The sequence below is a fragment of the Streptomyces sp. NPDC002055 genome, from assembly GCF_040296705.1.
Taxonomy (GTDB): Bacteria; Actinomycetota; Actinomycetes; order Streptomycetales; family Streptomycetaceae; genus Streptomyces.
In genome coordinates, this window is the sequence record NZ_JBEOXS010000020.1 from 56,807 (window position 1) to 113,834 (window position 57,028).

At 73.7% G+C, this 57,028-nt stretch carries 49 protein-coding genes and 1 riboswitch (2 of these 50 cut by a window edge); of the genes, 28 read left to right on the forward strand and 21 right to left on the reverse strand.

From position 1 onward, the window contains the following. Window positions 1-849, reverse strand: the 5' portion of a protein-coding gene (locus ABT112_RS15020; RefSeq protein WP_351509486.1) for a glycosyltransferase 87 family protein. It extends 774 nt beyond the left edge of the window; only the first 849 of its 1,623 coding nucleotides appear in the window; the start codon lies at window positions 847-849; its stop codon lies beyond the left edge, outside the window. Window positions 850-1,073: 224 nt separating this feature from the next. Here ABT112_RS15020 and ABT112_RS15025 point away from each other — a divergent pair, with 224 nt between their 5' ends. Together ABT112_RS15025 and ABT112_RS15030 are read left to right on the forward strand one after the other, a co-directional pair. Then, on the forward strand, window positions 1,074-2,216 hold the full coding sequence (locus ABT112_RS15025) for a glycosyltransferase family 4 protein (protein ID WP_351509488.1): 1,143 nt from the start codon (window positions 1,074-1,076) through the stop codon (window positions 2,214-2,216). Window positions 2,217-2,716: 500 nt separating this feature from the next. Beyond that, the gene (locus ABT112_RS15030) at window positions 2,717-4,333 is read left to right on the forward strand and encodes a GMC oxidoreductase (protein WP_351509490.1); all 1,617 of its coding nucleotides are present in this window, start codon (window positions 2,717-2,719) and stop codon (window positions 4,331-4,333) included. Window positions 4,334-4,459: 126 nt separating this feature from the next. Here the strand turns inward: ABT112_RS15030 and ABT112_RS15035 are convergent, their stop codons facing one another. Continuing rightward, window positions 4,460-6,256 (reverse strand): AMP-dependent synthetase/ligase, encoded by a 1,797-nt coding sequence (locus ABT112_RS15035; protein ID WP_351509492.1) that lies wholly within the window; start codon window positions 6,254-6,256, stop codon window positions 4,460-4,462. 274 nt (window positions 6,257-6,530) lie between these two features. Between ABT112_RS15035 and ABT112_RS15040 the strand changes: the two genes are divergently transcribed. From ABT112_RS15040 to ABT112_RS15065, 6 genes are all read left to right on the forward strand, one after another. Further along, the gene (locus ABT112_RS15040; RefSeq protein WP_351509495.1) at window positions 6,531-7,292 is read left to right on the forward strand and encodes a metallophosphoesterase family protein; all 762 of its coding nucleotides are present in this window, start codon (window positions 6,531-6,533) and stop codon (window positions 7,290-7,292) included. Window positions 7,293-7,524: 232 nt separating this feature from the next. Further along, window positions 7,525-7,974 (forward strand): SRPBCC family protein, encoded by a 450-nt coding sequence (locus ABT112_RS15045; protein WP_351509496.1) that lies wholly within the window; start codon window positions 7,525-7,527, stop codon window positions 7,972-7,974. 14 nt (window positions 7,975-7,988) lie between these two features. Further along, on the forward strand, window positions 7,989-9,560 hold the full coding sequence (locus ABT112_RS15050; RefSeq protein WP_502975348.1) for an ArsA-related P-loop ATPase: 1,572 nt from the start codon (window positions 7,989-7,991) through the stop codon (window positions 9,558-9,560). 258 nt (window positions 9,561-9,818) lie between these two features. After that, entirely contained in the window at window positions 9,819-10,286 is a 468-nt protein-coding gene (locus ABT112_RS15055; RefSeq protein WP_351509498.1) for a DUF5304 domain-containing protein, read from the forward strand. A 127-nt stretch (window positions 10,287-10,413) separates the two neighbouring features. Further along, window positions 10,414-11,355: an ROK family glucokinase gene (locus ABT112_RS15060; RefSeq protein WP_351509500.1), complete on the forward strand. Its 942-nt coding sequence runs from the start codon at window positions 10,414-10,416 to the stop codon at window positions 11,353-11,355. Between the two features lie 65 nt (window positions 11,356-11,420). Beyond that, window positions 11,421-12,182: an endonuclease/exonuclease/phosphatase family protein gene (locus ABT112_RS15065; RefSeq protein ID WP_351509502.1), complete on the forward strand. Its 762-nt coding sequence runs from the start codon at window positions 11,421-11,423 to the stop codon at window positions 12,180-12,182. Window positions 12,183-12,399: 217 nt separating this feature from the next. Here ABT112_RS15065 and ABT112_RS15070 read toward each other — a convergent pair whose 3' ends face one another. Together ABT112_RS15070 and ABT112_RS15075 are read right to left on the reverse strand one after the other, a co-directional pair. Next, the gene (locus tag ABT112_RS15070; protein ID WP_351509505.1) at window positions 12,400-13,089 is read right to left on the reverse strand and encodes a hypothetical protein; all 690 of its coding nucleotides are present in this window, start codon (window positions 13,087-13,089) and stop codon (window positions 12,400-12,402) included. After that, complete coding sequence (locus ABT112_RS15075) at window positions 13,082-13,900, reverse strand: alpha/beta hydrolase (RefSeq protein WP_351509507.1); 819 nt, start codon at window positions 13,898-13,900, stop codon at window positions 13,082-13,084. The genes ABT112_RS15070 and ABT112_RS15075 overlap by 8 nt, the downstream gene beginning before the upstream one ends. A 234-nt stretch (window positions 13,901-14,134) precedes the next feature. Between ABT112_RS15075 and ABT112_RS15080 the strand changes: the two genes are divergently transcribed. The 4 genes from ABT112_RS15080 to ABT112_RS15095 all read left to right on the forward strand — a co-directional run bounded on the left by ABT112_RS15080 (window position 14,135) and on the right by ABT112_RS15095 (window position 18,153). Next, a complete protein-coding gene (locus ABT112_RS15080; RefSeq protein ID WP_351509509.1) occupies window positions 14,135-14,917 on the forward strand; it encodes a 1-acyl-sn-glycerol-3-phosphate acyltransferase in 783 nt (260 codons plus the stop codon). Window positions 14,918-14,942: 25 nt separating this feature from the next. Further along, window positions 14,943-16,235: a MacS family sensor histidine kinase gene (gene macS / locus ABT112_RS15085; RefSeq protein ID WP_351509511.1), complete on the forward strand. Its 1,293-nt coding sequence runs from the start codon at window positions 14,943-14,945 to the stop codon at window positions 16,233-16,235. Then, on the forward strand, window positions 16,232-16,909 hold the full coding sequence (locus ABT112_RS15090) for a response regulator (RefSeq protein ID WP_351509512.1): 678 nt from the start codon (window positions 16,232-16,234) through the stop codon (window positions 16,907-16,909). Before macS ends, ABT112_RS15090 begins: the two co-directional genes overlap by 4 nt. A gap of 215 nt (window positions 16,910-17,124) precedes the next feature. After that, window positions 17,125-18,153: a 6-phosphofructokinase gene (locus ABT112_RS15095; RefSeq protein WP_351509514.1), complete on the forward strand. Its 1,029-nt coding sequence runs from the start codon at window positions 17,125-17,127 to the stop codon at window positions 18,151-18,153. A gap of 143 nt (window positions 18,154-18,296) precedes the next feature. On the opposite strand, the gene ABT112_RS15100 is transcribed toward ABT112_RS15095, so the two are convergent. After that, window positions 18,297-20,231, reverse strand: coding sequence for an anthranilate synthase family protein (locus ABT112_RS15100; RefSeq protein ID WP_351509516.1), 1,935 nt, complete (start codon window positions 20,229-20,231; stop codon window positions 18,297-18,299). Between the two features lie 127 nt (window positions 20,232-20,358). Then, entirely contained in the window at window positions 20,359-20,481 is a 123-nt protein-coding gene (locus ABT112_RS35360) for a trp operon leader peptide (protein ID WP_502975341.1), read from the reverse strand. A gap of 50 nt (window positions 20,482-20,531) precedes the next feature. On the opposite strand from ABT112_RS35360, the gene ABT112_RS15105 reads away from it, so the two are divergent. Next, window positions 20,532-21,881 (forward strand): class II 3-deoxy-7-phosphoheptulonate synthase, encoded by a 1,350-nt coding sequence (locus ABT112_RS15105; protein ID WP_351509518.1) that lies wholly within the window; start codon window positions 20,532-20,534, stop codon window positions 21,879-21,881. 178 nt (window positions 21,882-22,059) lie between these two features. Beyond that, window positions 22,060-22,356 (forward strand): (2Fe-2S)-binding protein, encoded by a 297-nt coding sequence (locus ABT112_RS15110; RefSeq protein WP_502975342.1) that lies wholly within the window; start codon window positions 22,060-22,062, stop codon window positions 22,354-22,356. Window positions 22,357-22,451: 95 nt separating this feature from the next. On the opposite strand, the gene bfr is transcribed toward ABT112_RS15110, so the two are convergent. Continuing rightward, on the reverse strand, window positions 22,452-22,931 hold the full coding sequence (gene bfr, locus ABT112_RS15115) for a bacterioferritin (protein WP_351509522.1): 480 nt from the start codon (window positions 22,929-22,931) through the stop codon (window positions 22,452-22,454). A gap of 158 nt (window positions 22,932-23,089) precedes the next feature. Here bfr and ABT112_RS15120 point away from each other — a divergent pair, with 158 nt between their 5' ends. Next, complete coding sequence (locus ABT112_RS15120) at window positions 23,090-23,713, forward strand: sulfite oxidase-like oxidoreductase (RefSeq protein ID WP_351509524.1); 624 nt, start codon at window positions 23,090-23,092, stop codon at window positions 23,711-23,713. Between the two features lie 64 nt (window positions 23,714-23,777). Here ABT112_RS15120 and ABT112_RS15125 read toward each other — a convergent pair whose 3' ends face one another. From ABT112_RS15125 to thiO, 6 genes are all read right to left on the reverse strand, one after another. Then, window positions 23,778-24,692, reverse strand: a complete 915-nt coding sequence (locus ABT112_RS15125) for a deoxyribonuclease IV (RefSeq protein WP_351509527.1) — start codon at window positions 24,690-24,692, stop codon at window positions 23,778-23,780. A gap of 104 nt (window positions 24,693-24,796) precedes the next feature. Further along, window positions 24,797-26,734, reverse strand: coding sequence for a Stk1 family PASTA domain-containing Ser/Thr kinase (gene pknB, locus ABT112_RS15130; protein WP_351509529.1), 1,938 nt, complete (start codon window positions 26,732-26,734; stop codon window positions 24,797-24,799). A 117-nt stretch (window positions 26,735-26,851) separates the two neighbouring features. Beyond that, window positions 26,852-27,307, reverse strand: a complete 456-nt coding sequence (locus tag ABT112_RS15135; RefSeq protein ID WP_351509532.1) for an SRPBCC domain-containing protein — start codon at window positions 27,305-27,307, stop codon at window positions 26,852-26,854. A 136-nt stretch (window positions 27,308-27,443) separates the two neighbouring features. After that, a complete protein-coding gene (locus tag ABT112_RS15140) occupies window positions 27,444-28,289 on the reverse strand; it encodes a thiazole synthase (RefSeq protein WP_351509534.1) in 846 nt (281 codons plus the stop codon). Between the two features lie 2 nt (window positions 28,290-28,291). Next, window positions 28,292-28,492, reverse strand: a complete 201-nt coding sequence (gene thiS / locus ABT112_RS15145; protein ID WP_351509536.1) for a sulfur carrier protein ThiS — start codon at window positions 28,490-28,492, stop codon at window positions 28,292-28,294. Next, complete coding sequence (thiO, locus tag ABT112_RS15150; RefSeq protein WP_351509539.1) at window positions 28,489-29,805, reverse strand: glycine oxidase ThiO; 1,317 nt, start codon at window positions 29,803-29,805, stop codon at window positions 28,489-28,491. The genes thiS and thiO overlap by 4 nt, the downstream gene beginning before the upstream one ends. Then, a riboswitch (TPP riboswitch) is annotated at window positions 29,803-29,915 on the reverse strand. It overlaps the preceding gene by 3 nt. 278 nt (window positions 29,916-30,193) lie before the next feature. On the opposite strand from thiO, the gene ABT112_RS15155 reads away from it, so the two are divergent. The 5 genes from ABT112_RS15155 (at window position 30,194) to ABT112_RS15175 (ending at window position 34,902) form a co-directional block, all read left to right on the forward strand. Beyond that, the gene (locus ABT112_RS15155; protein WP_351509606.1) at window positions 30,194-31,360 is read left to right on the forward strand and encodes an NAD(P)/FAD-dependent oxidoreductase; all 1,167 of its coding nucleotides are present in this window, start codon (window positions 30,194-30,196) and stop codon (window positions 31,358-31,360) included. 308 nt (window positions 31,361-31,668) lie between these two features. After that, window positions 31,669-32,034, forward strand: coding sequence for an Rv2175c family DNA-binding protein (locus ABT112_RS15160; protein ID WP_351509541.1), 366 nt, complete (start codon window positions 31,669-31,671; stop codon window positions 32,032-32,034). A 72-nt stretch (window positions 32,035-32,106) separates the two neighbouring features. Next, complete coding sequence (thiE, locus tag ABT112_RS15165) at window positions 32,107-32,763, forward strand: thiamine phosphate synthase (protein ID WP_351509544.1); 657 nt, start codon at window positions 32,107-32,109, stop codon at window positions 32,761-32,763. 264 nt (window positions 32,764-33,027) lie between these two features. Beyond that, window positions 33,028-33,945 carry a methylenetetrahydrofolate reductase [NAD(P)H] gene (metF, locus tag ABT112_RS15170; protein WP_351509546.1) on the forward strand — a complete coding sequence of 306 codons (918 nt, stop codon included), beginning with the start codon at window positions 33,028-33,030 and terminating at the stop codon, window positions 33,943-33,945. A gap of 30 nt (window positions 33,946-33,975) precedes the next feature. Continuing rightward, a complete protein-coding gene (locus tag ABT112_RS15175; protein WP_351509548.1) occupies window positions 33,976-34,902 on the forward strand; it encodes a hypothetical protein in 927 nt (308 codons plus the stop codon). 162 nt (window positions 34,903-35,064) lie between these two features. Here the strand turns inward: ABT112_RS15175 and ABT112_RS15180 are convergent, their stop codons facing one another. The 4 genes from ABT112_RS15180 to ABT112_RS15195 form a co-directional block, all read right to left on the reverse strand. Then, window positions 35,065-36,627 carry a phytoene desaturase family protein gene (locus tag ABT112_RS15180; RefSeq protein WP_351509550.1) on the reverse strand — a complete coding sequence of 521 codons (1,563 nt, stop codon included), beginning with the start codon at window positions 36,625-36,627 and terminating at the stop codon, window positions 35,065-35,067. 459 nt (window positions 36,628-37,086) lie between these two features. Beyond that, window positions 37,087-37,692, reverse strand: a complete 606-nt coding sequence (locus tag ABT112_RS15185) for a TetR/AcrR family transcriptional regulator (RefSeq protein WP_351509552.1) — start codon at window positions 37,690-37,692, stop codon at window positions 37,087-37,089. 47 nt (window positions 37,693-37,739) lie between these two features. Further along, window positions 37,740-39,827, reverse strand: coding sequence for a YhgE/Pip family protein (locus ABT112_RS15190; protein WP_351509554.1), 2,088 nt, complete (start codon window positions 39,825-39,827; stop codon window positions 37,740-37,742). Further along, window positions 39,799-40,899 (reverse strand): ATP-binding cassette domain-containing protein, encoded by a 1,101-nt coding sequence (locus tag ABT112_RS15195; RefSeq protein WP_502975343.1) that lies wholly within the window; start codon window positions 40,897-40,899, stop codon window positions 39,799-39,801. The genes ABT112_RS15190 and ABT112_RS15195 overlap by 29 nt, the downstream gene beginning before the upstream one ends. A gap of 174 nt (window positions 40,900-41,073) precedes the next feature. Here ABT112_RS15195 and ABT112_RS15200 point away from each other — a divergent pair, with 174 nt between their 5' ends. From ABT112_RS15200 to ABT112_RS15210, 3 genes are all read left to right on the forward strand, one after another. After that, the gene (locus ABT112_RS15200; protein WP_351509557.1) at window positions 41,074-41,721 is read left to right on the forward strand and encodes an SAV_6107 family HEPN domain-containing protein; all 648 of its coding nucleotides are present in this window, start codon (window positions 41,074-41,076) and stop codon (window positions 41,719-41,721) included. An 86-nt stretch (window positions 41,722-41,807) separates the two neighbouring features. Further along, the gene (locus tag ABT112_RS15205) at window positions 41,808-42,569 is read left to right on the forward strand and encodes a methyltransferase (RefSeq protein ID WP_351509559.1); all 762 of its coding nucleotides are present in this window, start codon (window positions 41,808-41,810) and stop codon (window positions 42,567-42,569) included. Window positions 42,570-43,321: 752 nt separating this feature from the next. Then, a complete protein-coding gene (locus tag ABT112_RS15210; RefSeq protein WP_351509561.1) occupies window positions 43,322-43,729 on the forward strand; it encodes an SCO2097 family morphological protein in 408 nt (135 codons plus the stop codon). 613 nt (window positions 43,730-44,342) lie between these two features. Here ABT112_RS15210 and ABT112_RS15215 read toward each other — a convergent pair. From ABT112_RS15215 to ABT112_RS15230, 4 genes are all read right to left on the reverse strand, one after another. Next, a complete protein-coding gene (locus tag ABT112_RS15215) occupies window positions 44,343-46,820 on the reverse strand; it encodes a transglutaminase TgpA family protein (protein ID WP_351509563.1) in 2,478 nt (825 codons plus the stop codon). Then, window positions 46,817-48,169 carry a DUF58 domain-containing protein gene (locus ABT112_RS15220; RefSeq protein WP_351509565.1) on the reverse strand — a complete coding sequence of 451 codons (1,353 nt, stop codon included), beginning with the start codon at window positions 48,167-48,169 and terminating at the stop codon, window positions 46,817-46,819. Before ABT112_RS15220 ends, ABT112_RS15215 begins: the two co-directional genes overlap by 4 nt. After that, window positions 48,169-49,167: an AAA family ATPase gene (locus ABT112_RS15225; protein WP_351509567.1), complete on the reverse strand. Its 999-nt coding sequence runs from the start codon at window positions 49,165-49,167 to the stop codon at window positions 48,169-48,171. The genes ABT112_RS15220 and ABT112_RS15225 overlap by 1 nt, the downstream gene beginning before the upstream one ends. Window positions 49,168-49,441: 274 nt before the next feature. Further along, window positions 49,442-49,999, reverse strand: coding sequence for a beta-class carbonic anhydrase (locus tag ABT112_RS15230; protein ID WP_351509569.1), 558 nt, complete (start codon window positions 49,997-49,999; stop codon window positions 49,442-49,444). Window positions 50,000-50,375: 376 nt separating this feature from the next. On the opposite strand from ABT112_RS15230, the gene rsmH reads away from it, so the two are divergent. The 5 genes from rsmH to ABT112_RS15255 form a co-directional block, all read left to right on the forward strand. Continuing rightward, complete coding sequence (gene rsmH / locus ABT112_RS15235) at window positions 50,376-51,332, forward strand: 16S rRNA (cytosine(1402)-N(4))-methyltransferase RsmH (protein WP_351509571.1); 957 nt, start codon at window positions 50,376-50,378, stop codon at window positions 51,330-51,332. After that, complete coding sequence (gene ftsL / locus ABT112_RS15240; protein WP_502975344.1) at window positions 51,329-51,721, forward strand: cell division protein FtsL; 393 nt, start codon at window positions 51,329-51,331, stop codon at window positions 51,719-51,721. Before rsmH ends, ftsL begins: the two co-directional genes overlap by 4 nt. Window positions 51,722-51,785: 64 nt before the next feature. Beyond that, window positions 51,786-53,699 (forward strand): peptidoglycan D,D-transpeptidase FtsI family protein, encoded by a 1,914-nt coding sequence (locus ABT112_RS15245; RefSeq protein WP_351509573.1) that lies wholly within the window; start codon window positions 51,786-51,788, stop codon window positions 53,697-53,699. 106 nt (window positions 53,700-53,805) lie between these two features. Then, window positions 53,806-55,545 carry a UDP-N-acetylmuramoyl-L-alanyl-D-glutamate--2,6-diaminopimelate ligase gene (locus ABT112_RS15250; RefSeq protein WP_502975345.1) on the forward strand — a complete coding sequence of 580 codons (1,740 nt, stop codon included), beginning with the start codon at window positions 53,806-53,808 and terminating at the stop codon, window positions 55,543-55,545. A 68-nt stretch (window positions 55,546-55,613) separates the two neighbouring features. Next, window positions 55,614-57,028, forward strand: the 5' portion of a protein-coding gene (locus ABT112_RS15255; protein WP_351509577.1) for a UDP-N-acetylmuramoyl-tripeptide--D-alanyl-D-alanine ligase. 16 nt of this gene lie beyond the right edge of the window; only the first 1,415 of its 1,431 coding nucleotides appear in the window; it begins with the start codon at window positions 55,614-55,616; its stop codon lies off the right edge, out of view.

Below are 57,028 nucleotides of genomic sequence, written 5' to 3' on the forward strand. Positions count from 1 at the left end.
GGCCGCCGTCCACGCCGCCCGGGTGCTCCGGCCGCGCGCGGTGCCGGCCAGGAGCAGCACCGGCCACACCTTCAGCAGCGCACCGAAGGCCGCGAGCGCACCGGCCGTCCGGGGGTGGCGTGGCAAGGCGAGCAGGGCGGCGACGGCCACCCCGGTGACCATCACGTCGTAGCGGGCGTACGCGGTGTGGCCCAGCAGGGGCACCCCGGCCAGCCAGACCCAGGCACCGGTGAGCCGTCGCGCGGCCTGCCCGCCGGCCCGGAGCAGCAGGGCGAGCACCACCGCGTCCGCCGCGCAGGCCAGCAGGAAGAAGGCGGAGGGGTAGTCCAGGAAGGGCAGCAGACCGGGGGAGAGGACGGGCAGCGCGGCGGCGGGCGGGTACTGCCAGGTCACGTCGTCCAGCGGGAAGGTGCCGGTGCGCAGGATCCGGAACCAGCTCTGGTAGATCACCGCCACGTCGCTGGTGACGTCCGGTCCCGGGACGACCAGGACCTTGAAGACACAGAGCAGCAGGACCGCCCGGGTCACGGCCCAGAGCGACCAGAGGGCGGCCACCGGGCGGAGGGCGCGGAACGGGCGCTTCACGGGAGCCTCGGCCCGGGGCGCGGGAGGCGGGGTGGCTCCCGCTCCGGACTCCGGGAGTGCCCCGGACCGTCCGTCGGGGAGGACGCCCGCGGACCGTGGCCCGATGCCGCCGTCCGGCCCGCGCGCCGGGCCGATCCGGGCCTCCGGCGCGGGGGCCTCGTCCGTCGTCCCGCGCGGCAGGCGGTCCGTACCCTTCCGGCTGCTGCCGTCCGCCATGGTGGCCTCGTCCCGTTCTGTGGTGATCCGCGGTGCTCGGTGCATCATGCCGGGCACGGCGGTACGCGGCCACGAGGCGCGGGCTGGCGTGGCGGGGCGGGGTGGCGCGATGAGCAACCGGCTCGCCCGGCGGCGCGGGCGCGAGCTGGGGCGCCCCGGGCCTGTCCGGACCCTGGTGGCGCACGCCCCGGGTCCCCGGCGGGGCCCGCGCGACGCACTCTCCGACAGCCCGCGCGTCACGCTCCCGGGGGACCCGATACTGTCGGCAGGCGATGGACAAGACCCTGATCGTGACCAATGACTTCCCGCCCCGGCCCGGCGGCATCCAGGCGTTCCTGCACAGCATGGCGCTGCGTCTGGACCCGGCCGAGGTCGTGGTCTACGCCTCGACCTGGAAGCGCACCCGGGAAGGCATCGAGGCCACCGCCCGCTTCGACGCGGAGCAGCCGTACACCGTCGTCCGTGACCGGACGACCATGCTGCTCCCGACCCCGCGGGTGACCCGGCGCGCCGTCGGGCTGTTGCGCGAACACGGCTGCACCTCGGTGTGGTTCGGCGCGGCGGCCCCGCTGGGGCTCATGGCGCCCGCGCTGCGCCGGGCGGGCGCGCGCCGGCTGGTCGCGACGACGCACGGGCACGAGGCCGGCTGGGCCCAGCTGCCCGCCGCACGGCAACTGCTGCGGCGGATCGGCGAGGGCACCGACACCCTCACCTACCTCGGCGAGTACACCCGGTCCCGGATCGCCTCCGCCCTGACACCGCAGGCCGCGGACCGGATGGTGCAACTCCCCCCGGGCGTCGACGAGAAGACGTTCCACCCGGGGTCCGGCGGAGACGAGATCCGGGCCCGCCTCGGGCTCTCGGACCGCCCGGTCGTGGTCTGTGTCTCCCGGCTCGTGCCGCGCAAGGGACAGGACACCCTGATCCGGGCGATGCCCCGGATCCTGGCCGCTGTCCCGGACGCCGTGCTGCTGATCGTCGGCGGCGGACCGTACCGGAGCGACCTGGAGAAGCTCGCCGCCGAGACCGGGGTGGCCGGCTCGGTCCGCTTCACCGGGGCGGTGCCCTGGGAGGAACTGCCCGCGCACTACGGGGCCGGCGACGTCTTCGCGATGCCCTGCCGCACCCGTCGCGGCGGTCTGGACGTCGAAGGGCTCGGCATCGTCTACCTGGAGGCCTCCGCCACCGGGCTGCCGGTGGTGGCCGGCGACTCCGGCGGCGCCCCGGACGCGGTGCTCGACGGCGAGACGGGCTGGGTGGTCCCCGGCGGCTCGGCCCCGGACGCGGCCGAGCGCATCATCACCCTGCTGCAGGACCCGGACCTGCGCCGCCGCATGGGAGACCGGGGCCGTGCCTGGGTCGAGGAGCGCTGGCGCTGGGACCTCCTCGCGGACCGCCTCACCGCACTGCTCTGAACCCACCCGGCCCCCGGCCGCCCACCCCGACAGAGCCCCGGGCACCAGGGGATGGCCCCACGAACAGCCGGACAGAGACGCCCCCGAACCACGGACCTGGGTCCGGACGTCAGGGGGGCGCAAGCCAGGGTGAACGCAATGGCGCACGGCGGCAGGGCGAGGCGAACGCGGCGGCCCGCCACGACGGACCGGTGGTCTGAACGCAAGGGGGTGGGGGCGCAGGGGTGGGGGTTCCGGAAACTTCCGTGTATTTGTGGGCCCCCAGGGCCCGTAAATATACGTTCCGGAACCCCCACCCCGGAGCCCCCACCCCCGAAACCGAAAACCACCCGCACCCGCACCCGCACACCCGCACCCGCACACCCGCACCCGCACCCGCACCCGCACAACCACCCCACCCGGCCGCCCCCAAGGCGCACCCCCACCACCCCCCGAACACCGCCCAAAAGCTCATGCGCACGTCTATGGGCAATCCACGATGTTCCGCTCATGATGCGCGCATGAGCCTATATCTGACGCGCCGTCACTTCCTCGGTCTCGCCGCCCTGCAGACGGCCGCCGCACTCGGCGCCACCCGGATCGCCACCCCCGCCGCCGCTGCCTCGGCCCCCCGGGACTACGCCCCCGCCGTCGTCGTCGGATCCGGCTACGGCGCCGCCGTGGCAGCGCTCCGCCTCGGCGAGGCGGGCGTGCGCACCCTGGTCCTCGAAATGGGCCGGCTGTGGCACGAACCCGCCGACGACGGCCGGATCTTCTGTCCCACCACGGCCCCCGACCGCCGGTCCATGTGGTTCCGGACGCGGACCGAGGCCCCCGTGGCCACCTTCCTCTGGCTCGATGTCGTCAATCGGGACATCAGCCCCTACCCCGGGGTGCTCGACCGGGTCCACTACGACCAGATGTCGGTCTACGTCGGCCGTGGCGTCGGCGGCGGCTCCCTGGTCAACGGCGGCATGGCCGTCACCCCGCCCCGAAGCTACTTCTCGGAGGTCCTGCCAAGGGTGGACGCCGACGAGATGTACGGCCGCTACTTCCCGCGCGCGGTCCAGGCCCTCGGCGTCAACACCGTCTCCCCCGACTGGTTCGAGCGGACGGCCTGGTACCGCTTCGCCCGGGTCTCCCGCGCCCACGCCCACCGGGCCGGGCTGCGCACCACCTTCGTGCCCAACGTCTACGACTTCGGCCACATGGAGCGCGAGGACGCCGGGCAGGCCCCCGCCTCGGCGCTCGCCGCCGAAGTGATCTACGGCAACAACCACGGCAAGCGGACCCTCGACCGGACCTATCTCGCCGCGGCCCTCGGCACCGGGAAGGTCACCATCGAGACCCTCCACCAGGTCCGGGCGGTCCGCCGGGAGGCGGACGGCACGTACGTCCTGAGCGTCGACCGGATCGACGAGCGCGGCTCCGTCGTCGCCACCCGGGAGATCGGCTGCCGCCATCTCTTCCTGGGCGCGGGCAGCCTCGGCACCACCGAACTCCTGCTGCGCGCCCGGGAGACCGGCGCCCTGCCCGCGCTCAGCCCGCGGATCGGCACCGGCTGGGGCACCAACGGCAACATCATGACGGCCCGTGCCAACCACATCTGGGACACCACCGGGGCGAAGCAGTCGACGATCCCGGTCCTGGCCATCGACGACTGGGCCAACCCGGACCGGCCGGTCTTCGCCGAGATCGCCCCGCTGCCCATGGGGCTGGAGCACTGGATCAGCCTGTATCTGGCGATCACCAAGAGCCCCGAGCGCGGCACCTTCCGCTACGACCGGGCCACCGACGCCGTACGGCTGGACTGGACGCGGGACCAGAACCAGCCCTCACTCGCCGCCGCGAAGTCCCTGTTCGACCGGGTCAACCGGGCGAACAGCACCATCTACCGCTACGACCTGTTCGGCGGCAACCGGCCCTTCGCCGACGACTTCTGCTACCACCCGCTGGGCGGCTGCGTCCTGGGCGAGGCGACCGACGACTACGGCCGGGCCCGCGGGCACCCGGGGATCTACGTCACGGACGGCTCGCTGATCCCCGGCTCCATCGGCGTCAACCCGTTCGTGACGATCACCGCCCTCGCCGAGCGCACCATGGCGCGCGTGCTCGCCGAGGACGGGATCCGCGGCTGACCGGCCGGACCCCGGCCGGCCCGACCCCGCCCGACGGGGAGGTCAGGCCCGGAACCTCGAGCCCGGAGGATCAGGCCCGGAGGATCAGGCCCGGAGCCTCAAGCCCGGAGCCTCAAGCCTGAAGGATCAGGCCTGGTAGATGGCCTCGATCTCGTCCGCGAAGTCCTTCACGACCACATTGCGCTTGAGCTTCAGCGACGGCGTGACGTGCCCGGACTCCTCCGTGAACTGCGCCGGGAGGATGCGGAACTTGCGGACGGACTCGGCCTTGGAGACCGCGGCGTTGCCGTCCTCGACCGCCTGCTGGACCGCGGCCAGCAGCTCGGGGTCGTCGCGCAGCTCCGCGGCCGTGGCACCGGCCGGCTTGCCGTGGTCCTCGGCCCAGCGCGGCAGGAACTCCTCGTCCAGGGTGATCAGCGCGCCCACGAACGGGCGGCCGTCACCGACCACCATGCACTCGGCGACCAGCGCGTGCGCCCGGATCCGGTCCTCGATCACCGCCGGGGCGACGTTCTTGCCGCCCGCGGTGACGATGATCTCCTTCTTCCGGCCGGTAATCGCGAGGTAGCCGTCGGTGTCGAGAGTGCCGATGTCACCGGTGTGGAACCAGCCGTCCGACAGCGCCTCGGCCGTCGCGGTCTCGTTGTTCCAGTAGTTGCTGAACAGGTGCTCGCCGTGCAGCAGCACCTCGCCGTCGTCGGCGATGCGCACGACCGAGCCGGGCAGCGGCTGGCCGACGGTGCCGATCTTCTGCCGGTCCCACGGGTTGAACGCGGTCGCCGCACTGGTCTCGGTGAGGCCGTAGCCCTCCAGGACCGTGAAGCCGATGCCGCGGAAGAAGTGGCCGAGCCGCTCGCCCAGCGGGGCGCCGCCGGAGATCGCGGCCTCGCCGCGGCCGCCGAGCACGGTCCGCAGCTTGCTGAAGACCAGCTTGTCGAAGAGCTTGTGCTTGAGCTTCAGGCCCAGCGAGGGGCCGGAGGGGGCGTCCAGCGCGCGGCTGTACGCGATCGCCGTGTCGGCGGCCTTGTCGAAGATCTTGCCCTTGCCGTCCGCCTGCGCCTTGGCCCGCGCCGAGTTGTAGACCTTCTCGAAGACCCGCGGCACCCCGAGCACCAGCGTCGGCCGGAAGGAGGCGAGCTCCTCGGTGAGGTTCTTGATGTCCGGTACGAGCCCGAGCTTGATCGGCGCCAGCACGGAGGCGATCTCCACCAGCCGGCCGAAGACGTGGGCCACCGGGAGGAAGAGGAGGACGGAGGAGTCACCAGTGCGGAAGAGCGGACGCAGCCGCTCGACCACGTTGCCGCACTCGGCGAAGAAGTTGCGGTGGGTGAGCACACAGCCCTTGGGGCGGCCGGTGGTGCCCGAGGTGTAGACGATCGTCGCGGGGGAGTCGGCGGTCGCCAGCGAGCTGCGCTCGTCGACCTCGGCGTCCGATACCTCCGCGCCCTTGCTGCGCAGCAGCTCGACGGCGTCCCGGTCGATCTGCCAGACGTGCTCCAGCTCCGGCAGCCGGTCCCGTACGGACTCGATCGCGGCCTCGTGGACCTCGGTCTCGACCAGGCAGCCCACGGCGCCGGAGTCCCCCAGGATCCAGGCGATCTGCTCCGGCGAGCTCGTCTCGTACACCGGCACGGTGGTCCCGCCGGCGGTCCACACGGCGAAGTCCAGCAGCGTCCACTCGTAGCGGGTCCGGGACATCAGCCCGACCCGGTCCCCCGGCTGCACGCCGGCGGCGATCAGCCCTTTGGCCGCCGCCCGGACCTCGGCGAGGAACTCGGTGGCGGTCACGTCCTGCCAGCGGCCGTCCCGCTTGCGTGCGATGACGGCGACGTCGGGATGCTGCGCGGCATTGCGGCGGATCAGATCCGTCAGATTGCCGTCCGCGGGGACCTCGTACAGGGCCGGAAGGCTGAACTCGCGCAAGACTGCTGCTCCTCGTCGGACGCTGGCGCCGACACGTCGTGTCCCGCGTGCTGCGTCGGCTTGCGGCCCATGATCGTGCAATGGGGGTTGGACTGCCCGGACGTTACCCATCGGTATGCGTCACCGATAGGGGGTTCCGGCCAGATGTTTCATGCGTCACATACCGCGGGGGGACCAATGCGCGCAGATTAGTCGAGCAGCCCGGTGACGCCAAAGTAACCGCAGGTCGGGCGCCTCTCCCGGGTGCCCGGTTCGCGGCGTAGGGTCCTCAGATATGCGAGTTCATGTGGTGAGTGACGTTCATGGCAACAGCCGGGACCTCGCCCGGGCCGGGGAAGGTGCCGATGCCCTTCTCTGCCTCGGTGACCTGGTGCTCTTTCTCGACTACGCCGATCATTCCCGCGGCATCTTCCCCGAGCTCTTCGGCGAGGAGAATGCCGACCGCATCGTCGGACTCCGCACCGCCTGCCGGTTCGAGGAGGCCCGCGCGTTCGGCGCCCGGCTGTGGGCCGGGGTCGACCGCCGCAGCGCCATCGAAGGGGCCGTTCGCAAGCAGTACGCCGAACTCTTCGCCGCATTCCCCCAGCCGACGTACGCCACCTACGGCAATGTCGACATCCCGCATCTGTGGCCCGAGTACGTCCGGCCCGGCATCACCGTTCTCGACGGTGAACGAGTGGAGCTCGACGGCCGGGTGTTCGGCTTCGTCGGCGGCGGGCTGCCCAGCCCCATGCGCACCCCCTACGAGATCGACGAGGAGACCTACGCGGCGAAGGTCGCCGCGCTCGGGGAGGTCGACGTGCTCTGCTCGCACATCCCGCCCGACGTGCCCGAGCTCTGCTACGACACCGTGGCCCGCCGCTTCGAGCGCGGCAGTTCGGCGCTGCTGGAGGCGATACGCGAGATCCGGCCGCGGTACGCGCTCTTCGGCCACGTCCACCAGCCGCTGGCCCGCCGGATGCGGATCGGGCGCACCGAGTGCGTGAACGTCGGCCACTTCGCGTCCTCCGGGCGGCCCTGGGCGCTGGAGTGGTGAGCCCCGCGTGAGCCCCGGGGCAGCGGAAACGTTCCCTTCCGGGGGCGGGGGACGGGCCCCGCGGGGGCCCGGGGGAGCAGCCCCTGCCGGGCGTCCGAGGGCCGGGCCGGAGGTGACGCACGGCGTGGGCAGCGGGCCGGGCATCGGCCCGTCCGGTCGCGCGCGGTAGCCTTCACCAGCAGGCATGCACGCCGCGGGCGGACCGTAGTGGAGTAGTGGAGGAGCCACGGAGATGGCGGAACACACCAGCTCGAGCATCACGATCGAGGCGGCACCGTCCGAGGTCATGTCGGTGATTTCCGACTTCGACCGCTATCCGGAGTGGACCGGAGAGGTCAAGCAGGCCGAGGTCCTGGCCAAGGACGAGCAGGGCCGCGCCGAGCAGGTGCGGCTGGTGCTCGACGCCGGCGCGATCAAGGACGACCACACCCTGGCCTACACCTGGACCGGCGACAACGTCGTGAGCTGGTCGCTGGTCAAGTCCCAGATGCTGCGCGCCCTCGACGGCTCGTACAGCCTCGCCCCGGTGGAGGGCGGCAAGCGGACCGAGGTCACCTACCAGCTGACCGTGGACGTCAAGATCCCGATGCTGGGCATGATCAAGCGCAAGGCCGAGAAGGTCATCATCGACCGCGCGCTGGACGGCCTCAAGAAGCGGGTCGAGAGCGGGGCTCAGGCCTGAACGCCCGGACGATCCTGGTCACGGGGGCGGGCGGTGCCGGGCGCACCACCGTCGCCGCCGCCCAGGCCCTCGCCGCGGCGCGCCGCGGACTGCGCACCCTGGTGCTGACCACCGACCGCTTCGCCACCCTGGAAGCGGCCCTCGGGCTGCCCGCCGCGGGGGCGGACGCCGGCCGCGGAGCGCAGCCGCCGTCCGGCCCGGACGGCACCGGTGCGCCCGCCGGCCCCCCGGTCCCCTGGAACCCGCCGGTCCGGGCCGCGCCGAACCTGTGGGCCGCGCGCCTGGACCCCGGTGAGCACTTCCGTACCGAACTCCTGGACCTCCAGGAGCGGTGCTCCGCCGCGCTCGGACTGCTCGGCGCGGCCCCCCTCGACCGCGAGGAGGTGACGGAGGTCCCCGGCGCACCGCAGCTGGCCCTGCTCCGCGCCCTGAGGGCCCTGCACCCCGACGGCACCCAGTGGGCCGGGGAGCAGCGGGAGGACGCGGCCGGACCGTCGCACGGCGTCCCGGCGCCCGGGACACCCGGAGCCGCGGGCCGGGAACCCTCCGCGGCACCCGCCGGCCCGCCCGCCGGCTGGGATGTGGCCGTGTTCGACCTGCCGCCCGTTCCCGAGACGCCGGCCGTGCTCGCGCTGCCCGAACAGCTGCGGCGCTACCTCCGCCGCCTGCTCCCCTCCGAGCGCCAGGCCGCCCGCGCGCTGCGGCCGCTCCTCGCGCAGCTCGCCGGAGTCCCCATGCCGGCGCAGTGGCTCTACGAGACGGCGGACCGCTGCGCCGCCGAACTCGCCGCCGCACAGGCCGTGATCGAGGCGGACAGCACCGTCGTACGGCTCGTCGTCGAGCCCGGACCGGCCGCCGTCGAGACGCTCCGCCGGGCCCACGCCGGGCTCGCACTGCACGGGCTGCGCACCGACGCGGTCATCGCCAACCGGCTGCTCCCCACCGGCTCCGCCGACCCCTGGCTCGCCGCAGCGTCCGGGCAGCAGCAGACCGCCCTGAAGACGCTCGCGGACGACCTCCCGGCCGGCGCGGCGCTGTGGGAGCTGCCGCACCTCGGCCACGACCCCCGCGGCCCCGAGGACCTCGCCGAGCTGCTCGGCCGCGGCAACGCGTCCGCCACCCCGCGCGCCGGGGGACCGGGCACCGGCGACGGCAGCGGTGCGGCGGCAGGCGGGGGCGGTACCGCGTCCGGCCCGGCCGGGGACACCGCGCCGGGCACGCGGGCTTCGGCGGACGGCCCCGCGAACGGTGCTCCCGATGGTGCCGAGGGCGCGGGGACGGACGTTCCCGGCGGCCCCGGGCGCACCTCCCGGGTGCCCGGAACCGTCGAGGACCGGCTCGCCGCCGAGGGCGTGCTCCTCTGGCGGCTGCCGCTGCCCGGCGCCGAACGCGGGGACCTCGACCTCAGCCGCCGGGGCGACGAACTCGTCGTCACCGTCGGCCCGTTCCGCCGGATCCTGCCGCTGCCGTCCGCGCTCCGGCGGTGCACCGTCACCGGCGCGGGCCTCGCGGACGGCGAACTCGGCATCCGCTTCACCCCCGACCCGGGCCTCTGGCCGCGAGCCGGAGGCGGGGCGGCCCGCTGAACGGGGGTGCGGCCGGAACCCGAGTTCGGTGGCCCGTGCGCCGGGGATGCGCGGGCCTGTGCATGCCTGTGCGTCGAGGGATTCGGAGAGCCGGGCGGGCCCCTTCGCGAGCGGGCGGAACGCGCGTGCCGCAGCGGCCGGAACGCGTGCGCCGCGTGCGGCGGCGGCCCGTGCACGGCGGCCGCCCGGTGAACGCCGGACTCCCCGTCGGGTAACGTCGAGAAATACCGTCGAAGTCCTCCCTCGCAGGAGCCCGCCATGAGCGAAGCCACCGAGCGCCCCGCAGCCGGTCCCGCCGACGCCCCCGACGCCGACGCCTGGGCCAAGGCCTGCGCCGAGGATCTCGCGGCGGAGAAGGCGCGCCGCCGCGCACAGCAGGGGCCCCAGCCCGGCAGCGCCGCCGAGGAACTGCGCAAGCTGGCCGACGCCGTGGCCGAGCGGATCTCCGCCTTCCAGGGTCCGCTCGGGGGCGGCGCGGCCGCCGGCGCCGTACAGCAGCTGATCTCCCAGGCCAAGGCCGCCGTCGAACCGGTCGTCGAGCGCAACCCGGAGGTCTTCGACCACCTCGCCGCCGCCGGCTCCGAGCTGCTCGCCGCCTACCGGGCCGCGGTCGAGGGCCAGGAGCGCCGCTGGACCCGCGGTGACGGGCCCCGCGGTGACGACTGGACCCGCGGTGACGACGGCGGGGACGGCCCGTCCGGCACCGAGCGCATCGACCTCGACTGACGCCGGGCGGGCACCCTCCGCGCCCGGCGGAAGCCGCCCTCCCGGGCCGTTCCCTGCTGCCGGTGCGCCCAGGCCCCCTCCGGTACGGTTGGGCGCAGCGGGGATCGACCGAATAACTGAGGGACACATGGGACTCACCATCGGCGTCGACATCGGCGGCACGAAGATCGCAGCTGGCGTGGTCGACGAAGAGGGCTCGATTCTCGAGACGTGCAAGGTACCCACTCCGCCCACGCCCGAGGGTGTCGTCGACGCGATCGCGGACGCGGTGCGGACGGTCAGCACCGACCATCAGGTCGAGGCGGTCGGCATCGGTGCCGCCGGCTACGTCGACGACAAGCGGGCGACCGTACTCTTCGCCCCCAACATCAACTGGCGGCACGAGGCGCTCAAGGACAAGGTCGAGCAGCGCGTCGGGCTGCCCGTCGTCGTGGAGAACGACGCCAACGCCGCCGCCTGGGGCGAGTACCGCTTCGGCGCCGGCCAGGGCCACGAGGACGTCATCTGCATCACCCTCGGCACCGGGCTGGGCGGCGGCATCATCATCGGCAACAAGCTGCGCCGCGGCCGCTTCGGCGTGGCCGGCGAGTTCGGCCACATCCGGGTCGTCCCCGACGGCCTGCTGTGCGGCTGCGGCAGCCAGGGCTGCTGGGAGCAGTACGCCTCCGGCCGCGCCCTCGTCCGCTATGCCCGGCAGCGCGCGGTCGCGGCCCCGGACAACGCCGCCGTTCTGCTGGGCCTCGGCGACGGCAGCCCGGACGCGATCGAGGGGCGGCATGTGAGCGAGGCGGCCCGGCAGGGCTGCCCGGTCGCCATCGACTCCTTCCGTGAACTGGCCCGCTGGGCCGGTGCCGGCCTGGCCGATCTGGCGTCCCTGTTCGACCCGTCGGCGTTCATCGTCGGCGGCGGGGTCTCCGACGAGGGCGACCTCGTCCTGGACCCGATCCGCAAGTCCTTCCGCCGCTGGCTGGTGGGCGGACAGTACCGGCCGCACGCCCAGGTGCTCGCCGCCCAGCTCGGCGGCAAGGCCGGACTGGTGGGCGCCGCCGACCTGGCCCGGCAGGGCTGACCGGCCGCCCACGACAGGACGCGGCGGGGGCCCGCCGTGACGCTCCGATGTGAGGGGATGGCGCCATGCTCGCGGACCTGCCCGAGTCCCGTACCGAACCGGACGGTTCGGCCGTGGTCCGCGTGCTCGGCTACAACATCCGCTCGATGCGCGACGATCGGGTGGCGCTGGCCCGGGTGATCCGGGCCTGCGCCCCCGATCTCGTGTGCGTTCAGGAGGCGCCGCGGTTCTTCCGCTGGCGCAAGGCGGCGGCGTGGCTGGCCCGCGCCACGGGCCTGGTGTACGTCACGGGCGGGGCGACCGCCTCCGGCCCGTTGATCCTCTCCTCGCTGCGCGCCCACGTGGAACGCACCGAGGACATGCTGCTGCCGCGCACCCCCGGCCTGCACCAGCGGGGCTTCGCCACCGCGGTGGTGCGCATCGGCGGTGTCCGGCTCGGCGTGCTCAGCTGCCATCTGAGCATGAGCGCCGACGAGCGCTACGAACAGGGCGGGCTGCTGCTCGACCGGATGCACCGCTTCGCCGCCGAGGGCGTCCCGCACGCGGTGGCCGCGGGGGACCTCAACGACCGGCCCGAGGGGCGGACGTTCCGCCGGCTCGCCGCCGAACTGCAGGACGGCTGGGCCACGGCCCCCTGGGGCGTCGAGCACACCACCCGGCCCGGTGACCCGTTGCAGCGCATCGACGCCGTCCTGCCCACGCGGGGCGTCGAGGTGCTCGGCTGCGGGGTGCCCCGCGGGCTGCGGGGCGTCACGGAGGCGGACCTGCGGGCGGCCACCGACCACCTGCCGGTGCTGGCGGCGCTCCGCGTGCCCGCTCTGTCCTGACGGGGCCGGTCCGTCCTGACGGGGCCGGACCGGTGCGGCGCCGACGGGTGCCGGCCCCGGCACCCTGCGGCGGAACGGGCCTCCCCACCCGTCCGCGCCCGACGACCTGGACCGGACGGCCCGCATCAGCGGCCGGCCGGCGGACCCCGGACCGGCGGACCCCGGACCGGCGGACCCCGGACCGGCGGACCCCGGACCGGCGGACCCCGGACCGGGGTCAGACCACGGCGCCGCGCCCCGGGTCGTCGTCCTCGTCTTCGTCGTCGTTCCGCATCCGGGCGACGAGCGTGCCGAAGCCGCCCAGGAAGCCACCGATGCCGAGCGTGGCGATCAGCGGGGTCATCTCCCACTGCAACAGCACGGTGAGGAGCAGGAGCAGCGGCCCGCCGAGGACCGCGAGCCAGGCGAACTTGGCCGTGGTGTCGGCCGAGGGGAGCGGCGGCGGCTCCGGGGGCACGAAGTGGCCCTCCTCGGAGTCTCCCTCCGCGGGCTCGGGAGTCGCCCAGTCCCGGGGGCCGACTCCGGCCATGTACCCGGTCACGCTCGAACCGAGCGGCCGCGACGGCACTCCCGAACGGCCCGGGGCCCCCGGCCCGGAGGGACCGTCGGCCTCGTCCCGGTCGCTCCGGTCGTTCCGGTCGTTCCGGTCGCTCCGGTCGCTCCGGTCGTTCCGGTCGCTCCGGTCGCTCCGGTCGTTCCGGTCGTCCCCGTCGTTCCGGTCGTCCCCGTCGGTTCGATCGTCGCGGCCGGCCGCGGTGCGCTGCGGCTTCCGCTCCTCGTCGTCCAGCGACAGGTCGGGGTCCGCCGGCTCCTCGCCGTACCCCGCCACGATCGCCGCCCAGGCGGCGTCCTCGTCGACCGGCTCCCGGCCGTCCTCGCGGCCCGCCCCCGTGTTGCGCTCAGCCACCGCTCGCCGTCTCCTTCTCCTTGCCGCTGCCGGGCTCCTCGCCCGCGCCCGGCCCACCGCCCGTAACGGGAGCCAGCCGCTCGACGAAGGCGAGGGACTCCTCGAAGATCCGCTCGGCGTCGTGGTCGAGCGTGGCCACGTGATAGCTGCGCTCCAGCAGGATCTCGGTGACGTCCGTGGAGGAGACCCGGCTCAGGATCCGCGCCGAGTCGGCGGGCGGCACCACGTGGTCCTGCGGGCTGTGCAGCAGCACCATCGGCTGCGTGACCTGCGGAAGCTCCGCGTCCACCACCCGGAAGAACTGCCGGAGCGAGTGCGCGGCGTGCAGCGGGACGCGGTCGTAGCCGACCTCCGCGACCCCTTCCTTCGCGATGTCGCTCGCCACTCCCTTCGTGGTCCGCACCAGGTGCCGGGCCACCGGGAGGGTGTACGCGGACAGCCCGTGCACCTTGTTCGCCGGGTTGACCACGACGATGCCGCTGATCGCGTCACCGTGCTTCGCCGCCAGCCGCAGCGTCAGGGCGCCGCCCATGGAGAGCCCGAAGACGAAGACCCGGCGGCACCGCGTCAGGAGGATCCGCAGCTCCCGGTCCACCTCCGCGTACCAGTCCTGCCAGCCGGTGAGCTGCATGTCCTCCCAGCGGGTGCCGTGGCCGGGCAGCAGCGGCAGGGAGACGGTGAGGCCGCGCGCGGCCAGCCGCTCCGCCCAGGGGCGCAGCGACTGGGGGCAGCCGGTGAAACCGTGGCAGAGGAGTACGCCGATGTCCCCGCCCTCGTGGCGGAACGGCTCGGCTCCGGGGAGGACCGGCACCAGAGGTCTCCTGTTCGTCGTGGGTCCGTGGGTTCCGGGGAGAGAGACGTCTCTCGGCGGGTGAGGTTCCCCGGGAGCTCCGGGGACCTGCGCGGGACACGGTGAGGACTTCACCGTACGCGACGGGACCGACACCGGGTAGGTCCGACGGCAGGCTGGGGGACCGGGGGCGTGCCGCAGCAGGTTAAGGTCTCTTCGTCGGACACAGGAGGTCCTCGGTTGCTTTACGGCGCAATGAAACTGTCCATCGGAGGGACACTGAAGCTTGCCTTCCGCCCCTGGGTGGAAGGGCTCGAGAACGTCCCCGACGAGGGCCCCGCGATCCTGGCCAGCAACCATCTGTCCTTCTCGGACTCCTTCTTCCTGCCGGCCGTGCTGGACCGCAAGGTCACCTTCATCGCGAAGTCCGAGTACTTCACCTCGCCCGGCGTGAAGGGCAAGCTCACCGCGGCCTTCTTCAAGGGCGTCGGCCAGCTCCCGGTCGACCGCTCCGGTGGCCGTGGGGCCGGCGAGGCGGCGATCAGGAGCGGCATCGGCGTGCTGGAGCGCGGTGAGCTGTTCGGCATCTACCCGGAGGGCACCCGCTCGCCGGACGGGCGGCTGTACCGGGGCAAGCCCGGCGGGCTCGCGCGGGTGGCCCTCGCCACCGGCGCCCCGGTGATCCCGGTCGCGATGATCGACACGGAGAAGGTCCAGCCGCCCGGCAAGGTCGTGCCGAAGATGATCCGGCCCGGCATCCGCATCGGCAAGCCCCTGGACTTCAGCCGGTACCACGGCATGGACGGCGACCGCTTCATCCTGCGGTCGGTGACCGACGAGGTCATGTACGAGATCATGAAGCTCTCGGGGCAGGAATACGTCGACATCTACGCGACGGCCGCCAAGCGGCAGATCGCGGACGCCGCCAAGCGGCAGGCCGAGCAGGAGAAGGCCGAGAAGGCGGAGCACGCCGAGGCGAGGAAGGCCGAGGCGAAGAAGGCCGGCGAGGCCGACCGGCAGGAGAAGGCCGGGGCGTAACCGCGCCCGGCAGGGGGGTGGGGAGATGGCACTGCGCACCCAGGTGCGTGAGCTGCCCGGAGCCCGGACGCCGGGCCGGCGCGAGAAGGTCGTCCGGATGTCCGTGGAGCAGCCGCTGTGGCAGGCGCTCACCGCCTTCCGGCTGCTGACCATGGCCTACGCCGTGGCCCGCTACATCTGGGCCCACGAGGAGTACGCCCACCCCCTCGGGGGCTGGATCTACCTCGCGGTGCTCACCGTCTGGACCCTCGGCACCTCGCACCTGGTGAGCTCCGCGGCCCGCTGCAGCTACCGCTTCCTCGCCGCCGACATGACCGTCGCCCTCACCGGCATCCTGCTCACCCCGGTGCTCGACGACCCCGCCCGGGTCGCCGCCGGGGAGGCCACCCTGCCCTCCATCTGGACCGCGGGCGCGGTGCTCGGTTACGCGATCAAGGGCGGCTGGCGCTGGGCGGCGGCGGCCTCCTGCGTCGTGGGCATCTCCAACATCATCGAGCGCGGCGAGCTGTCCAAGGGCAATGTGCACAGCATCGTCCTGCTCTCCGTGGCCTGCACCGCGGTCGGTTACGTCGTCGAGGTGGCCCGCGCGAGTGAGCGCACCCTGGCCCGGGCCCTCCAGATCGAGGCGGCCACCCGCGAGCGGGAGCGGCTCGCCCGGGACATCCACGACAGCGTCCTCCAGGTCCTCGCGATGGTGCAGCGGCGCGGCACCGAGATCGGCGGGGAGGCGGCCCGGCTCGGGCGGATGGCGGGGGAGCAGGAGATCGCCCTGCGCACGCTGATCTCCAACGGGCTGGTCCCCGGGGCCCGTACGGCGCCCGTCCTGCCGGAGACCACCGACGACGGGCCCGGCACCGCCGCGGAGGCGGAGCACACCCGGGCAGCCGACGCGGGCACCACCGGCGGCTCGTGCGATCTGCGGGCGCTGCTCGCGCCGTACGCGGGCGCCCGGGTGTCGTTCGCGGAGCCCGGCACGCCCGTGCTCCTGGAGGCTGGAGCCGCAGCGGAGCTCGCGGCCGCCGCCGGCGCCGCCCTCGACAACGTCCGCAAGCACGCCGGCGAGGACGCGCAGGCGTGGATCCTGCTGGAGGACGAGCCGGACGCGGTGATCGTGACCGTACGGGACGACGGCCCCGGCATCCCGGAGGGGAGACTGGCCGACGCCGAGCGGGAGGGCCGGCTCGGGGTCGCCCTGTCGATCCGCGGCCGGCTGCGGGACCTGGGCGGCAGCGCCGAACTGCTGTCGGTCCCCGGACAGGGCACCGAGGTCGAGTTGAGAGTTCCGAAGGGGAACCGCGGGAGCGAGGCGAAGCGATGACGGAGCAGCAGCCGACGGTCAGTGTCATGGTCGTCGACGACCACCCCATGTGGCGCGACGCCGTCGCCCGTGACCTGGCCGCCGCCGGCTTCGACGTGGTGGCCACCGCCGGGGACGGCCCGCAGGCGGTGCGCCGGGCCCGCGCGGCCGGCCCCGACGTGCTGGTCCTGGACCTCAACCTGCCCGGTATGCCGGGAGTTCAGGTCTGCAAGGAGCTCGTCGGGTCGGACCCGACGCTGCGGGTCCTGGTGCTCTCCGCGAGCGGTGAGCACGCGGACGTCCTGGAGGCCGTCAAGTCCGGTGCCACCGGCTATCTGCTGAAGTCGGCGAGCGGCGAGGAGCTGATCGACGCGGTCCGGCGCACCGCCGTCGGCGACCCCGTCTTCACCCCGGGGCTGGCGGGGCTGGTCCTGGGCGAGTACCGCAGGCTGGCCGCCGATCCGCCCCCCGCGGCCGCCGACGAGCCGGGCGCGCCCCGGCTCACCGACCGGGAGACCGAGGTGCTGCGCCTCGTCGCGAAGGGCCTCTCGTACAAGCAGATCGCGGAACGCCTGGTCATCTCGCACCGCACCGTGCAGAACCACGTCCAGAACACCCTGGGCAAGCTCCAGCTCCACAACCGCGTCGAACTGGTGCGATACGCGATCGAGCGCGGGCTGGACGACGACGCGTAGGCGGTGGCCTTGCTCGGCCGGTGACGTCGGGCTGCCCGCCGGGGGAACCCGGCGCCGCGGGCCGCCTCCCACCGCCCCGCGTCCGCTCGTACGGGTGAACGCTCGGCCCTCAACCGCCTTTCTCCGCATGGGAGTCACCCGCCGCCCCCATTCTCGGTGCCGGGGTCACCAACAGCGTGGCCGCACGGCGGCCGACGCGGGAGAAGGGAAGAACCATGCGGGTCGGAGTACTGACCGGTGGCGGCGACTGCCCCGGGCTCAACGCGGTCATCCGGGGCATCGTCCGCAAGGGCGTCCAGGAGTACGGCTACGACTTCGTCGGCTTCCGGGACGGCTGGCGCGGGCCGCTCGAAGGGGACACGGTCCCGCTCGACATCCCCGCGGTCCGCGGCATCCTGCCGCGCGGCGGCACGATCCTCGGATCGTCCCGGACCAACCCGCTGGGCGCGGAGGACGGGATCCGCCGGATCAAGGACAACCTCGCCAAGCAGGAGGTCGGCGCGCTGATCGCGATCGGCGGCGAGGACACCCTCGGGGTGGCCGCGCGCCTTTCCGGCGAGTACGGCATCCCCTGCGTCGGTGTCCCGAAGACCATCGACAACGACCTGTCGGCCACCGACTACACCTTCGGGTTCGACACCGCGGTCAACATCGCGACCGAGGCCATCGACCGGCTGCACACCACCGCCGAGTCGCACATGCGGGTGCTCGTCGTCGAGGTGATGGGCCGTCACGCGGGCTGGATCGCCCTGCACTCGGGGCTGGCGGGCGGCGCCAACGCCATCCTCATCCCCGAGCAGCGCTTCGATCTCGGCCAGGTCTGCGCCTGGGTGGAGTCCCGGTTCAAGATCCGCTATGCGCCGATCGTGGTCGTCGCCGAGGGCGCCATGCCCCGGGACGGCGACCTCGTCCTCAAGGACGGCTCGCAGGACTCGTTCGGGCACGTCCGGCTCTCCGGCATCGGCGAGTGGCTGGCCAAGGAGATCGAGAGCCGGACCGGCAAGGAGGCCCGTACGACGGTGCTCGGCCACGTCCAGCGCGGCGGCACCCCGAGCGCCTTCGACCGCTGGCTCGCCACCCGCTTCGGCCTGCACGCCATCGAGGCGGTCCGGGACGGGGACTTCGGGACGATGGTCGCGCTGCGCGGCACCGACATCGTGCGGGTCCCGATCGCGGACGCCACCACGAAGCTGAAGACGGTCGACCCGGCGCTCTACGCCGAGGCGGGCGTCTTCTTCGGCTGACCCGACGGCGGGCCGGGCCTGCCCGGCCGGAAGCCCCCCGGTCCGCCGTCGGCCCCGCCGCCGCGCTTCACGCACAGTGGGGCCGGCGGCGGAACACCGGGACCCCGCCGGCCGATGCGGTCACACCAGGCCCCCGACGAGCCTCACACCAGCACCGCGGACAGCAGCCCCGCCGTGATCCCCGCCCCGTCCAGCGTCAGCACCGACTCCGGGTGGAACTGCACCCCGGCGAACCCCGGCCCCCGCAGCGCGTGCACGTCCCCGCCGGCCGGGTCCCGGCTCAGCTCCACCCGGTGCATCGCCAGCTCCTCCTGGGTGGCGGCGTCGCAGCGTGCGGTGAAGGTGTTGTAGAAGCCCACCGTCTCCGGGCGCCCGAAGAAGTCGATCCGCTCCTGCGCCCCCTGGCAGGGCACGTCCTTGCGGACGATGTCCAGGCCCAGCTCCGCCGCGATCAGCTCGTGTCCCAGGCACACCCCCAGCAGCCCGTGCCGGTGCCCGCTCAGCAGCGCGGCGGCGAGCTCCCGCAGCCGGCGCATCTTCGGGTCCGTGAGCCGGCCCGGATCGCCCGGCCCCGGCCCCAGCACCACCGGCCCCCGGTGCGCCAGCGCCGCCTCCCGCAGCCCCGGCTCGTCGTGCCGCCGCACGGTCACCTCCAGACCGGCGGACCGGAGCAGATGGGCCAGCATCGCGGTGAACGTGTCCTCGCCGTCGACCACCAGCGCGTGCCCGGCCGGCCCGCCCGCCGGGGGAGCCGCCCCCTCGTCGGCCCGCATCCGCAGCCAGAACGGCGCCAGATCCGCCCGCCGGGCGTCCAGCGCCCTGCGCACCCGCACGTCGTCCGCCAGCCGCGGCCGTGTCCCGGCCGGCTCCCCGCCGGGCCCCGGGCGCACCCCGAGAGCGGCGAGCACTCCGGCCGCCTTGGCGTGCGTCTCGGCCACCTCGCCGCGCGGATCCGAGTGGCGGACCAGCGTGGCCCCGACCGGGACCCGCAGCCCGCCCGCCGCGTCGATGTCCGCGGTCCGGATGAGGATGGGGGAGTCCACGGTCTGCGCGCCCCCGGCGTCCCGCCCGATCAGGGCGAGCGCCCCCGCGTAGTAGCCCCGCCCGGGGCCGGCCTCGTGCCGTTCGATGACCCGGCAGGCGTTCTCCACCGGTGAGCCGGTGACGGTCGCCGCGAACATCGTCTCCCGCAGCACCTCCCGCACATCCAGCGAGCTGCGGCCGCGCAGTTCGTACTCGGTGTGGGCGAGGTGCGCCATCTCCTTCAGCCGCGGGCCCACCACGACCCCGCCCCGGGGCGCGACGGTGCACATCATCTTCAGCTCCTCGTCCACCACCATCGACAGCTCCTCCACCTCCTTGCGGTCCCGGAGGAACGCCAGCAGGCCCTCGGGGGAGGGGCCCTGGGACGGGTAGCGGTAGGTCCCGCTGATCGGGTTCATCACGACGGTGCCGCCGGACATCCGGACGTGCACCTCCGGGCTGGCCCCGATCAGCGTGCGCTCCCCGGTGTGCACCACGTACGTCCAGTACGCGCCGCGCTCGCCGGTCAGCAGCCGCCGGAACAGGGCGAGCGCGTCGGCCCGCGAGAAGCCGGGGATGCTGCCGCGGAACGTCCGGCGGATCACGAAGTTCGCGCCCTCGCCCCGCCCGATCTCGTCCGCCACCACCCGGCCGACGATCTCCGCGTACTCCTCGTCGGAGACGTCGAACGCGCCGTCCTCGACCCGGACCGCGTGCCGGGGCAGCGCGTCGCACACCGCGTCGAGCGGCAGCTCGTACGTCTCGTCCGGGCGCAGCACGGTCAGCGGGGTGCCGTCGTCCCGGACCTCGAAGCCGCGCTCCCGGATCTGCCGGAACGGCACCAGGGCGAGCGCGTCCGTCACGGCCTGCCCGGTCGCTCCCTCGCCCAGCGGGATGTCCGCCAGCCGCTCCACGTCCGTGACCGGGCCGAGAAGCACCTCGACGGTCGCCGCGGCTCCCTCCGGACGGCCGGGGGTGCGGCGGTGGATCAGCGCGAAGGGCGGGGAGCCGTCGGTGGCCAGCCGGTGCAGGAGCGCGGTCGCGTCGCGGTGCATGAAGGGTTCCTTCCGGAATCGGATCGGCGATCGGATGCGGAGGAACGGCCGCGAGCCGCGCGTCCCGGCGGACGCGACGAAGGCCGCCCCTCGGGCGGCCTTCGCGTGGTCTCGTGGATACGCGCAGTCAGTGGGCCGCCGGGGAAGCGGGCCACCACCAGTCCTGGATCGGCTGCGCGAACATGCCCTGCACTGTATCCGAGCCCTGTGCGGCGCGCGCCACCCGTCCACGGTGCGGACTGTGTCTCATTTTGTGGGCGGTGGATGGGACGAACGGAAAGACCCCGTACTGTTGACAGGGTGACCGTGAACGCTGATTCCCACGCCCAGGGCAACACCTGGCGACACCTTCCCGCGGCGCAGCAGCCCGAGTGGCCGGACCCCGAGGCTCTGCGCGATGTGATCGCGGAGCTCGAGTCGTATCCGCCGCTCGTCTTCGCGGGCGAGTGCGATCAGCTGCGCGCCAGCCTGGGTGCCGTCGCCAGGGGCGAGGCGTTCCTGCTGCAGGGCGGCGACTGCGCCGAGGCGTTCGACGCCGTGGGCGCCGACCAGATCCGCAACAAGCTCAAGACGCTGCTCCAGATGGGCGCCGTCCTCACCTACGCCGGCTCGGTGCCGGTCGTGAAGGTCGGCCGGATCGCCGGGCAGTACAGCAAGCCGCGCTCCAAGTCGACCGAGACCCGCGACGGGGTGACCCTGCCGACCTACCGCGGCGACTCCGTCAACGGCTTCGAGTTCACCGAGGCGGCCCGGATCCCGGACCCGGAGCGGCTCAAGCGGATGTACCACGCGTCCGCCGCGACGCTGAACCTCGTCCGGGCCTTCACCACCGGCGGCTACGCCGACCTGCGCCAGGTGCACGCCTGGAACCAGGACTTCGTGAAGTCCTCCCCGTCCGGGCAGCGCTACGAGGCGCTGGCCCGCGAGATCGACCGGGCGATGAACTTCATGCACGCCTGCGGGGTGGACCCGGAGGAGTTCAAGACCGTCGAGTTCTACGCCTCCCACGAGGCGCTGGTCCTGGACTACGAGTCGGCCCTCACCCGGACCGACTCGCGCACCGGGCAGCTCTACGACGTCTCCGGGCACATGCTCTGGATCGGCGAGCGCACCCGGCAGCTGGACGGCGCGCACATCGAGTTCGCCTCCCGGGTCCGCAACCCGATCGGTGTGAAGCTCGGCCCCACCACCACCCCGGAGGAGGCGCTCACCCTCATCGAGCGGCTCGACCCGGACCGTGAGCCGGGCCGGCTGACCTTCATCACGCGGATGGGCGCGGACAAGATCCGCGAGAAGCTCCCCACCCTGGTGGAGAAGGTCACGGCCTCCGGCGCCCAGGTGGCCTGGGTCTGCGACCCGATGCACGGCAACACCTTCGAGGCGGCCTCCGGTCACAAGACCCGCCGCTTCGACGACGTGCTCGACGAGGTCAAGGGCTTCTTCGAGGTCCACAAGGGCCTGGGCACCCACCCGGGCGGCATCCACGTGGAGCTGACCGGCGACGACGTCACCGAGTGCGTGGGCGGCGGCGACGAGATCTTCGTCGACGACCTGCACCAGCGCTACGAGACGGCCTGCGACCCGCGGCTCAACCGCAGCCAGTCCCTGGACCTGGCGTTCCTCGTCGCGGAGATGTACCGGGGCCAGTAGCCCGGGCCCCACGCGGGGCGGCACCGAACACGAGTGGGGCACGGATCACAGGATCCGTGCCCCACTGCCGTTGTAAGGATCAAGCCAGGGCGGGTAAGGTAAGGGTAACCTCACTGATCAATGGAAGTGGGGTTGCCTATCAATCCGACCGGCCTGTCCGCCCGCGGGGGTGAATCGCGTGTACGTCTGCTCATGCTTCGGCATCACCGAGAAGCAGGTGCGTGAGCACGCGGACTCCGGCGCCTGCACGCCCCGGCAGATCGCCTCGGCCTGCAAGGCGGGCACGGACTGCGGCAACTGCGTACGCCGTATCCAGGCGCTGCTCGGCCGCGGTGCCTGCCCCCGGCGTGAGCTGGTGGAGCAGGGTGAGCCGGCCGCCCTCACCGCGGACACCGCCTTTGCCGCGGACACCGCACACGTCGCCGGGGCCGTCCCGGACGAGCGGCACTACCCGGCCGCCGCCGAAGCCGCCTGAGCCTCGACGCCGCCTGAGCTCCGAAGCCGCCTGAGCCCCGACGCCACCCGGGCCCCGAGGCCGCCTGAGCGCCCCGTCGAGCGGTCGCGCCGCCGTCAGCCCTCGGGCTGCTCGACCAGCTGGGCGATGTACAGCGGCTCCCCGAGCTTCTCGATGAGCTCCAGCTGGGTGTCGAGATAGTCGATGTGGTGCTCCTCGTCGGCGAGGATGCTCTCGAAGATGTTGGCCGAGGTGATGTCCCCCTTGGCCCGCATCACCTCCACACCGCGCCGCAGCCGGTCGATGGCCTCGACCTCGATCTGCCGGTCGGCCTGGAACATCTCCGTGACCGTCTGGCCCACCCGGACGTGGAACAGCCGCTGATAGTTGGGCAGGCCCTCCAGGAAGAGGATGCGGTCGGTGAGCACCTCGGCGTGCTTCATCTCGTCGAACGACTCGGCCCGGGTGTATTTCGCGAGCTTCGGCCAGCCGAAGTTGTCCTGCATCTTGGCGTGCAGAAAGTACTGGTTGATCGCGGTGAGCTCAGCGGTCAGCTGCTCGTTGAGGAATTCGATGACCTCGGGGTCGCCCTGCATCGCAGCGGCTCCTTCCACTTCCACACAAGAACGGCAGGTTGCGCGCATCCTCGCACCGCCCGCAGGGACGATCCAGTAAGTGCACGCTTAGTACGCGTTGTTCCTGCCCCGCTCTGCGCTGGTCATGACCACCCTTCCCCGTCTGCCACCATGGAGTCATGAGTCAGCCGGAAAGCCGTGAAGGGGCACAGCTCGAGCTTCCTCCGGGACAGCGGCTGCAGCGCGGCTGGCCGGTCACTCATTACGGCCCGGTCCCCAAGTTCAAGGCGGACCGCTGGGAATTCCGGGTGTTCGGCGCGACCGCCGACGGCGACAAGCACTGCTGGACGCATGAGGAGTTCACGGCCATGCCGTACTCCACGGTCGTCGCCGACCTCCACTGCGTCACCAAGTTCAGCATGCTCGGAGCCGAGTGGGGCGGGGTCTCCGCCGGCACCGTTCTGGAGCTGGCCCCTCCGGCGCCCGACGTCACCCATGTGATGGTCTGGGCCGAGTACGGCTTCAGCTCCAATCTCCGGATCTCCGACTTCACCTCGGAGCGGGCCATGTTCGCCACCCACAAGGACGGCGAGCTGCTCACCGCCGAGCACGGCTTCCCGGTCCGGCTGATCGTGCCGCATCTGTACGCCTGGAAGGGCCCCAAATGGGTCCGCGGTGTCGAGTACATGACGGCCGACCGCCGGGGCTTCTGGGAGGAGCGCGGCTACCACAACATCGGCGACCCCTGGCGTGAGCAGCGGTACTCCTACCAGGAGGAGCCGGGGGACGGGCCGGAGCTCTGAGGACTGTCCGGCGGGGTCCGGTCCGATGCTGCCGACCCCGGGCCCGACCGGGCCCGGCATGCGGTCAGACCGGGGAGCCCACCCCGCGGAGCTCCTTGAGGCGCGCCACGTCGGCCGCGTGGCCCGCCGTGCCGCCCGGCGTCTCGATCACCAGCGGCACGCCCTCGGTCGCCGGGTGGGTGAACAGCTCACCGAACGGGTCCGCCCCGATGTGACCCGCGCCGATGTTCTCGTGCCGGTCCTTGTGCGCGCCCACCACGTCCTTGGAGTCGTTGGCGTGGATCAGCCCGAGCCGGCCCGCGCCGACGGTGTCCACCAACGCGTCGAGCAGCAGCTTCATCCCGCCCGGTGCGGCCATGTCGTGGCCGGCCGCGAAGGCGTGGCAGGTGTCCAGGCAGACGCCGAGCCGGGGATGCCGGTCCAGCGCCTCGAAGTACGGCCCGAGGTCCTCGGCCAGCGAGCACAGCGACGCCCCCTGGCCCGCGGTGGGTTCCAGGAGCAGCGCCGGGTCGTCGTCGTGGGTCAGCTCGTCCAGCAGCGGCAGCATCCGCTCCCGGACCTGGGCGAGCGCCACCGAGCGGGGCCGGCCGCCGGTCGCCGAGCCGGTGTGCACCACGACGCCGAGCGCGCCGATGTCCCGCCCCCGGCGCAGCGAGTGCCGCAGCGACTCCACCGACCGGTCCACGGTGGCCTCGGTGTGCGAACCGAAGTTGATCAGATAGGGCGCGTGCACATAGGCCGGGATCGAGCCCGCCGCGCAGCCCTCCCGGAACTGCTCGTCCTGCCGCGGGGTTCCGGCCGGGGTCGCCCAGCCGCGCGGGTTGGCGACGAAGACCTGCACGGCCTCGGCGTCGATCTCCCGGGCGTAGGAGAGGCCGACGGAGGCGAGGCCCCCGGCGACCGGCACATGGCCGCCGACCGGATTGCGGAGGCCGGAGGGGCGCGGATGCGGGCTGTTCAGCGGATGCGGGCTGTTCACCGGACCAGGGTCGCACGCCGCGGAACCGCCTCCGTACGGCCGGCGGCCGGGCGCAACGGAGACGGGCGGGCCCACGAGGGCCCGCCCGTCTCCGTCGCCGGGGTTCAGCGCACCCGGATCGTGACGGAGCTGCCCTTCGGGGCTTCCTCGCCCGCATCGACGGACTGGTCGAAGACGGTGTCCCCGAAGAAGAACTTGGAGACGTCCACGGTGAATCCCTCCGCCTCCAGCTTGGCCTTCGCCTCGTCGGAGCTCAGGCCCTCGACGTCCGGCACCTCGACCATCTGCTGGCCCTTGGAGAACGTGAGCGTCACGGTGTCGCCCTCCGCCAGCTCGGTCTCCCCGGCGGGGGACTGCGCGGCGACCGTGCCCTTGTCCTCCTCGGAGAAGACCCGGCGGGGGGAGACCTTGACCTTCAGCCCGGCGTCGCGGAGCTCCTGCGTGGCGTCCGCGAGCTCGTAGCCGGTGACGTCCGGCGACTCGACCGGCTCGCCCCTGCTGACGGTGATGGCCACCGCGGAGTCCGGCCGCCGCTTGGTGCCCGCCGCTGGGTCGGTCCGGATCACCGAGTGCTGCGAGAGCGTGTCGCTGAACTCCTTGCGGACCGTCCCGGGAACCAGGCCCAGCTCCCTCAGCTGCCGCTTCGCCTTCGTCAGCGGAACGCCTTCCAGGTCGGGCACCTTCACCTCGTCGGGGCCCCGGGAGACGGTGATGGTCACCGTGCCGGTGTCCCGGATCCGGCCGCCCAGCTTCGGGTCGCTGCTGATGACCTTGCCGCGGTCCACGACGTCGCTGAAGCCCGTCCGCACCCGCACGTCCAGCCCGGCGTCGTGCAGCTTCCGCTCCGCCTGCGGCCGGGACAGCCCGAGCACCCCGGGCACCTGGGTGAACTGCCCCGCGGTGATGTACCAGACCCCGGCGCCGACGCCGAGCACCAGCAGGGCCACGACCAGGGCGAGCACCCCGCGCCGCGGGCCCCGCCGCGGCGCCCGGCGGGACGACGGCCCGTCGGACGGCGGCGGCCCGGACGGCGGCAGGTCCAGCCGGCTGGTGCGGTTCAGCGCGTCCTCGCCCGCCGCAGCCCCCTCGGCCGGCTGCACGCCCGCCAGGGTCCGGGGGATCACACTCGTCCGGTCCTCGGAGCCGGTGTGCGGGTCCGCCAGGGCCTGCGGGGGAACGGCGTCGAGCTGTTCCTCGGTGAGCAGCGCCCGGAGTTCGCGGGCCTGCGCGAGCAGCGCGACGGCGTCGGCCGGGCGCTGCTCGGGGGCGCGCGCGGTCGCGGCGGCCACCAGGATGTCCAGCTCGGGGGCGAGCCCCGGCACCTGCCGCGACGGCGGTGCGATGTCCTCGTGCAGATGCTGGTAGAGCACCTGGGCGGCGGTCCCGCCGTCGTGCGGCTTTCCGCCGGTGAGCATCTCGTACAGCACGATCCCGCAGGCGTAGACGTCCGCGCGGGTGTCGGCCGTGCCGTGCTCTATCTGCTCCGGCGCGAGATACGAGACGGTGCCGAGCAGGGAGCCGGAGGAGGCGTTGGTCTGGGTGTCCACGGCCCGGACGAGCCCGAAGTCGGCCACCTTGACCCGGCCGTCGTCCCCGATGAGGACGTTCTCCGGCTTCATGTCGCGGTGGACCAGCCCGGCGCGGTGGGCGGCGCCGAGCGCGGCGAGCACCGGTTCCAGGACGTCCAGGGCGGCGCGGGGCGCCAGCGCGCCGCGCTCGCGGAGCACGTCGCGCAGCGTGCACCCGGCGACGTACTCCATGGCCAGATAGACGTAGGTGCCGTCCATGCCCTGGTCGAAGACGCCGACGACGTTCGGGTGGGCGAGCCGGGCGACGGACTTGGCCTCACGGATGAAGCGGTCGACGAACGCGGCGTCCGTGGCGAGGCCGGGGTGCATCACCTTGAGCGCCAGCACCCGGTCGAGACGGGTGTCCACGGCCCGGTAGACGGTGGCCATGCCACCGACGGCAATGCGCGCCTCGACCCGGTAGCGTCCGTCGAGCACGTGCCCGACCAGCGGGTCCTGCAGGGTCGTATCCACGACAGTGCAGTCTACGAGCCATGACCGGCAGGTCTGTCCCATCCGCGGGGTCGGGCGGACCTCTGCAACGCAACGGTGACAGCCGGCCGGGGCACCCGCCCCGGCCCGGCCGGTGGATCATGCGTGCGAGGCGGCGGCGAGTGCCGCGAGCTCCTCGAGCGCCGTGGCCCAGGTCATGGCCGCGTACTCGGCGTGCCGGGCCTGTTCGGCCGCGGGTACGTCCAGCGCGGTGACCCCGGTCTCGTTGACCGTGACCCGGGTGCCGGTGCCCTCGGGTGTGAGATCGAACTCGATCAGCGTGGAGCCGCCCCGGCCCGGTGGCACATCGGGGCGCAGGGCCATCCGGAAGCTGACACGGTAGGGGGCCTCGACCATCTCCACCCGGCCGTGGAACTCCCCCTGGTCGTCCCAGCGGAACCGGAGGGCACCCCCCGGCCGCAGATCCAGCTCGGCGCCGCCGAACGCGTACCAGGACCGGATGTGCTCGGCTGTGGTGAGCACCCGCCACACGCGGTCGGCCGGGGCCGGGACGTACACCTCGCGCTCGACGCGGTCGGGGACCTCATGCGCCACGGGGACCACCTCCGGTTCCACGCTACGGCCTCCGGGCCCAGCGCCGCCGGAGCGGCTCGCGCCGGTCACCGGGGTGCCGGAGCCCGATCGCGGCCGGTCCGGCGGGCGTTCCGGCAGGTGCGGGGCGGGCCGGTGGCTACCCGAAGGCGGGCCGCTCCGGGTCCAGGTCCGCCAGGCCGTCCGCCGGCGAGGACGCCTGGGCGAAGTGCCGGCGCGGGATCCGGCCCGCGCGGTGGGCCAGCCGTCCCGCCTCGACCGCGTGCCGCATCGCCGCGGCCATGAGGACCGGCTCCTGGGCGCGGGTCACCGCCGAGGCCAGCATCACCGCCGCACAGCCCAGCTCCATGGCCAGCGCCGCGTCCGAGGCGGTGCCGGCGCCCGCGTCCAGGATCACCGGCACCCGCGCCTGCTCGGTGATCAGCCGGAAGTTGTGCGGGTTGCGGATGCCGAGCCCGGAGCCGATGGGCGAGCCCAGGGGCATGATCGCGGCACAGCCGACGTCCTCCAGCTTCCGGGCGAGGACCGGGTCGTCGTTGGTGTACGGGAGCACGGTGAAGCCGTCGTCGACGAGCACTTCGGCGGCGTCCAGCAGCTCGACCGGATCGGGCAGCAGCGTCCGCTCGTCCGCCACCACCTCCAGCTTGATCCAGTCGGTGCCCAGGGCCTCCCGGGCGAGCCGCGCGGTCAGCACCGCCTCGCCCGCGGTGAAGCACCCCGCGGTGTTCGGCAGGACGCGGATGCCGAGCCGGTCGAGCACGGACAGCACCGAGCCCTGGACCGTCGGGTCCAGCCGGCGCATCGCGACGGTCGTCAGCTCGGTCCCGGAGGCGGTGAGCGAGCGTTCCAGCACGTCCAGGCTGGGGGCGCCGCCGGTGCCCATGATCAGCCGGGAGCCGAAGGCGGTGCCGGCGAGGGTGAACGGATCGGCCGTGGCCGTCTCCGCCGGAGTGGTGCCGCCGGGCACAGCGGTGGTGTCGGTCATGGTCAGCCTCCCTGGACCGCGGTCAGGATCTCGACGCGGTCGCCGTCGCCGAGCGCGGTGGCGGGCCACTGGCCCCGCGGCACCACGGCCTCGTTGAGCGCGGCGGCGACACCCGCCGGTGCGGTGGTGAGCGTCGCGACGATCCGGTCGAGCGTGGTGCCCTCCGGGACCTCGCGGGGTTCGCCGTTGACGGAGACGGTCATGCGGGCTGCTCCTGCCGTACGGGGGTGTCGGATGCGCCGGACCCCGGTGCCGCGGGGCCGCCGGGGGTGAAGCGCAGCGGGCTGAACGGACGGGTCTCGGGCGGGAGTTCACCGGTGCACAGCACCTCCGCCAGGGCGTCGCCGGTGACCGGTGTGAGCAGCACGCCGTTGCGGAAGTGCCCGGTTGCCAGGTGCAGTCCGGGCAGGGTGGTGGGGCCCAGCAGCGGTGCGTTGTCCGGCGACCCCGGGCGCAGCCCGGCCCGGGTCTCCACCAGCGGGAGTTCGGTGATGCCGGGCACCAGCTCATGGGCGTCCCGCAGCAGTTCGTACACCCCGCCCGCGGTGACCGTGGTGTCCCAGCCCAGCTCCTCGCTGGTGGCGCCGAGCACCAGCTCGCCGTTCTCCCGGGGCACCAGATAGACCTGCCCGCCGCGGACCACGGCCCGTACGGTCCGGGAGAGGAACGGCGCGTACGCCCCGGGCACGCGCAGCCGCAGCACCTGGCCCTTGACCGGGCGGACCGGCGGCACCACGGCCTCGGGGATCCCGGCGAGCCGGCCGCTGTGGCTGCCGCCGGCCAGGACGACCTGACCGGCGGCCAGTTCGGTGCCGTCCTCCAGTACGGCCCCCACGGCCCGGTCCCGGACCACCCGCAGCTCCCGGGCCCACCCGCGGTGCAGCACCACACCGGCCCGCTCGCAGGCGGTGACCAGCGCCGCGGCCAGCCGCCGGGGATCGGTCTGGTGGTCGCCGTCCACCCGCAGCCCCCCGCGCACGCCCGGCGCGAGCATCGGCTCCAGGCGCCGGCACTCGCGCCCGGTCAGCCACTGCGAGTCCAGCCCGCAGCGGGTCTGGAGGGCGTGCAGCTCCCGCAGATGGGCCCGGTCGTCGGCGTCCAGCGCGACCGCCAGGGTGCCGCAGGCGCGGTAGCCGATGTCCTGGCCGCTCGCCTCCACCAGCTCCGCGGCGAACTCCGGATAGCGCTCCGCGGAGGCGAGGTTGAGGCCGAGCAGGGTCTCCTCGCCGTAGTGCAGTTCGGTGACGGCCGCCAGCATCCCGGCGGCGACCTGCGCGGCGCCCCCGCCGGGCGCCGGATCGGCGACCGCGGTGCGCAGCCCCCGCTGCGCCGCCCGCCAGGCCGTGACGAGGCCGATGATGCCGCCCCCGACGACGAGGACGTCATGGCTGTGCCGTGCGGCGGTGTGCCGCGCGGTCCCGCGCTGTGCGGTCCCGCGCTGTGCGGTGACGGTGTGCGGCGCGGTCCCGTGCGCCGTGGTGCTCTTCTCGGGGGTGCCGTTCTCGGGCGCGTGCATGGGCGTCCAGCCCCTCCCTTCGCCGGCATGACCCGGATCAGGTTCGTACGGTCGGAGGCCGGTCAGCCTCCCTCTCAGCCCGGTCCGTCCGGGCTCCCGCGAGTGCTCTACGGCCGTCACCTTAACGTGCCGCCTTCCGGCCCATGAAGGGAGCGGCGGACCGGAACGGCTCCCCGCACCGGGCCCCGGGGCCGGGCCGCGGACGGCCTGCGGCGGGGAGCGGCAGGTGGGCCCGGGGCCGGCGTGTTCCCGCGGAAGCGCCGCATGATGCTGTGTCAGAGATCTCGGTGCGCGGGACTGCGGCGGGCCCCCGCCGCGGACCTAGAGTGACCGTGTGAGTGAGGACAGGCAGCACACCGGGGACCGGGTCGTCATCGTCGGCGCGGGCATGGCGGGGGTGCAGACCGCCGTCGCGCTGCGGGAACAGGGCTGGACCGGCGGCGTCGCGATGCTCGGCGCCGAGCCGCACCAGCCGTACGACCGGCCGCCGCTGTCCAAGGCCGTCCTGCTCGGCAAGGCCGACGGCTCGGCCTTCGAGATCGACTTCGCCGCCCTCGGCATCGAGCTGCTCCTCGGCCGCCGGGTCACCGCCGTGCGCCCCGGTGAGCACGTGGTGGAGACCGCGGCCGGGCCCGTGCCGTACGACCGGCTCGTCATCGCGACCGGCGCCGATCCGGTCACCCTGCCCGGCGGCGGCGCGCCGGGCCTGCATCTGCTGCGCACCCTGGACGACGCCGAGGCGCTGCGCCCGGTGCTCGCGGCGCGGCAGGACGTCGTGGTGGTCGGCGCGGGCTGGATCGGCGCCGAGTTCGCGACCGCGGCACTGGAGGCGGGCTGCACGGTCACCGTCGTCGAGGCCGCGGAGCGCCCGCTCGCCGGGGCCCTGCCCGCCGAGGTCGCCGAGCCCATGCGGGCCTGGTACGAGGAGAGCGGCGCCCGGCTCATCACCGGGGCGCGCGTGGCGACGGTGGAGCCCGGCGCGGTACTGCTGGCGGACGGCACGCGGCTCCCCGCGGACGCCGTGCTCGTCGGCATCGGAGCCCGCCCCGCGACCGGCTGGCTGGCCGGATCGGGCATCGAGCTCTGCCCCGACGGCTCGGTCCGCGCCGACGACCGGCTGCGCAGCTCCGCACCGGATGTGTACGCGGTCGGCGACTGCGCCTCCTTCCCCTCCGCCCGGTACGGGGAGCGGCTCCTCGTGCACCACTGGGACAACGCCCTCCAGGGCCCTCGCACGGTGGCCGCCGACATCATCGGCGGAGCGGCCGAGGCGCAGGTCTACGACCCGGTGCCCTACTTCTGGTCCGAGCAGTTCGGCCGGTTCGTCCAGTACGCGGGGCACCACGCCGCCGCCGACACCACGGTCCGGCGCGGCGACCCGGCCGGCGCCTCCTGGTCGGTGTGCTGGCTGCGGGACGGCGTGCTGGTCGCGCTGCTCGCGGTGGGCCGTCCGCGCGATCTCGCCCAGGGCCGCAAGCTCATCGAGCGGGGCGCGCGGATCGACCCGGAGCGGGCCGCGGACCCGGCGGTGCCGCTGAAGTCCGCCGTCCTCTGACGGGGCCGGGCGCACCGCGGCCGCGCCGGAGAGCTGCTGATCGCCCCGGCCTTCCCGGCTGATCGCCCCGGCGGTCCCGCGTGCTCCCCAGCGCTCTTCTGCCACCTGCTCCCTGCGCCGCGCGCCGGGGCGCCGGGCCCGGGATCCCCGGTCGGCGCGGCGGCCCGTCCCGGGCGGAGCCGGCCACCGCCGCACCGTGCGGCGCACGGCGACCGGGGCCGTCGGAGCGGCCCGTCGCCCGACCGGTGGGCACCGGCTCGGCGGCGCTCGGCTACCGGCTGTCAGCCCCAGATGGCAGGCTTGTCCCCGTGACCGAGATTGACACTAAGACCGACGCGCTCGTTCCCTCCTGGCTCACCCTCCCCGACATCGCCGAGCAGCTCGGTGTCGAAGTGACCCGGGTCCGACAGCTGGTCAAGGAGGGCCAGCTGATCGCGGTACGCCGTGGCGAGAACCGGGTGCTCCAGGTGCCCGCCGACTTCATCGGCGACGGCCGGGTGGTCAAGGGCCTCGCCGGCACCCTGACGCTCCTGAAGGACGACGGCTTCACCGACGAGGAGATGCTGGAGTGGCTCTTCACTCCGGATCCGACCCTCCCCGGCACCCCCGCCCAGGCCTTGCGGGAGAATCGCGGCACGGAGGTGAAGCGCCGCGCTCAGGCGCTCGCCGTCTGACCGAGAACCGCTCTGGCGTGCGGGCCGGCGAAATCCGGCCCGCACGCCGCCCAACCCCGGGGGGACCACGCCATGGCCACCACCACCGCCGTGACGCAGCTCGAAGGTGCCCGGCTCTATCTGTGCACCGACGCGCGCAAGCGCCAGGGCGACCTCCCGGAGTTCCTCGACACGGTGCTCGCCTCCGGCGTGGACATCGTCCAGCTGCGCGACAAGGGCATGGAGGCCCGTGAGGAGCTGGAGCACCTGGAGGTGTTCCGGGACGCCTGCCGCCGGCACGGCAAGCTCTTCGCGGTGAACGACCGGGCCGATGTCGCGCACGCCATCGGCTCCGACGTGCTGCACCTGGGCCAGGGTGATCTGCCCGTGCCCGCCGCCCGCGCCGTCCTCGGCGACTCCGTGCTGATCGGGCGCTCCACCCATGCCGAGGCGGAGGTGGCGGCCGCCGCCGACGAGCCAGGCGTCGACTACTTCTGCACCGGCCCCTGCTGGCCGACCCCGACCAAGCCGGGCCGTACCGCGCCCGGCCTGCCGCTCGTCCGCTACGCTGCCTCGCTGCGCCCCGCACGGCCGTGGTTCGCGATCGGCGGCATCGACGCGTCCACCCTCGACGAGGTGCTGGACGCCGGGGCCCGGCGGGTCGTGGTGGTCCGTGCGATCACCGAGGCGGACGACCCGGGGGCGGCCGCCGCCGACCTCGCCAAGCGGGTGCGCGCCCGCGACGCGTGAGCGAACGTCGCGCCGGCGAAGACTGCGTGGGGGCGAAGGCTGCGGGTGAACGCACGCCGCGTCTGAGCGAAGGCCGCGTGTGGGCGACGGCCACCGGATGGATGAACGCAACGGGTGAGAGAACGCGACCGGTGCGTGAACGCTGCGTGTGACCGACGTGGTCAGTACGCGTCATCGGCCCAGCATGTGGACGGGAGCGTAGCGAATCGGTCATATCGTCGGCTTTGATTGGGGCTCGGCCCGGCCGATGGATAACCTGCCGGTATGGCCCTCGGCACTGCTTCCACCCGCACGGATCGCGCACAAACGGTCCGCGACCTGCTTGCCTCGGGCAAGCGGTCCTTTTCGTTCGAGTTCGCCGCCCCCAAGACCGAGAAGGGCGAGCGCACACTGTGGAACGCCATCCGCAGAATCGAGGCGGTCTCGCCGACCTTCGTCTCGGTGACCTACGGCGCTGGGGGCTCCTCCCGTGAGGGCACCGTGCGGGCCACCGCACGGATCGCCACCGACACCACCCTCACCCCGGTGGCCCATCTGACCGCGGTGAACCACTCGCTCGCGGAGCTGCGCAACGTCATCGGGCACTACGCCGACGCCGGGATCCGCAACATGCTCGCGCTCCGCGGCGACCCGCCCGGCGACCCGATGGGGGAGTGGGTGCGGCACCCCGACGGGGTGGAGTACGCGGCCGACCTGGTGCGGCTGATCAAGGAGTCGGGCGACTTCTGCGTCGGCGTCGCGGCCTTCCCGGAGATGCACCCGCGCTCGTCGGACTGGGACAGCGACGTCCGGCACTTCGTGGACAAGTGCCGGGCCGGAGCAGACTTCGCGATCACCCAGATGTTCTTCTATGCGGAGGACTACCTCCGGCTGCGCGACCGGGTCGCGGCGGCGGGCTGCGCCACCCCGATCATTCCGGAGATCATGCCGGTCACCAACGTCCGGCAGATCGAGCGGTTCGCCCAGCTCAGCAATGCCGCGTTCCCTCCGGAGCTGGCCGACCGCATCCTGGCGGTCAAGGACGATCCAGCGGCTGTACGCTCCTTGGGGATCGAGTACGCCACGGAGCTGTGCGCGCGGCTGATGTCCGAGGACATTCCCGGGCTGCACTTCATTACCCTGAATCACTCCACGGCGACGCTGGAAATCTACGAGAATCTGGGGCTGCATCAGCAGTCCTGACGGCCGGGAAGCGGCGGAATCGGGGCGGTAATGGGCTGGACGATCCTCTACATCGCGTTCGGCATCGTTGCGCTGTGGCTGCTCGGTGAGGTGCTGCTGCAGTACAAGGCGCGACTGCGCTGGCGGCTGCTGGCCTTCGTCGGGTTCCTCGGCGTGGTGATCGGCGTGCTGCTGCCGTCGGTGCTGGTGATCGCGGTGGGCGCCATCGCCTTCGCGATCGGGCAGACCTACGTCACGCTGTCGTTCCGCAGCGGCTTCTCGCGGGGCTGGGCTCTCAAGGGCGGCCTCGGCCGCTTCGGCCGGGCCAAGGACGACGTCCCCACCGCGGATCCCACGCTGGAGGTCTCGGATCTCCAGGCGGTGGACGGCCCCGAGGAGCAGGGCTCCCCGGAGGTCCACCAGCCGCAGCCGATACCCGAGGAAACCGGCCAGTACGGCATCTACGGCAGTGAGGCCAACCCGTACGGCCGGGAGTCCTACGGCCGGGAGTCCTACGCCGGGGAGGCCGGCTACGACGAATCCGTCTTCACCGCCGGTGCCCCCGGCTACGGCGCCACGGCCTACCAGGAGCCGGGATACGGCGCGGAGCCTCAGAGCCCCTACGCCACCTACGGCGACTACGGCCAGAACCCCCAGCCCGACCAGGGCGCCTACGCGGCGCAGTACGACTACGGGAACGCGCAGTACGCCGCCTACTCCGACCCCTACGGCGCGGCGGGTGCCCCCCAGGGCTACGACCCGTACGGCGGCTACGGCGGCCAACAGCAGTACGACTACGGCACCGGCCAGTACGCCGACCCGTACGCGGCGGCCGGACAGCAGCCGCGCCCCGAGACCCCGCCCGGCGGCGTGTGGGTCCCGCAGCAGCGCGAGGACGGTCAGGCCGCTCCCGAGCAGGACGAGCAGGCGTACTACCAGCAGGGCTACCAGCCCGGCTACGGCGAGTACCGCTACTGACCGCCGACTGCCGACCGCCGATCGCCGGCTGCCGGCCACTGATCACTGACCGCACCGACGGTCGTGTCCCGGCCAACGTCGGCTGGGTCATCGGCCGTACCCCGTCGGCTCAGGAGCCCGGACCGGGCCGGACGGCGGCCGTCCGGCCGCCGCCCACGCCCGTCACTGCGAGCCGCGCCAGTCGGCCCCTTCCACGATGAGCCCGGCGACCAGCGCCCCCGACATCCCGGCGTGAGCGAGCCCGCCCCCGGGGTGCGACCAGCCGCCCACCAGATGGAGCCCGGGAATCCGGGTGGTGTTGGCCGGGCGCAGCTGCTGCCCCCCGGCCCCGGCCAGCACCGGGCCCGGCACCGAACCGCCCTCCGCGCCCGTCTGCGCGGCCGTGTCGGCCGGCGTGCGCACCTCACGCCAGAGCACCCGCTCCCGCAGGCCCGGTATCGCGGCCTCGGCGATCGCCACGACCCGGTCGGCACTGCGCCGGACCGTGGTGTCGTCCCGCCAGTCCACCGGCCCGTGCGGCGGCACCGTGACGGACAGCGTCACCGCCTCGTGCTCCGCGTCGGGCACCAGGGAGCGGTCGTCCGGCCGCAGCACGGTGACCGTCGGGAACTCGCAGAGGCTCTCCTGGAGCGTCGGCTCCGGATCGAAGAGCCAGCCCAGCTCCTCGCCGCGGTCGGCCGAGTGGATCACCGTCCGGTGGGCCACCCCGTCCGGGCGGGCGCCCCGCAGGGCCAGACAGACCGTGAGCCGGCCCGGCACCCGGGCCCGGGCAGCCGGGTCCGGCCGCTTGTCGCCCTCCTGCCACAGCGCCCGGCCCCGCCACGGAGACCCCGCGGAGCCGTCGAGCAGCTCCGCCAGCAGCGACGGGTCCACTCCGGCGACCACCTGGTCCGCCTCCGCCACGCTGCCGTCCGCCAGCTCCACGCCCGCCGCCCGGCCGTCCTTCTCCGGGATACCGGTGACGCCGGCGCCGAACACGAACTCCACCCCGCGGGCCCGGCAGCGCTCGTACAGCGCCTCCGCCAGGGCCCGCATGCCGCCCTCGGCGTACCAGCAGCCGAAGGTCTGCTCGATGTACGGCAGCACCGTCGCGCTCGGGGGCGCGGACACCGGGTCGAAGCCGTGCGCCAGCGCGTGGCTCTCCAGCAGGGCGACCAGCCGTGGATCGCGCAGCTCGCGCCGGGCGACCGTGGCCAGGGTGTCCGGGCGCTTGCCGCGCCCGAACAGCCCGCGCCGCCGCACCGCCGGATACGGGTCGCGGCCCAGGACCTGCCAGTCCTGCCACAACGGCTCCTCGAGCAGCGGCCTGCGCGTCGCGTCCCAGACGTCCCGGGCGCGGTTGATCAGGTCGCTCCAGCGCTCGCCCGCGCCGGCGCCGAGGGCGGAGTCCAGCGCCTCGACGACCCCCGCCCGGGAGGCGTTGGGCAGCGCCACCGCCGTCCCGTCGGGAAAGAGATGCCGGCTCGCCGGATCCACCTGGGTGAGCCGGACGCAACTCTCCAGCGGCTCCTTGCCCGTCTTGACGAACAGATCGCGGTACACCGCGGGCAGCCGGAGCAGACCGGGCCCGGTGTCGAACCCGAAGCCGTCCCGCTCCAGGCGCCGCACGCCACCGCCGAAGGTCTCCGTGCGCTCGTACACCGTCACCCGGTGGCCTGCCACGGCCAGCCGGGCGGCGGCCGCCATCGCGCCCGTCCCGGCGCCGATCACCGCAATCCGTGCCATGGACCAGACCTTATCCGCCGCCACCGACAGCCCGGCCCCGGCCCGGAGGAGGGCTCCCGCGGCCCTCTGGGCAGGAGCGCGCAGCCCTGAGTACCCGTACTCAGGACGGGAGATGAGTAGCGGCGCGGATGGGCGGCGGTCCCTCCGGACGGAAGAGTGGAGGCCACGGAAGGGGCGCGGCGCCGGCACCGCCGACACGGGGCGGCGGAACGGCGCGGCACCCCGGCCGTACGGGGAGCGTCACGGGGGAACGCGGCGCTTCACCGGAAGGGGGACACGGGGGACGACGGGGGAAGCGCTGTCCGCCGCGGCTCGGGGGGATCGAGCCGCGACGGACAGCGCATTGCTGTGTCGGCCGCCCGGTGCCGGACCCCCGGCGCGGCAGCAGATGTGCCGCCGGGGTTGCCCCGGCGCCTCGCAGCGCCGGAGCAACCCCGGAGGACCGGCCCGCGGCCGAAATCAGTCCCGGCTCAGCCGGCCCTGGAAGAGCCGGGTGAGCGCGGCGTGCACATCGTCCAGCGACCGCTCCGGCTGGAACGCCTGCCAGTCCAGCGCGGCCACCAGCACCATGCCGACCAGCGCCGCGGCGGTGAGCTGCACATCGATCTCCTCGGTCAGCTCACCCCGCTCCACGGCCTCCCGCAGGACGTTCTCCACCACCGCGACGACCTGCTGCCGGACCACCATCAGGGTGGACTGCCAGGCCCGGTTGGTGCGCCACAGCTCCGCCACGTACAGCTGGGTGAACGACGGGTAGCGCTCGATGAAGCCCAGCCCGGCCCGGATCATCGCGTCCAGGGCGTCCACCCGGCTGCCGCCGCGTGCCGCGGTCTCGTCCGCCGCACGCTGCAACGACGCGGTGAGCAGCCCCACGCCGTGCCGCAGCAGTTCCTCGAAGAGCTCGGTCTTGCTCGCGAAGTTGTAGTAGACCGTGCCCTTCGCGACCCCCGCGCGCTCGGCGATCTCGTCCACCGTGGTGGCGGAGAAGCCCTTCTCGGCGATCAGGGTGACGGCCGCCTCGTAGAGCTTGGTACGCGTCGCCTGGCGGCGGGTGCTGGTGTCCATGCCCACGATTCTCCTCGGGATACCGCCCGAGGGAGCGGCGACCCCGCTCACAGGCTCAGCTCGGGGTGCAGCCGGTCCAGCGTCCACACCTGCTTGCGGCGGGCCGACCACGCGGTGAGCGCGAGCGCCCCCACGGTGTAGGCGGCCAGCACGGCCGAGCCCAGCCAGACCTGGTCCAAGCCGCCGCCGGTGATGAGCCGGCGCAGACCCTCGACGACGTAGGTCATCGGCAGGAACGGGTGGATGGCGTTGAAGAAGCCGGGGCTCGTCTGCACCGGGTACGTACCGCCGGCCGAGGTGAGCTGGAGCATCAGCAGCGCCAGCACCAGGATCCGGCCCGCGGGCCCGAAGCGGGCGTTGAGCCACTGCACGATGGCGGCGAAGCAGACCGTGACCAGGGCGAGGAAGCCGATGGTGCCGCCCGCGTGAGCCATCTCCAGACCCAGGCCCCAGTGCAGTACGGCCATCAGGGCGCCCATCTGCGCGATGCCGAGGACGGCGACCGGCAGCCAGCCGGCCAGCGCGATCCGCCAGGCGGAGGCGCCCGCGGCGAGGGCCCGCCGGTTCAGCGGCTGGATCAGCATGTAGGCGACCATCGCACCCACCCACAGCGACAGCGGGATGAAGTACGGGGCGAAGCCGGTGCCGTAGTTCGGCGCCTTGTGCATCGAATTCGAGGCGAGCCGCACCGGGTCGGCCATCACCTCGGTACGGGCGTCCCGCTCCTTCTTGCCGTAGTCCGGGATCTGCTCCGCGCCGTCGTGCAGGCCGCCGGCGAGCTTCCCGGAGCCGTCGGCGAGCTTGAACATGCCGCCGTTGAGCGAGTTGGCGCCGGTGGACAGCTTGCCGATGCCGGTGTCCAGCTCGTTGATGCCGGTGCGGGCCTTGCCCGTTCCGGTGTGCAGGGCGTCCAGCCCCCGGGAGACCTTGTGGGCTCCGGCGTTGAGGGCGTTGACCTGCTTGACGCCGCTGTCGATGTCCTTCCAGAGCGTCGGGGCCCGGTCCGCGAGCTGGTCGGCGATGGTGTGGATGGTGTTCAGGTCCCGGCTGAGCTTGTCCAGCTCACCGTTCTTGTTCTGCACCAGCTTGTCGACCGCCGCCGCGGCCTTCGCCGCCTTCTCGGCCGCGTCCGCGGCCTTCTTGAGGTTCGCGCAGGACGTCTCCGGCAGCAGGGCGCTCGTGCACCGCTTCTCGTAGTCCTGGGTCAGGTAGTCGGCGGCCTCGCGGCTGTCCTCGGCGACCTTCTGGGTCGTGGTGGGGGAGGGCAGCTCGTCGAGCCGGCCGCGGATGGTGAGGGAGGCGTCGGCGACGATCCGGGAGTACCGGCCGATCTCGGCTCCGTGCTCCTTGAGGAACGGCTCGACCGCCTTGACCCGCCGCGCCTTGTCGGCGAACTGCTGGGTGCCGTCGGCGACCTTGCCGGACCCCTCCTCCAGCCGGCCCGTGTTGACGTCGATCTTGGCGAGGCCGTCCTTGAGGGACGCGCTGCCCTTCTTGGCGTCGGCCAGGCCCCGGGCCAGGTCCCCGGAGCCCTTCTTGGCCTTGCCGATGCCGCCGTCGAGCTTGTCGGCCCCCTTGGCGGCCTTCACCGTCTTCCCGTGGATGTCCGAGAAGGCCACGAAGATCTTGTCGAGGAAGCTGCGGGAGGACTTGGTCGACGCCGCCCGCCGCACCTCGGAGAAGACGCTGCGGGATATCTGGCCGACGATGTAGTTGTTCGAGTCGTTGGTGCGCACCTGCAGGGCGCCGGTCTCCGGGTGCTCGCCGGAGCTGGACACGACCCGCTTGCTGAAGTCGCCGGGCACCGTCATGGAGAGGTAGTACTTCCCCTCCTCGACACCCTTCTTCGCCTCCGCCGGGCTCACCTCGTGCCACTCGAAGGTGTTGCTGTCGCGCAGCCCGTCGACGATGTCGTGGCCCGCGGTGACCTTCTCGCCCTTCGCGCTGGCACCCCGGTCGCTGTTCACCAGGGCGACCGGGATCTTCTCGAGATGGCCGTACGGGTCCCAGAAGGACCACAGGTAGAGCGCCCCGTAGAGCAGCGGCAGGAGGAGCAGGGCGACGAGCGCCGCCCGCGGGAGCTTCCCCCTGCCGAACCGCTTCAGCTCAAGCGCGGCCAGTTTCGGCGAGCGCATCCGCCGCCCCCTCTTCCTTCTCGTTCCTGGTCGGTTGCGCCTCGGCCGGCCGGTCCTCGCCCGGTTCGTCCGCGGTCTGTGCCGGTGTCCGGCCGGTGTCCTCGGCGGCGGCCCGGTCCTCGGTGGTGGCGCGCTCCTCGGTGGGGGCCGGCTCCTCGGTACGGGCCGGGGAGGCCGGTCCGTCCTGCTCGGCGGCCTTCTTCGCGGCCTTCTTCGCCGTGCCCTTCCGCAGGGCGCCCTGGGGCTTGTCGCCCGCCGATGCCCGCTCCTCGGCCCGGTCCTTGGCCCGGTCCTCGGTCAGGCCCTTGGCCCGGTCCTTGGTCAGGTCCGCCGTCCGGCCCGCGGGCCGCGACGCGTCCTCGCCCGCCCGCTCGGCACGGCCCGTGGAGACGACCAGCGCGTCCTTCGGCGCCTCGCTGCACACGGCCAGGACGGTCGTGCCGTCGCCCGCCACGTCCCGGAGCATCGCCCACGCCTGCTCGCGCTCGGCGTCCGAGAGCTTCAGGTCCGTGTCGTCCACGGCCAGCAGGCGCGGACGGTTCATCAGCGCCAGGGCCACGGACATCCGCAGCACCTCCAGCCGCTCCAGGTCCCGGACGGCCGTCCGGGGGCCCTTGGGCAGCGACTCGAGGTCCAGTCCGGCGGTCCGCAGCGCGGTGTCGATCCGGCGGCGGCCCTCGGCCGCGCGCTCCGCGCGGGGGCGCAGCAGCTCGCGCAGCGAACCGCTGAACCGGCGCTGGAGCAGCGCCCGCTCCCGCAGATGTTCGGCGACCGTCAGTGCGGGATCGAGCTCCGATACGCCCGCAACCGGGCCGAGCGCGCTGATCCCGCGCACCGCGGCCATCTTCTTCGGCAGTCGCAGACCGGCGATGTCGGCGTGGCCGGCAGTGGCACGCATACGTCCGGTGAGTGCGAGCAGCAGACAGGTACGGCCCGTACCCGAAGGCCCCTCCACGGCGATGAGCGCGCCCGGTTCGGCAGTGATGTCGATATCCCGGAACGCCCAGCCGCGGGGGCCTTCGAGGCCGAGCCCCACGGCCGTGACTGCCGCCCCGTGCGGGGTGCTGTCCACGAACCCTCCCCTTTTGAACTGACTGGTCAGTGCAAAAGTATGGCCCATACCCCCAGCGCACCTCAACTCGGGGTCCACAACCGGAGAAACCGCAGCTCAGCGCGGATTGTCAGTGGGTGGCCGGACGATGTGGGCATACGGCATGCAGCCGTTCGCGACGACAGGAGGTTCGTCATGGCTCGTACGCCCGCCCGTCGCCCGACCACCCCGTCCGAAGGAAGTTCCGCCGAAGGAAGTTCCGCCGAAGGGCGCGCCGCCGAAGGCAGTGCCGTCCAAGGCGGCGTCGTCCAAGGAGGTGCCGCCCACCGTCCCGTACCGGGGCGGCGGCGCTCCGGCCGCCCCGGCCCCGCCTCGGTGGGGGCGGCCGCGGACGTCCACCCGGTGGTGCGGCGCGCCACGGCGCCGCCCGAGGCCCTCGGCCTGCTGTCCCAGGCGCGGCAGGGCCTGGCGGAGGCCCGGGAGCTGGAGACGCCGAACGAGCGCTACGCCACCGCACATCTGGCGGCCCTGCGCACCGCGGCCGCCGTACTCGCCGTGCGCGGCCGCCCCGAGGAGACATCGCGCCGCCGGCAGCGCATCCGCAGCGCCTGGGAGGTGCTCCCCGAGGTGGCGCCCGAACTCACCGAGTGGAGCATGCTGTTCGCCTCCGGCGCTGCCCGCCGTGCCCGGGCCGAGGCGGGCATCCGGGACGCCGCCGGCCGCCGGGACGCGGACGACCTGATACGGGACGCCGGAATGTTCCTCCGCATCGTCGAGCGGCTGCTCGTCCTCCAGCCCGCCCTGCCGTATCCGCGGGCGGGGGCCCGGCCGGACGCGGGATGACTTCGGGAGGCAATAGGGTGGGAGCCGCTTGCACCAGTTCGCTTTCCCGCCGTCCGCGGCGGTCCCGCGCCGAGGAGCCACCCGCTGTGTCCGACCCGATGCGTCCCCGCGCCTCTCTCCGTACCGCAGTGGTCTGGGAGGTGCTCCAGGAAGCCCTGGACCGCAGGGTGAAGGCCGCGGGCCGGGAAACCCTCGACGTCCTCGACACCGGCGGCGGCACCGGCAACTTCGCGGTGCCGGTCGCGCTGCTCGGCCACCGGGTGACCGTCGTCGACCCCAGCCCCAACGCGCTGTTCGCCCTGGAGCGGCGGGCCGCGGAGGCCGGCGTCGCCGACCGGGTGCGCGGCGTCCAGGGCGACGCCCACGGCCTGTTCGACGTCGTCGAGCGCAGCGCCTACGACGCCGTGCTCTGCCACGGAGTCGTGGAGTACATGGACGACCCGGCCGAGGGCGTGCGAAACGCCGTGGCGGCCCTCCGTCCGTCCGGCACCCTCAGCCTGCTCGCGGCGGGCCTGGGCGGCGCGGTGCTGGCCCGGGCGCTCGCGGGGCACTTCACCGAGGCCCGGCACGCCCTCTCCGACCCCGAGGGCCGCTGGGGAGAGGGTGACCCGGTTCCGCGCCGGTTCACCGCCGACCAGCTGACCGACCTGGTCTCCGCGACCGGGCTGGCCGTCGGGGCGGTGCACGGAGTCCGGGTCTTCGCGGACCTGGTACCGGGCGTCCTGGTCGACACCGAGCCCGGCGCGGTCGAGGCGCTGCTCAAGCTGGAGGAGGCGGCGGCCGAACTCCCGGCGTTCCGCTCGGTGGCCACCCAGCTGCATGTGCTGGGGGAGCGCGAGGCGGGCTGACGCGCCTGGCCCGGCTTCTGCCGGGCCTCTCTGCCCGGGCTGTCGCGTTGGGCTGTCGGGCTGGACTGGGCTTGTCGTGCCGGGGTGGTGTCGTGCCAGGGCCGTCCGGCTGGGCCGACGGGGTGCGACCCTGCCTGTCGTACCCGCTCCGGCGCGCTCCGGTCAGGACCTGCTCGGTCCCATCCCATCCCATCCCGCCCCGCACCTCACCTCACCTCACCTCACCTCACCTTCCTTCCGCTCCGGCTCGGCCCGGGCTGTAGGCGGCGGCCACAAGGGCCGTCGGCCCGGCGCGCCGTCGTGGGGTCTCGCTTGCCCGCGGAGACTTTCAGCCGTCTGTGTCGCCGCTCGGACGGGTGCTGTCGGGCTCCTCTTATGCGCCCGGCGATATGGCCGGAATCCGACTGGTGCATCCGTAGACGGGACCCCAACGCAACCGGCGTCGTGGGCAGGCGCGTCCGGCCCCCGCGGGTCGCCCCGCCGCCGCGCTCGTATCGCACACGCAGCGCACGCGGTTGCGTGCAGTGGGCCACACGCCACCCGATCAGCCGCATGGCCCCGTATGATCGGGGGACACGGTCCGGCATGACGGACGGGAGGCCAGGGAATGCACGTCCCACCACCTGTGACGCCAGGGCGGCCCGGAATGGCGAATTGGCGCAGAGGGGCGGGTTTCACGGGGGCGAATCCCTGCCTATCCTGAAAGCGTCGCACCCCGGTCGCCCCCCGCGACCGACGAGTAGGAGGACTCCGTGCCGCTCTCGGAGCACGAGCAGCGAATGCTCGAGCAAATGGAGCGAGCGCTGTACGCAGAAGATCCCAAGTTCGCGACAGCGCTTGAGGGAAGCGGGCTGCGTACGTACACCCGGCGACGGGTCTACCAGGCGGTCGCGGGCTTCCTGGTGGGTATCGCGCTCCTCATGGCCGGAATGGTCGCGCAGCAGATCTGGGTCAGCGTGGTGGGATTTCTCGTCATGCTCGGGTGCGCAGTGCTCGCGGTGACCGGTTGGCGCAAGGCCCCCAAACCGGGTGAGCAGGGTGCGGCAGCAGGCGGCCAGGGTGGCGGTGCCGCTCAGCGCCGTCAGACCCGCCAGCGTCGCTCGGTGATGAACCGTATCGAGCAGCGGTGGCAGCGCCGCCGCGACGAGCAGGGCCACTGACGGACGTCGGGGCGCCGGTCGACCGGCCGGCGCCGGACATCACGTCCCACCGTCGGTCCTCCGCTCGGTACGCCATGAGCGCGCCCAAGCCCCCGTCGGCAGCGTCGTGGAGACGCCTGCCCTCCGCAGGACGGTGGTCCCGCGTCACCGGATGACTGCGACTGTCCGGTGGCGAAGACGTCTGCCGCGCAGCTCCGCTGCCTTGCCCGAGCTGTTTCTCTCGGGATCCTGACCTGCCTCCCTGGGAAACCCGTTCCGGTTCCCGGGAATCCTGTCCCTGGCTCCTGGAAACCGAGTCGGCCCCCCGGCTGCTACGAGGCTCCTGCCGACTGCCGACTGCCGACTGCCGACTGCCGACTGCCGACTGCCGACTGCCGACTGCCGACTGCCGACTGCCGACTGCCGACTGCCGGCAGCCCACCAGACCGGATGGCTGCTTCACGAGCGGGGGCGTCACCGGCCGGCATCGTCACGCCGCCGGGAGGGCTTCCCCGGCCGGTCTATCGAGAGCTGAGCCGGTGTCCTCACGCCGCCGGGAGGGCTCTCCGGCCGGCATCGTCACGCCGCCGGGAGGGCTTCCCCGGCCGGTCCACCGGGAGCTGAGCCGGTCTCCTCACCCTCGCTGGCGGCCGGGGACGGCGCGCCGCAGGGTCTCCGCCCAGCGGTCCACGCCCCATCGGGCGCTCCACCGCGCGACCTGCGCCGACCGCCACCGGGAGAAGGCCCACGCCACCCGTGCCGCCGACCGCGGAGCGAGCAGGGCTCGCAGCCGGGTGCTCCGGCCCGCGGCCGAGTGCAGCCCGTCCCGGACCCGGCGGACATCGGCCGCCAGCCCGGTGGCCGGACGGGGCGCCGGTGCGTACAGCACCTGCTCCACCGCCGCCGCCACCCGGTGCGCCGACTCGGTCGCCGCGGTGTCCAGACCGCCCTGCCGGGCGATCCGGGCCGAGGCCTGACGCGGTGTGTGCGAGTCGTCCGGCACGATGCCGTAGTCCCATCCCGAGTCGATGAGCTCACGCCAGGCGGCCAGCGTCCGCTCACCCGGACCGGAGTCCGGTCCGGTCCGCTCACCGGGGCCGGGGTGCCCGTCCCGGGCGGTCCCGCCCCCGCCCGGCTCGGACAGCCGCCGTCGCCGCACCCGGACCCGCCACAGCAGGGGCAGCGCGGGCAGGGCCAGGACCAGGAGCCCCAGGGCCGTGGTGGAGAGGATGGTGCCCAGCGGCAGACCGCGGTCCGTGGGGCCGCTGCCCGTCTGCTGAACGGGTGCGCCGCAGCCGCCGTCGAGCTTCTTCATCTCCGGCGGGCAGCTGTCCGAGGGCGTCGGCTCGGCCGAAGGAGCCGATGTCGTGCTGGGCAGCGGCTCCGCCGGTTCGGAAGCTCCGCCGGACGGGGCCTCCTCGATGGCGTAGTCGGGCACGGTGCCCCGCGTCGGCGTGGGCTCGAAGCGGGTCCAGCCGATGCCCTGGAAGTACAGCTCCGGCCAGGCGTGGGCGTCCTTCAACCCCACGGACATCGACCCGTCCGCACCGGAGGAGCCGGGCGTGAAGCCCACCGCCACCCGCGACGGGATGCCCAGCGTCCGGGCCATCGCCGCCATCGAGAACGAGAAGTGCACGCAGAAGCCCTGCTTCTGCTTCAGGAAGCGGGCGATGGCCTCCGAACCGCTGCCCGCCGCGACCTGGGTGTCGTAGGTGAACCCGCCCTTCGAGGCGAACCAGTCCTGGAGCCGGACGGCCTTCTCGTACGGGTTGGAGGCGCCCGAGGTCACGGCACGCGCCTTGCGCCCCACCACGCCCGGCAGCGACTCCGGGACCTTCGTGTACTCCTCCAGCAGCTCCGCCGGCGGTTGCCCGGCCTGCGCCAGCTGCTCCGCCGTCGGCTCCACGAGCAGGCTCGACACCTGGTACTTCGCTCCGCGGGTCGTCTGCCCCCGGTCGCCGACCAGGGTGCGGCCCTCCGGCTCGTACCGCCACCGTCCGCCGATCCGCACCTCGGTGGCGGGGTAGGGGAGCGGAAGCCAGTTCTGCTTGTACCAGTCCGCGGCCACCAGGTTGGTCCGGACCGTGCTGGTCCGCACCCCCGGCCCCAGCCCCTGCGCGGCGGGCAGCGGCGACGGCACATCGCCGACCCGCCGCTCCGAGGGCTTCCAGGAGCTGCCGTCGAAGTGGTCGAGGGCGACGATTCGCAGATACATGTCCTGCGTGGAGTCGGCGCTGGTGCGGTAGGAGAGGACCTCCCGGTCCTCCGGCTGGTTCAGGCTGTTCTGCAGCGACACCAGCGGGTTCACGGCGGAGATCGTGCCGCCGCCCGGTCCGGTGTCACCGCCGCGCCCCTGTCCGCCCAGCAGACCGCCGCCCAGCGACGGCAGGGCGGCCGGCACCACCAGGGCGATGCCCAGGGCCACCGCGCCGATCCGCCGCCCGGACCGCACCGGTGCGCCGGGCCGGCCGCCGGCCGGTTCCAGCCCCGCTCCGAGCCGGCTCGGCCCCCGGGGTGCCCCGCCGAAGACCCGCCCCCACTGGGACAGCCGGTCCCGGCCCTCGGCGAGCAGAAGCAGCAGATATCCGGCGGCCGCCAGCAGGAACCACAGCCAGCGCGCCCCGCCCTGGGACAGCCCGGCCGCGACGGAGTACAGGGCGAGCAGCGGCAGACCGGCGGGCGCGGCGCTGCGGTACGTCACCGCCAGCGCGTCCACGGCCAGGCCGATGACCAGCACCCCGCCGATCAGCAGCAGCCGGATGCCTCCGGTGACCGGAGCCGGTATGGCGTACTGCCCCACGTCGTCGGCGCCCTCGGCGAGCAGTTGTCCGAACTCCTGGAACGCGTCGGGCCCCGGCAGCACACCGGCCACCGCCTGCCCGCGGGCGAAGGCCACCGTGAGCAGCAGCAGCGCCGCCAGGGCCTGCGCGGCGACCGTCAGCGGCCTGGCCAGCGGCACCCGGCGGGTCAGCGCCCCGACTCCGGAGACGACGGTCAGCAGGAGTGCGGCCTGGAGGATCCACCCGGTCGGCTCGACCAGTGGCAGCAGCGAACCCGCCGCCAGCAGTGTGGCCAGCGCCGCGCAGATCGTCAGCCGTCCCCGTCCGCTCATGCCCCGCTCCCCGTGAGGCCGCCCACCGGCGCCCCCTCGCTCGTCCGCTGCCCGTCCGCGCGGCGCCACAGCTCGGGCAGGGCGTCCCCCGGCGAGACGGCCAGCACCGTCCAGCCCGCCTCGCGCAGCAGCTGCTGCCGGTGACGGAAGGCCGCCTGCCCGGCCGGCCTGCTCTCCCCGGCCCAGGCGGCGTCGTCCAGGACGAACGCGACCGCGGCCCCTGTGCGGGCCCGCATCCGGGCCACCACCGCGGCCTGCTCGTCGTCCAGGCTGCCGAGGAAGGCCACCAGCAGCCCCTCGCTGCCGCCGCGCAGCACGTCGTACGCCCGGGAGAAGCCCTCTTCCTCGGAGTTGTCGGAGTGCTCCACCACCGCGAGCGTCTCCAGGAGCAGCCCGGCGGCCGCGGAGCTGTCCCCGCCGGACCCCTCCGGCCCCGGCACGGCGCTGCCGCAGTCGGTGAGCAGCCGGACCGAGAACCCCTGCTCCAGCAGGTGCATCGCCACCGACGCGGCGCCCGACACCGCCCACTCGAACGGCGAGTCCGGCCCCGCGCCCCGGTGCGCGGCCCGCCGGGTGTCGAGCAGTACGGTGCAGCCCGACCGCTGCGGCTGCTCCTCGCGGCGCACCATCAGCTCGCCGTACCGGGCCGTGGAGCGCCAGTGCACCCGGCGCAGATCGTCACCGGTGCGGTAGCCGCGCGGGATCACATCGTCCTCACCGGCCAGCGCCAGCGAGCGGTGCCGGCCGTCGCCGAACCCCGAGGCGTCGCCCGCGATCCGGACCGCGGGCAGCGCCTCCACCCGCGGGACCACGGTCAGCGTGTCGTGCGCGCTGAACCCCCGGGTCAGCTCGCACATCCCGAACGGGTCGCTCAGCCGCAGCTGGAGCGGGCCGAGCGGATAGCGGCCACGGAGGTCGGACCGCACCCGGTACGAGACCTCACGCCGCCCCCCGGCCTCCACCCGGTCCAGCACGAACCGGGGCCGTGGCCCCAGGACGTACGGCACCCGGTCCTGGAGCATCAGCAGCCCGGTCGGCAGCTTCGAGACGTTGTCGACCCGCAGGTACACGCGGGACTCCGAGCCGGCCGGCACCCGTCCCGGGGACAGCCGCCTGCTGCCCGCCACCCGGTACCGGGTGCGGAACAGCACGGTCACCGCCACCAGCGGCAGCACCGCCAGCAGCAGCCCCACCCGCAGCAGGTCCGGCTGGCCCAGCACGTAGGCGCAGATCGCCGCCGCTATACCCGCCGCCAGGAAGGACCGCCCGCGCGTCGTCAGCCCGGAGAGCGCGCCCCGGAGACCGCCCCCGTCCTCGTCGCCCGCCGACGGCTCGGGCGCGGCGGTCATCACAGCCTCCGTGCGCCGGGCGCCTGGTGGCCGTACGGGTCGGGCAGCGGGGTCCGCTGCAGGATCTCCGCGACGATCTGCTCGGCGGTGCGCCGGTTCAGCTGGGCCTGCGGCGTCGGCAGCAGCCGGTGCGCCAGCACCGCCACGGCCAGCCCCTGCACGTCGTCCGGGAGCACGAAGTCCCGGCCGCCCAGCGCCGCCGCGGCCTTCGCCGCCCGCATCAGGTGCAGGGTGGCTCGCGGTGACGCGCCCAGCCGCAGGTCGGGGTGGGTGCGCGTGGCCGCCACCAGATCCACCACGTAGCGCCGCACCGGTTCGGCGACGTGGACGCTGCGGACCGCGTCCACCAGCTTCACGATCTCGTGGGCGTGCGCCACCGGCTGCAGGTCGTCCAGCGGTGAGACGCCGCCGTGCACGTCCAGCATCTGCAGCTCGGCCTCCGCGCTCGGATAGCCGATCGACACCCGGGCCATGAAGCGGTCCCGCTGGGCCTCCGGGAGCGGGTAGGTGCCCTCCATCTCCACCGGGTTCTGGGTGGCGACGACCATGAAGGGGCTGGGCAGCTCGTAGGTCTGCCCGTCCACCGTGACCTGGTGCTCCTCCAGCGACTCCAGCAGCGCCGACTGGGTCTTGGGGGAGGCCCGGTTGATCTCGTCCCCGATGACGATCTGCGCGAAGATCGCCCCGGGCTTGAACTCGAACTCCCGCTGCTGCTGGTCGAAGATGCTCACGCCGGTGATGTCCGAGGGCAGCAGGTCGGGGGTGAACTGGATGCGCCGGACCGAGCAGTCCATCGACCGGGCGAGCGCCTTGGCGAGCATGGTCTTGCCCACGCCCGGCACATCCTCGATCAGCAGATGCCCCTCGGCGAGCAGCACGGTCAGCGAGAGCCGTACGACGTCCGGCTTGCCCTCGATCACGCTCTCCACCGACCCGCGCACCCGCTCCGCAGCGGACGTCAGATCCGTGAGGCTCGCTCGATCGTCATAGGTGGTCACCCGGCCCTCCTCGGCCCGTCCTGTCGGACCGGAGCCCTCGTCAACGGCCCCGGTCCACCCCGAAAATGCGCACCGCGTCCGACAGGAACCGGTTCGGTGTCACACCAGGCATTCTTCATGCCCGTACGCCTTTACGTCACTCGGCTGTGGATAACCGCGGCCGTTTCGTCAGGAGTGACCGGCTTGCCTGGTGATCGCCGTCCCGTCGTTCCCGGCCCCGGTGTCGCCACCGGCGCGGTCACGCGGATACATACGGAGATGATCACTCAAGTGATCACGGACGGGGGTCGATTTCCCGCAGCAGGCCGGTGCCGACGTCGAAGACGAAGCCCCGGACGTCGTCGGTGTGGAGCAGGAAGGGGGAGGTGCGGACCCGCTCCAGGGACTGCCGGACGTCCTGGTCGACGTCGCGGAAGGACTCCACCGCCCACCCGGGCCGCTGCCCGACCTCCATCTCCAGGTCGTGCCGGAACTCCTCGGTGAGGCTCTCCAGGCCGCAGCCGGTGTGGTGGACGAGCAGGACGTGGCGGGTGCCGAGCGCCCGCTGGCTGATGGTGAGGGAGCGGATGGTGTCGTCCGTGACCACCCCGCCCGCGTTGCGGATGGTGTGGCAGTCGCCCAGCCGCAGGCCGAGCGCCGCGGGCAGGTCGATGCGGGCGTCCATGCAGGCGACCACGGCGACGTTCAGGGCCGGGCGGGCGTCCATCCCCGGGTCGGTGAAGCCGGCCGCGTAGGTCCGGTTCGCCTCGACGAGGCGGTCGATGACCGAGTCGCCGGCGGTGCCGTTGTCGGCGGGGCGGTCGGCGGCGGGCTGAGGTGCGGATGTCGACATAGTGCTGACGTTAGCCCGCCTCCCCGTGGGCGGCCCTCGGTGAGGTCGGGCATAACGAGGCCAACGCACCCGTGCTGTGAGGTAACCCACAGGGGCGAGGAGCCTGCGGCCGAACGGGTGACGAACAGTTTCCCGGCGCGCAGGCCCGTTGGTTGACCGAGGGGACGAGTGGACTAAAGTGACGCGAAGTGGGAGGCGTGAAGCTCCCCTCGGAACTGAAAACCCCGCGTGCGCTGCGCGTACGCACGGCTCGGCCTCCTCCCGCTCCCGGCGGGCTGACGCCCCTTCCCCGGCGCCAGCAGGCCACTTCCCCTTCTGAGCGGGCGGGGACCCGGCGGTGCGTACGCCCGGCGCGCGCCGGACCTGAGAGGGGCGCATGAGCGAGACCCGACATGTCCCGGTGATGCTCCAGCGGTGCCTGGACCTGTTGGCCCCAGCTCTCGCCCAGCCCGGCGCGGTCGTCGTCGACTGCACGCTCGGGCTCGGCGGCCACAGCGAAGCCCTGCTCGGCACCTTTCCCGCGGCCCGGCTCATCGCCCTCGACCGCGACCCGGTCGCCCTGAAGCTGGCCGGTGAGCGCCTCGAGCCCTTCGGTGACCGGGCCACCCTGGTGCACGCCGTCTACGACGAGCTGCCCGACGTCCTCGACCGCCTCGGCGTCCCGCGCGTCCAGGGCGTCCTCTTCGACCTCGGCGTCTCCTCGATGCAGCTGGACGAGGCCGACCGGGGCTTCGCCTACGCCCAGGACGCCCCGCTCGACATGCGGATGGACCAGAGCACCGGCATCAGCGCCGCCGAGGTCCTCAACACCTATCCGCCCGGCGAGCTGGTCCGCGTCCTGCGCGCCTACGGCGAGGAGAAGTTCGCCCGCAAGATCGTGGAAGCGGTCGTCCGCGAGCGCGAGAAGGAACCCTTCAGCAACAGCGCCCGCCTGGTGGAACTGATCCGCAATGCCCTCCCGCAGGCCGCCAAGCGCACCGGCGGCAACCCGGCCAAGCGCACCTTCCAGGCGCTGCGCATCGAGGTCAACGGAGAGCTGTCGGTCCTGGAGGAGTCCATTCCCGCCGCCGTCTCCCGGCTCGCCGTCGACGGCCGGATCGCCGTCCTCTCCTACCACTCGCTGGAGGACCGGCTGGTCAAGCAGGTCTTCGCGGAAGGCGCCACCAGCACCGCGCCCCCCGGCCTGCCGATCGTCCCCGAGCGCTACCAGCCCCGGCTGAAGCTCCTCACCCGCGGCGCCGAGCTGCCCACGGAGGAAGAGGTCGCCGAGAACCGGCGGGCCGCCCCGGCGCGGCTCCGCGGCGCTCAGCGCATCCGGGAGGACGTGGCGTGAAACGGGCCGTCCGCGGCAGGGCAGCACGGCTGGCACACCTGGTGCCGGCCCGCTCCGGCCCGGCCGCCCGGACGCCGTTCGTCGTGCTCGTCGTGGTCCTCCTCGCGGGTGGCCTGATCTCGCTGCTGCTGCTCAACGCCTCGCTGAACCAGGGCTCCTTCCGGCTGAGCCGGCTGAAGAAGGAGACCACCGACCTGACGGACCAGCAGCAGGCCCTGCAGCAGGAGGTCGACGCCCACTCCGCGCCGGACGCCCTGGAGAAGCGGGCGCGGGAACTGGGGCTGGTGCCCGGCGGAAGCCCGGCGTTCCTGAACCCGGACGGCACGGCCCGCGGTGTACCGTCGCCCGCCTCGGCGGGGTACGCGCCCCGGCTCGCCACGGCACCGTGACGGCTGCGCCGCGCCCGGTGAGACGGCGCCCCCGTCCCGAGACGCACCCCTCGGAGGCCCTCGCATGACCCCGCCCCAGGAGCCCCCGCGGCGCCGTGTGCCCCGCCCCGCCGCGCCGCGCGGTGACGCCCGCCGCCCGCGCCCCGCGGCGCGCCCGCAGCAGATCCGCCTCGCCCGGCCCCGGCCGCGCCTGCGGCTGATCGGCCTCGGCCTCACCGTCGTGATGCTGGCGTTCGTGGTCCGGCTCCTCCAGGTGCAGGCCGTGGACGCGAGCACCTACGCGGCCAAGGCCGACGTCAACCGCTATGTGACCCACACCCTCGCCGCCGAGCGCGGGTCGATCACCGACCGCAGCGGGGTGGCCCTCGCCGCCACCGTCGACGCGTACGACATCACCGCCGACCCGTTCCGCTTCACCCCGGAGCAGAGCAAGGCCCAGGACGCACCCCGGCAGGCGGCGGCCCTCCTCGCGCCGATCCTCGACCGGGACGAGGACGAACTCGCCCGGAAGCTCTCCGCCCCCGACACGCGTTACGTCCTGCTGGCCCGCCGGCAGCCGCCGCAGGTCTGGAACCAGATCAAGGACCTCAAGAACGCCTTCGCCGAGAAGGCGGCCCAGGGCAAGGGCGGCAACGTCCTCGCCGGGGTCTTCCAGGAGCCGCACAGCAAGCGGATCTACCCCAACAAGGACCTCGCCGCCGGGATACTGGGCTTCGTCAACGCCGAGGGCAAGGGCGGCGGCGGGCTCGAGGCCCAGCTGGACAAGCGGCTCGCCGGAAAGAGCGGCAAGGTCACCTACGCCCAGTCCGGCGGCCGTCAGGTGCCCACCGTGGGCTCCCACGAGCAGCCCGCCGTCCCCGGCTCCGATGTCGAGCTGACCATCGACCGGGACATCCAGTGGGCCGCCCAGAAGGCGATCAGCGAGCAGGTGCGGACCTCGGGTGCGGACCGCGGCTACGTCATCGCCCAGGACACCCGCACCGGCGAGATCCTGGCCATGGCCAACGCCCCCGGATTCGACCCCAACGACCTCTCCACGGCCCGGGGCTCCCTCGGCAACGCCGCCCTGCAGGACGCGTACGAACCCGGCAGCACCAGCAAGGTGATGTCCATGGCCGCGGTGCTGGAGGAGGGCGTGGCGACCGCCGGGACCCGGGTCACCGTCCCCAACCGGCTGCACCGGGCCGACCGGCTGTTCGCCGACGACATCGACCACCCCACCTGGGACCTGACCCTCAACGGAGTGCTGGCCAAGTCCAGCAACATCGGCACCATCCTCTCCGTCGAACAGCTCGGCCGGACGCACCGCAAGGCCAACCAGGTCCTCCACTCCTACCTGCGGCAATTCGGCATCGGACGGCCGACCGGCCTGAACTTCCCCGGCGAGACACCGGGCATCCTGGCCGAACCCGGCGACTGGAGCTCCTCGCAGCAGTACACGATCCCGTTCGGCCAGGGGCTCTCGCTCAACGCCGTCCAGGCCGCCTCGGTGTACTCCACCATCGCCAACGGCGGCGAACGGATCGAGCCATCCCTGGTCCGCGGCAGCCGCGGACCGGACGGCCGCTTCACCCGGGCCCCGGCGCCCGAGAGGACCCGGGTCGTCAGCCCGGGGACGGCGAAGACCCTCGCCCGCATGCTGGAGTCGGTCGTCGACGACGAGCAGGGCACCGGCACCAAGGCCCGCATCCCCGGCTACCGCGTCGCCGGCAAGACCGGTACCTCCAACCGGGTGGACCCCGAGACCGGCCGTTACCGGGGCTACACCGCCTCCTTCGCGGGCTTCGCCCCCGCCGACAAGCCGCGCATCACCGTCTACTGCGCCGTGCAGAACCCGACCAGCGGAAGCTACTTCGGCGGCCAGGTCTGCGGCCCGGTGTACAAGCAGGTCATGGAGTTCGCACTGAAGACCCTGCAGGTCCCGCCGACCGGGGAACGCCCCGCCCGGCTCCCGGTCGAATACCGCCCCGGCGGATGACCGGATCCTTTCGATGACCACCGCCCCCGACCCCGCGCCGCAGGACGCCACGCCCCGCGCCGCCGCCCGCCACCGACCGCCACCCCCGGACGGACCGCCTCCCCCAATGCCCCCCTCATTTCGCCGCAGGCCCGGTACGCCCGGTACGCTCACCGCCGTGCCACATGCTGATCAGCCCCACACGCCGCAAGATGTTCCCGTGACCTACCCGGGAGCGCCCCGACCGGACCAGGTCCGCCCGACCCCGCTCGCGGCCCTGGCGGATCAGCTGGGCACCAAGGCGCCCGATGAATCCGCCGGCACGACGGTCACGGGCATCACCCACGACTCCCGGGCGGTCCGCCCCGGCGACGTCTACGCCGCCCTGCCCGGCGCCCGCTTCCACGGCGCCGACTTCGCGGCCCAGGCCGCCGACCTGCAGGCCGCCGCGGTCCTCACCGACCCGGACGGCGCCGACCGCGCCGCCGCCACCGGTCTGCCCGTCCTGGTGGTCGACCAGCCGCGGGCCCGGATGGGCGCCCTGGCCGCCGCGATCTACGGCGAGCCGGGCCACGACCTGCTCCAGATCGGCATCACCGGAACCTCCGGCAAGACCACCACCGCGTACCTCGTCGAGGGCGGCCTCCGGGCCGCCTCCGGGGCGGGCTCCCCCGCGGAGGGCCGCGGGAAGCTCACCGGCCTGATCGGCACCGTCGAGTCCCGGATCGGTGACGAGCGGCTCAAGAGCGAGCGCACCACCCCCGAGGCCACCGACCTCCAGGCCCTCTTCGCCGTGATGCGCGAGCGCGGCGTCGGCGCCGTCGCCATGGAGGTCTCCAGCCACGCCCTGGTCCTCGGCCGGGTCGACGGCACGGTCTTCGACGTCGCCCTCTTCAACAACCTCAGCCCGGAGCACATGGAGTTCCACTCCGGCATGGAGGACTACTTCCAGGCGAAGGCCCAGCTGTTCACCGCCCGCCGCAGCCGCGCCGGCGTCGTCAACCTCGACGACGAGTACGGCAGGCGCCTGGTGGAGATCTCCGAGGTCCCCGTCACCACCTTCTCCGCCGAGGGCCACCCCGACGCCGACTGGCGGGCCGCGGACGTCGAGGTGGGCCCGCTCGGCTCGACCTTCACCGTGCTCGGCCCCAAGGGCGAGTCCGTACGCGCCGAGGCCCCGCTGCCCGGCCCGTTCAACGTCGCCAACGCCCTCGCGGCGATCACCGCCCTCGTCGTGGCCGGCATCGACCCGCAGACCGCGGCCGACGGCGTCGCCGCCGTGCCCGGCGTCCCGGGCCGGCTGGAGCGGGTCGACGCGGGGCAGCCGTACCTCGCCGTCGTCGACTACGCCCACAAGACCGACGCCGTCGAGTCCGTCCTGCGCGCCCTGCGCAAGGTCACCGAGGGCCGGATCCACATCGTCCTCGGCTGCGGCGGCGACCGCGACATCCAGAAGCGCGGCCCGATGGGCGCCGCCTGCGCCCGGCTCTCCGACACCGCCGTCCTGACCTCCGACAACCCCCGCTCCGAGGACCCGCTGGCGATCCTCGCCGCGATGCTGGCCGGCGCCGCCGAGGTCCCCGCGCACGAGCGCGGCGACGTCGTCGTCGAGCCGGACCGCGCCGCCGCGATCGCCGCCGCGGTCGCCCGCGCCGAGCCGGGCGACACCGTCCTCGTCGCCGGCAAGGGCCACGAGCAGGGCCAGGACCTCGCCGGGGTGGTACGCCCCTTCGACGACCGGCAGGTGCTGCGCGAGGCCATCGAGGCCACCCGGCCCGCCTCCGGCCTCCGCCACGGGGGCCAGCACCACGACCACGCGCCGGAAGCGCTCCGCACCCCCTCTTCGCACCGCAACGACCAGGGATGACAGAACTCCATGCGCGCATACGCCTCCACGAGGCAGCTCTTCTGTACCGCTACCCCGGGAGGTGAGCGATGATCGCACTCACGCTCGCCGAGATCGCCTCGATCGTTTCCGGACAGCCGCACGACATACCCGACACCGGCCGCCGGGTCACCGGGCCAGTGGTGATCGACTCCCGTGAGGTGCGGCCCGACGGCCTCTTCGTCGCCTTCCGGGGGGAGCACGTCGACGGCCACGACTACGCGCAGCGCGCCGTCGAGGCGGGCGCGGCAGCCGTCCTGGCCGCCCGCCCCGTCGGTGTCCCCGCGATCGTCGTGGACGATGTCGAAGCCGCCCTGGGAGCCCTGGCGCGCGCCGTCGTGGCCCGGCTCGGTGCCACGGTCGTCGGCCTCACCGGCTCGGCGGGCAAGACGAGCACCAAGGACCTGATCGCCCAGCTGCTGGAGCGGATCGCCCCCACCGTCTGGACGCCCGGCTCGTTCAACAACGAGATCGGTCTCCCGCTCACCGCGCTGAGCGCCGACGACGGCACCCGGCACCTGGTCCTGGAGATGGGCGCCCGCGGCATCGGCCACATCCGCTACCTCGCGGAGCTCACCCCGCCCCGGATCGGCGTGGTGCTCAACGTCGGCACCGCCCACATCGGCGAGTTCGGCGGCCGTGAGCAGATCGCCGTGGCCAAGGGGGAGTTGGTCGAGGGGCTGCCCGCGGCGGCCGACGGCGGTGTCGCCGTGCTCAACGCCGACGACCCCCTCGTCCGCGCCATGTCGGCCCGGACCAAGGCCCGTACGGTGTTCTTCGGCGAGGCCGAGGACGCCGATGTGCGCGCCGAGGACGTCCGGCTCACCGACACCGGCCGGCCCGCTTTCCGCCTTCGGACCCCCACCGGGTGCAGCGACGTGACGCTGCGGCTGTACGGTGAGCACCACGTGTCGAACGCGCTCGCCGCGGCCGCCGTCGCCCATGAGTTGGGCATGTCCGTGGACGGGATCGCCCAGGCGCTCTCCGAAGCCGGGCAGCTCTCTCGCTGGCGCATGGAGGTCACCGAGCGCTCGGACGGCGTGACCGTCGTCAACGACGCCTACAACGCGAACCCCGAGTCCATGCGCGCCGCGCTGCGCGCACTCGCCGCCATGGGAGGAGCCGCACAGGCCAAGGGGGGGCGTACGTGGGCGGTGCTCGGTCGCATGGCCGAGCTCGGTGACGATTCACTCGCCGAGCACGACGCGGTCGGACGACTGGTCGTCCGGCTCAACGTCAGCAAGCTCGTGGCGGTGGGGGGCCCGGAGGCCGCCTGGCTGGACATGGGCGCCAAGAATGAGGGTTCGTGGGGTGAGGAGTCGGTGCACGTGTCCGACGCGCGGGCGGCGATCGACCTGTTGCGCAGTGAGTTGCGCCCGGGAGACGTCGTGCTGGTGAAGGCATCCAGGGCCGAGGGCCTGGAGCGGGTCGCACAGGGGCTGCTCGACAGCGCCGGTGAGGGCGA

What these genes read in the sequence shown, in the direction of transcription:
- ABT112_RS15025 (WP_351509488.1), top strand. Translation starts at nt 1,074, where the DNA reads ATGGACAAGACCCTGATCGTGACCAATGACTTCCCGCCCCGGCCCGGC.
- ABT112_RS15030 (WP_351509490.1), top strand. Translation starts at nt 2,717, where the DNA reads ATGAGCCTATATCTGACGCGCCGTCACTTCCTCGGTCTCGCCGCCCTG.
- ABT112_RS15040 (WP_351509495.1), top strand. Translation starts at nt 6,531, where the DNA reads ATGCGAGTTCATGTGGTGAGTGACGTTCATGGCAACAGCCGGGACCTC.
- ABT112_RS15045 (WP_351509496.1), top strand. Translation starts at nt 7,525, where the DNA reads ATGGCGGAACACACCAGCTCGAGCATCACGATCGAGGCGGCACCGTCC.
- ABT112_RS15055 (WP_351509498.1), top strand. Translation starts at nt 9,819, where the DNA reads ATGAGCGAAGCCACCGAGCGCCCCGCAGCCGGTCCCGCCGACGCCCCC.
- ABT112_RS15060 (WP_351509500.1), top strand. Translation starts at nt 10,414, where the DNA reads ATGGGACTCACCATCGGCGTCGACATCGGCGGCACGAAGATCGCAGCT.
- ABT112_RS15065 (WP_351509502.1), top strand. Translation starts at nt 11,421, where the DNA reads ATGCTCGCGGACCTGCCCGAGTCCCGTACCGAACCGGACGGTTCGGCC.
- ABT112_RS15080 (WP_351509509.1), top strand. Translation starts at nt 14,135, where the DNA reads ATGAAACTGTCCATCGGAGGGACACTGAAGCTTGCCTTCCGCCCCTGG.
- macS (WP_351509511.1), top strand. Translation starts at nt 14,943, where the DNA reads ATGGCACTGCGCACCCAGGTGCGTGAGCTGCCCGGAGCCCGGACGCCG.
- ABT112_RS15090 (WP_351509512.1), top strand. Translation starts at nt 16,232, where the DNA reads ATGACGGAGCAGCAGCCGACGGTCAGTGTCATGGTCGTCGACGACCAC.
- ABT112_RS15095 (WP_351509514.1), top strand. Translation starts at nt 17,125, where the DNA reads ATGCGGGTCGGAGTACTGACCGGTGGCGGCGACTGCCCCGGGCTCAAC.
- ABT112_RS15100 (WP_351509516.1), bottom strand. Translation starts at nt 20,231, where the DNA reads ATGCACCGCGACGCGACCGCGCTCCTGCACCGGCTGGCCACCGACGGC.
- ABT112_RS35360 (WP_502975341.1), bottom strand. Translation starts at nt 20,481, where the DNA reads ATGAGACACAGTCCGCACCGTGGACGGGTGGCGCGCGCCGCACAGGGC.
- bfr (WP_351509522.1), bottom strand. Translation starts at nt 22,931, where the DNA reads ATGCAGGGCGACCCCGAGGTCATCGAATTCCTCAACGAGCAGCTGACC.
- ABT112_RS15120 (WP_351509524.1), top strand. Translation starts at nt 23,090, where the DNA reads ATGAGTCAGCCGGAAAGCCGTGAAGGGGCACAGCTCGAGCTTCCTCCG.
- ABT112_RS15140 (WP_351509534.1), bottom strand. Translation starts at nt 28,289, where the DNA reads ATGACCGACACCACCGCTGTGCCCGGCGGCACCACTCCGGCGGAGACG.
- thiS (WP_351509536.1), bottom strand. Translation starts at nt 28,492, where the DNA reads ATGACCGTCTCCGTCAACGGCGAACCCCGCGAGGTCCCGGAGGGCACC.
- thiO (WP_351509539.1), bottom strand. Translation starts at nt 29,805, where the DNA reads ATGCACGCGCCCGAGAACGGCACCCCCGAGAAGAGCACCACGGCGCAC.
- ABT112_RS15155 (WP_351509606.1), top strand. Translation starts at nt 30,194, where the DNA reads ATGGCGGGGGTGCAGACCGCCGTCGCGCTGCGGGAACAGGGCTGGACC.
- thiE (WP_351509544.1), top strand. Translation starts at nt 32,107, where the DNA reads ATGGCCACCACCACCGCCGTGACGCAGCTCGAAGGTGCCCGGCTCTAT.
- metF (WP_351509546.1), top strand. Translation starts at nt 33,028, where the DNA reads ATGGCCCTCGGCACTGCTTCCACCCGCACGGATCGCGCACAAACGGTC.
- ABT112_RS15175 (WP_351509548.1), top strand. Translation starts at nt 33,976, where the DNA reads ATGGGCTGGACGATCCTCTACATCGCGTTCGGCATCGTTGCGCTGTGG.
- ABT112_RS15180 (WP_351509550.1), bottom strand. Translation starts at nt 36,627, where the DNA reads ATGGCACGGATTGCGGTGATCGGCGCCGGGACGGGCGCGATGGCGGCC.
- ABT112_RS15185 (WP_351509552.1), bottom strand. Translation starts at nt 37,692, where the DNA reads ATGGACACCAGCACCCGCCGCCAGGCGACGCGTACCAAGCTCTACGAG.
- ABT112_RS15190 (WP_351509554.1), bottom strand. Translation starts at nt 39,827, where the DNA reads ATGCGCTCGCCGAAACTGGCCGCGCTTGAGCTGAAGCGGTTCGGCAGG.
- ABT112_RS15200 (WP_351509557.1), top strand. Translation starts at nt 41,074, where the DNA reads ATGGCTCGTACGCCCGCCCGTCGCCCGACCACCCCGTCCGAAGGAAGT.
- ABT112_RS15215 (WP_351509563.1), bottom strand. Translation starts at nt 46,820, where the DNA reads ATGAGCGGACGGGGACGGCTGACGATCTGCGCGGCGCTGGCCACACTG.
- ABT112_RS15220 (WP_351509565.1), bottom strand. Translation starts at nt 48,169, where the DNA reads ATGACCGCCGCGCCCGAGCCGTCGGCGGGCGACGAGGACGGGGGCGGT.
- ABT112_RS15230 (WP_351509569.1), bottom strand. Translation starts at nt 49,999, where the DNA reads ATGTCGACATCCGCACCTCAGCCCGCCGCCGACCGCCCCGCCGACAAC.
- rsmH (WP_351509571.1), top strand. Translation starts at nt 50,376, where the DNA reads ATGAGCGAGACCCGACATGTCCCGGTGATGCTCCAGCGGTGCCTGGAC.
- ABT112_RS15245 (WP_351509573.1), top strand. Translation starts at nt 51,786, where the DNA reads ATGACCCCGCCCCAGGAGCCCCCGCGGCGCCGTGTGCCCCGCCCCGCC.
- ABT112_RS15250 (WP_502975345.1), top strand. Translation starts at nt 53,806, where the DNA reads ATGCCCCCCTCATTTCGCCGCAGGCCCGGTACGCCCGGTACGCTCACC.